69 protein-coding genes, 3 tRNA genes and 1 pseudogene are annotated in these 56,625 nt (G+C 38.4%); 5 read left to right on the top strand and 68 right to left on the bottom strand.

Annotation, left to right across the window (positions count from 1 at the left end; genetic code table 11):
- From DW640_RS01880 to DW640_RS01890, 3 genes are all read right to left on the bottom strand, one after another.
- A partial coding sequence (locus tag DW640_RS01880) for an MFS transporter (RefSeq protein WP_055230320.1) occupies nt 1-947 on the bottom strand: 947 nt, incomplete at its 3' end.
- Nucleotides 948-952: 5 nt separating this feature from the next.
- Nucleotides 953-2,053 carry a DUF4434 domain-containing protein gene (locus DW640_RS01885; protein ID WP_016267840.1) on the bottom strand — a complete coding sequence of 367 codons (1,101 nt, stop codon included), beginning with the start codon at nt 2,051-2,053 and terminating at the stop codon, nt 953-955.
- Between the two features lie 38 nt (nt 2,054-2,091).
- The gene (locus DW640_RS01890; RefSeq protein WP_048698476.1) at nt 2,092-3,972 is read right to left on the bottom strand and encodes an FAD-dependent oxidoreductase; all 1,881 of its coding nucleotides are present in this window, start codon (nt 3,970-3,972) and stop codon (nt 2,092-2,094) included.
- A gap of 342 nt (nt 3,973-4,314) precedes the next feature.
- Between DW640_RS01890 and DW640_RS01895 the strand changes: the two genes are divergently transcribed.
- The 3 genes from DW640_RS01895 to DW640_RS01905 all read left to right on the top strand — a co-directional run bounded on the left by DW640_RS01895 (nt 4,315) and on the right by DW640_RS01905 (nt 7,132).
- Entirely contained in the window at nt 4,315-5,523 is a 1,209-nt protein-coding gene (locus tag DW640_RS01895; RefSeq protein ID WP_008760710.1) for an ROK family transcriptional regulator, read from the top strand.
- A 129-nt stretch (nt 5,524-5,652) separates the two neighbouring features.
- A tRNA-Thr gene (locus tag DW640_RS01900) sits at nt 5,653-5,725 on the top strand.
- A gap of 156 nt (nt 5,726-5,881) precedes the next feature.
- A complete protein-coding gene (locus DW640_RS01905; protein ID WP_117577015.1) occupies nt 5,882-7,132 on the top strand; it encodes a site-specific integrase in 1,251 nt (416 codons plus the stop codon).
- Nucleotides 7,133-7,243: 111 nt separating this feature from the next.
- Here DW640_RS01905 and DW640_RS01910 read toward each other — a convergent pair whose 3' ends face one another.
- From DW640_RS01910 to DW640_RS02065, 36 genes are all read right to left on the bottom strand, one after another.
- The gene (locus DW640_RS01910) at nt 7,244-7,510 is read right to left on the bottom strand and encodes a hypothetical protein (RefSeq protein WP_117577017.1); all 267 of its coding nucleotides are present in this window, start codon (nt 7,508-7,510) and stop codon (nt 7,244-7,246) included.
- The gene (locus tag DW640_RS01915) at nt 7,497-7,868 is read right to left on the bottom strand and encodes a hypothetical protein (RefSeq protein WP_117577019.1); all 372 of its coding nucleotides are present in this window, start codon (nt 7,866-7,868) and stop codon (nt 7,497-7,499) included. Before DW640_RS01915 ends, DW640_RS01910 begins: the two co-directional genes overlap by 14 nt.
- Nucleotides 7,859-8,032: a hypothetical protein gene (locus DW640_RS23485; protein WP_158562578.1), complete on the bottom strand. Its 174-nt coding sequence runs from the start codon at nt 8,030-8,032 to the stop codon at nt 7,859-7,861. Before DW640_RS23485 ends, DW640_RS01915 begins: the two co-directional genes overlap by 10 nt.
- Before the next feature lie 10 nt (nt 8,033-8,042).
- Nucleotides 8,043-8,189, bottom strand: a complete 147-nt coding sequence (locus DW640_RS23640; protein WP_187771984.1) for a hypothetical protein — start codon at nt 8,187-8,189, stop codon at nt 8,043-8,045.
- Between the two features lie 115 nt (nt 8,190-8,304).
- On the bottom strand, nt 8,305-8,493 hold the full coding sequence (locus tag DW640_RS24345; RefSeq protein WP_117577021.1) for a helix-turn-helix transcriptional regulator: 189 nt from the start codon (nt 8,491-8,493) through the stop codon (nt 8,305-8,307).
- Nucleotides 8,490-8,663, bottom strand: a complete 174-nt coding sequence (locus DW640_RS23490; RefSeq protein WP_158562579.1) for a hypothetical protein — start codon at nt 8,661-8,663, stop codon at nt 8,490-8,492. The genes DW640_RS24345 and DW640_RS23490 overlap by 4 nt, the downstream gene beginning before the upstream one ends.
- A gap of 238 nt (nt 8,664-8,901) precedes the next feature.
- A complete protein-coding gene (locus DW640_RS01925; protein ID WP_117577023.1) occupies nt 8,902-9,348 on the bottom strand; it encodes a hypothetical protein in 447 nt (148 codons plus the stop codon).
- Nucleotides 9,349-9,350: 2 nt separating this feature from the next.
- Nucleotides 9,351-9,899: a toxin-antitoxin system HicB family antitoxin gene (locus DW640_RS01930; RefSeq protein ID WP_117577025.1), complete on the bottom strand. Its 549-nt coding sequence runs from the start codon at nt 9,897-9,899 to the stop codon at nt 9,351-9,353.
- 20 nt (nt 9,900-9,919) lie between these two features.
- Entirely contained in the window at nt 9,920-10,243 is a 324-nt protein-coding gene (locus DW640_RS01935; RefSeq protein ID WP_117577027.1) for a hypothetical protein, read from the bottom strand.
- Nucleotides 10,244-10,536: 293 nt separating this feature from the next.
- On the bottom strand, nt 10,537-10,701 hold the full coding sequence (locus tag DW640_RS23645; protein ID WP_199610194.1) for a hypothetical protein: 165 nt from the start codon (nt 10,699-10,701) through the stop codon (nt 10,537-10,539).
- 3 nt (nt 10,702-10,704) lie between these two features.
- Nucleotides 10,705-11,139, bottom strand: coding sequence for a hypothetical protein (locus DW640_RS01940; protein WP_117577029.1), 435 nt, complete (start codon nt 11,137-11,139; stop codon nt 10,705-10,707).
- A 3-nt stretch (nt 11,140-11,142) separates the two neighbouring features.
- Complete coding sequence (locus DW640_RS01945) at nt 11,143-11,565, bottom strand: hypothetical protein (protein WP_117577031.1); 423 nt, start codon at nt 11,563-11,565, stop codon at nt 11,143-11,145.
- Between the two features lie 50 nt (nt 11,566-11,615).
- Nucleotides 11,616-11,888 (bottom strand): hypothetical protein, encoded by a 273-nt coding sequence (locus DW640_RS01950; protein ID WP_117577033.1) that lies wholly within the window; start codon nt 11,886-11,888, stop codon nt 11,616-11,618.
- A 1-nt stretch (nt 11,889) separates the two neighbouring features.
- Nucleotides 11,890-12,423 carry a hypothetical protein gene (locus DW640_RS01955; protein WP_117577035.1) on the bottom strand — a complete coding sequence of 178 codons (534 nt, stop codon included), beginning with the start codon at nt 12,421-12,423 and terminating at the stop codon, nt 11,890-11,892.
- A 45-nt stretch (nt 12,424-12,468) separates the two neighbouring features.
- A complete protein-coding gene (locus DW640_RS01960) occupies nt 12,469-12,813 on the bottom strand; it encodes a hypothetical protein (protein ID WP_032558123.1) in 345 nt (114 codons plus the stop codon).
- Nucleotides 12,814-12,830: 17 nt separating this feature from the next.
- A complete protein-coding gene (locus tag DW640_RS01965; protein ID WP_117577037.1) occupies nt 12,831-13,814 on the bottom strand; it encodes a hypothetical protein in 984 nt (327 codons plus the stop codon).
- Between the two features lie 69 nt (nt 13,815-13,883).
- Nucleotides 13,884-14,180 (bottom strand): hypothetical protein, encoded by a 297-nt coding sequence (locus DW640_RS01970; RefSeq protein WP_117577039.1) that lies wholly within the window; start codon nt 14,178-14,180, stop codon nt 13,884-13,886.
- A 368-nt stretch (nt 14,181-14,548) separates the two neighbouring features.
- Nucleotides 14,549-15,013: a DUF6808 domain-containing protein gene (locus tag DW640_RS01975; protein ID WP_117577041.1), complete on the bottom strand. Its 465-nt coding sequence runs from the start codon at nt 15,011-15,013 to the stop codon at nt 14,549-14,551.
- A complete protein-coding gene (locus DW640_RS23495) occupies nt 15,010-15,177 on the bottom strand; it encodes a hypothetical protein (RefSeq protein ID WP_158562580.1) in 168 nt (55 codons plus the stop codon). The genes DW640_RS01975 and DW640_RS23495 overlap by 4 nt, the downstream gene beginning before the upstream one ends.
- Nucleotides 15,178-15,317: 140 nt before the next feature.
- Nucleotides 15,318-16,862: an SGNH/GDSL hydrolase family protein gene (locus tag DW640_RS01980; protein WP_117577043.1), complete on the bottom strand. Its 1,545-nt coding sequence runs from the start codon at nt 16,860-16,862 to the stop codon at nt 15,318-15,320.
- A 1-nt stretch (nt 16,863) separates the two neighbouring features.
- Nucleotides 16,864-18,885 (bottom strand): hypothetical protein, encoded by a 2,022-nt coding sequence (locus DW640_RS01985; RefSeq protein WP_147326367.1) that lies wholly within the window; start codon nt 18,883-18,885, stop codon nt 16,864-16,866.
- 47 nt (nt 18,886-18,932) lie between these two features.
- Complete coding sequence (locus tag DW640_RS01990) at nt 18,933-19,220, bottom strand: hypothetical protein (RefSeq protein ID WP_117577046.1); 288 nt, start codon at nt 19,218-19,220, stop codon at nt 18,933-18,935.
- A gap of 24 nt (nt 19,221-19,244) precedes the next feature.
- Complete coding sequence (locus DW640_RS01995; RefSeq protein ID WP_117577048.1) at nt 19,245-19,646, bottom strand: structural protein P5; 402 nt, start codon at nt 19,644-19,646, stop codon at nt 19,245-19,247.
- Nucleotides 19,647-19,658: 12 nt separating this feature from the next.
- Nucleotides 19,659-19,880 carry a hypothetical protein gene (locus DW640_RS02000; RefSeq protein WP_117577050.1) on the bottom strand — a complete coding sequence of 74 codons (222 nt, stop codon included), beginning with the start codon at nt 19,878-19,880 and terminating at the stop codon, nt 19,659-19,661.
- Complete coding sequence (locus DW640_RS02005; RefSeq protein ID WP_117577052.1) at nt 19,858-20,331, bottom strand: phage holin family protein; 474 nt, start codon at nt 20,329-20,331, stop codon at nt 19,858-19,860. Before DW640_RS02005 ends, DW640_RS02000 begins: the two co-directional genes overlap by 23 nt.
- Nucleotides 20,328-20,825 (bottom strand): glycosyl transferase, encoded by a 498-nt coding sequence (locus DW640_RS02010; protein WP_147326368.1) that lies wholly within the window; start codon nt 20,823-20,825, stop codon nt 20,328-20,330. Before DW640_RS02010 ends, DW640_RS02005 begins: the two co-directional genes overlap by 4 nt.
- Before the next feature lie 12 nt (nt 20,826-20,837).
- Nucleotides 20,838-21,371, bottom strand: a complete 534-nt coding sequence (locus DW640_RS02015) for a DUF4376 domain-containing protein (RefSeq protein WP_117577056.1) — start codon at nt 21,369-21,371, stop codon at nt 20,838-20,840.
- Nucleotides 21,372-21,379: 8 nt separating this feature from the next.
- Nucleotides 21,380-21,784 (bottom strand): hypothetical protein, encoded by a 405-nt coding sequence (locus DW640_RS02020; protein ID WP_117577058.1) that lies wholly within the window; start codon nt 21,782-21,784, stop codon nt 21,380-21,382.
- On the bottom strand, nt 21,781-22,053 hold the full coding sequence (locus DW640_RS02025) for a hypothetical protein (protein ID WP_117577060.1): 273 nt from the start codon (nt 22,051-22,053) through the stop codon (nt 21,781-21,783). Before DW640_RS02025 ends, DW640_RS02020 begins: the two co-directional genes overlap by 4 nt.
- On the bottom strand, nt 22,053-22,661 hold the full coding sequence (locus DW640_RS02030) for a BACON domain-containing protein (protein WP_117577062.1): 609 nt from the start codon (nt 22,659-22,661) through the stop codon (nt 22,053-22,055). Before DW640_RS02030 ends, DW640_RS02025 begins: the two co-directional genes overlap by 1 nt.
- A 40-nt stretch (nt 22,662-22,701) precedes the next feature.
- On the bottom strand, nt 22,702-22,950 hold the full coding sequence (locus tag DW640_RS02035; protein WP_117577064.1) for a hypothetical protein: 249 nt from the start codon (nt 22,948-22,950) through the stop codon (nt 22,702-22,704).
- 1 nt (nt 22,951) lies between these two features.
- Entirely contained in the window at nt 22,952-23,257 is a 306-nt protein-coding gene (locus tag DW640_RS02040; RefSeq protein ID WP_117577066.1) for a hypothetical protein, read from the bottom strand.
- Nucleotides 23,258-23,270: 13 nt separating this feature from the next.
- On the bottom strand, nt 23,271-27,776 hold the full coding sequence (locus tag DW640_RS23890; protein ID WP_233525418.1) for a hypothetical protein: 4,506 nt from the start codon (nt 27,774-27,776) through the stop codon (nt 23,271-23,273).
- Between the two features lies 1 nt (nt 27,777).
- A complete protein-coding gene (locus tag DW640_RS02055) occupies nt 27,778-30,420 on the bottom strand; it encodes a hypothetical protein (protein ID WP_233525419.1) in 2,643 nt (880 codons plus the stop codon).
- Between the two features lie 66 nt (nt 30,421-30,486).
- A complete protein-coding gene (locus tag DW640_RS02060; protein WP_117577068.1) occupies nt 30,487-30,912 on the bottom strand; it encodes a hypothetical protein in 426 nt (141 codons plus the stop codon).
- A gap of 25 nt (nt 30,913-30,937) precedes the next feature.
- Nucleotides 30,938-35,029: a tape measure protein gene (locus DW640_RS02065; RefSeq protein WP_117577070.1), complete on the bottom strand. Its 4,092-nt coding sequence runs from the start codon at nt 35,027-35,029 to the stop codon at nt 30,938-30,940.
- A gap of 185 nt (nt 35,030-35,214) precedes the next feature.
- Here DW640_RS02065 and DW640_RS02070 point away from each other — a divergent pair, with 185 nt between their 5' ends.
- The gene (locus DW640_RS02070) at nt 35,215-36,339 is read left to right on the top strand and encodes a type I restriction endonuclease (RefSeq protein ID WP_117577072.1); all 1,125 of its coding nucleotides are present in this window, start codon (nt 35,215-35,217) and stop codon (nt 36,337-36,339) included.
- 19 nt (nt 36,340-36,358) lie between these two features.
- Complete coding sequence (locus DW640_RS02075; protein WP_117577074.1) at nt 36,359-36,856, top strand: hypothetical protein; 498 nt, start codon at nt 36,359-36,361, stop codon at nt 36,854-36,856.
- Nucleotides 36,857-36,959: 103 nt separating this feature from the next.
- Here DW640_RS02075 and DW640_RS02080 read toward each other — a convergent pair whose 3' ends face one another.
- From DW640_RS02080 to DW640_RS02220, 29 genes and pseudogenes are all read right to left on the bottom strand, one after another.
- Nucleotides 36,960-37,676, bottom strand: a complete 717-nt coding sequence (locus DW640_RS02080; protein WP_117577076.1) for a hypothetical protein — start codon at nt 37,674-37,676, stop codon at nt 36,960-36,962.
- Between the two features lie 201 nt (nt 37,677-37,877).
- Nucleotides 37,878-38,429, bottom strand: a complete 552-nt coding sequence (locus DW640_RS02085) for a hypothetical protein (RefSeq protein WP_117577078.1) — start codon at nt 38,427-38,429, stop codon at nt 37,878-37,880.
- Nucleotides 38,430-38,458: 29 nt separating this feature from the next.
- Entirely contained in the window at nt 38,459-38,881 is a 423-nt protein-coding gene (locus tag DW640_RS02090; protein ID WP_117577080.1) for a hypothetical protein, read from the bottom strand.
- Complete coding sequence (locus tag DW640_RS02095; RefSeq protein WP_233525420.1) at nt 38,881-39,252, bottom strand: hypothetical protein; 372 nt, start codon at nt 39,250-39,252, stop codon at nt 38,881-38,883. The genes DW640_RS02090 and DW640_RS02095 overlap by 1 nt, the downstream gene beginning before the upstream one ends.
- A 94-nt stretch (nt 39,253-39,346) precedes the next feature.
- Nucleotides 39,347-39,673, bottom strand: coding sequence for a hypothetical protein (locus tag DW640_RS02100; RefSeq protein ID WP_117577083.1), 327 nt, complete (start codon nt 39,671-39,673; stop codon nt 39,347-39,349).
- Between the two features lie 2 nt (nt 39,674-39,675).
- Nucleotides 39,676-40,014 carry a hypothetical protein gene (locus DW640_RS02105; protein WP_117577085.1) on the bottom strand — a complete coding sequence of 113 codons (339 nt, stop codon included), beginning with the start codon at nt 40,012-40,014 and terminating at the stop codon, nt 39,676-39,678.
- A 3-nt stretch (nt 40,015-40,017) separates the two neighbouring features.
- A complete protein-coding gene (locus DW640_RS02110; RefSeq protein ID WP_117577087.1) occupies nt 40,018-41,355 on the bottom strand; it encodes a major capsid protein in 1,338 nt (445 codons plus the stop codon).
- A 13-nt stretch (nt 41,356-41,368) separates the two neighbouring features.
- Entirely contained in the window at nt 41,369-41,770 is a 402-nt protein-coding gene (locus tag DW640_RS02115; protein WP_117577088.1) for a hypothetical protein, read from the bottom strand.
- 17 nt (nt 41,771-41,787) lie between these two features.
- Nucleotides 41,788-42,504: a hypothetical protein gene (locus tag DW640_RS02120; protein WP_117577091.1), complete on the bottom strand. Its 717-nt coding sequence runs from the start codon at nt 42,502-42,504 to the stop codon at nt 41,788-41,790.
- Nucleotides 42,505-42,763: 259 nt separating this feature from the next.
- The gene (locus DW640_RS02125; RefSeq protein WP_117577093.1) at nt 42,764-43,195 is read right to left on the bottom strand and encodes a GTP pyrophosphokinase; all 432 of its coding nucleotides are present in this window, start codon (nt 43,193-43,195) and stop codon (nt 42,764-42,766) included.
- A complete protein-coding gene (locus DW640_RS02130; RefSeq protein WP_117577095.1) occupies nt 43,182-43,409 on the bottom strand; it encodes a hypothetical protein in 228 nt (75 codons plus the stop codon). The genes DW640_RS02125 and DW640_RS02130 overlap by 14 nt, the downstream gene beginning before the upstream one ends.
- A 24-nt stretch (nt 43,410-43,433) precedes the next feature.
- Nucleotides 43,434-46,079, bottom strand: coding sequence for a hypothetical protein (locus DW640_RS23650; RefSeq protein ID WP_199610196.1), 2,646 nt, complete (start codon nt 46,077-46,079; stop codon nt 43,434-43,436).
- A 127-nt stretch (nt 46,080-46,206) separates the two neighbouring features.
- Entirely contained in the window at nt 46,207-46,569 is a 363-nt protein-coding gene (locus tag DW640_RS02145) for a hypothetical protein (protein WP_117577097.1), read from the bottom strand.
- Between the two features lies 1 nt (nt 46,570).
- Nucleotides 46,571-46,918: a hypothetical protein gene (locus tag DW640_RS02150; RefSeq protein ID WP_117577099.1), complete on the bottom strand. Its 348-nt coding sequence runs from the start codon at nt 46,916-46,918 to the stop codon at nt 46,571-46,573.
- A gap of 74 nt (nt 46,919-46,992) precedes the next feature.
- The gene (locus DW640_RS02155; RefSeq protein ID WP_117577101.1) at nt 46,993-47,283 is read right to left on the bottom strand and encodes a hypothetical protein; all 291 of its coding nucleotides are present in this window, start codon (nt 47,281-47,283) and stop codon (nt 46,993-46,995) included.
- Between the two features lie 19 nt (nt 47,284-47,302).
- The gene (locus DW640_RS02160; protein ID WP_117577102.1) at nt 47,303-48,700 is read right to left on the bottom strand and encodes a phage portal protein; all 1,398 of its coding nucleotides are present in this window, start codon (nt 48,698-48,700) and stop codon (nt 47,303-47,305) included.
- A 182-nt stretch (nt 48,701-48,882) separates the two neighbouring features.
- Nucleotides 48,883-49,290 (bottom strand): hypothetical protein, encoded by a 408-nt coding sequence (locus DW640_RS02165; RefSeq protein WP_117577104.1) that lies wholly within the window; start codon nt 49,288-49,290, stop codon nt 48,883-48,885.
- A 1-nt stretch (nt 49,291) separates the two neighbouring features.
- Nucleotides 49,292-49,474, bottom strand: a complete 183-nt coding sequence (locus tag DW640_RS02170; protein ID WP_117577106.1) for a hypothetical protein — start codon at nt 49,472-49,474, stop codon at nt 49,292-49,294.
- A 45-nt stretch (nt 49,475-49,519) separates the two neighbouring features.
- Nucleotides 49,520-49,828 (bottom strand): hypothetical protein, encoded by a 309-nt coding sequence (locus DW640_RS02175; protein WP_117577108.1) that lies wholly within the window; start codon nt 49,826-49,828, stop codon nt 49,520-49,522.
- 119 nt (nt 49,829-49,947) lie between these two features.
- Nucleotides 49,948-50,147: pseudogene (locus tag DW640_RS24350) on the bottom strand (hypothetical protein).
- Between the two features lie 40 nt (nt 50,148-50,187).
- On the bottom strand, nt 50,188-50,472 hold the full coding sequence (locus DW640_RS02185) for a hypothetical protein (RefSeq protein ID WP_117577110.1): 285 nt from the start codon (nt 50,470-50,472) through the stop codon (nt 50,188-50,190).
- Between the two features lie 42 nt (nt 50,473-50,514).
- Entirely contained in the window at nt 50,515-50,799 is a 285-nt protein-coding gene (locus tag DW640_RS02190; RefSeq protein ID WP_117577112.1) for a hypothetical protein, read from the bottom strand.
- Between the two features lie 237 nt (nt 50,800-51,036).
- Complete coding sequence (locus tag DW640_RS02195) at nt 51,037-52,578, bottom strand: hypothetical protein (RefSeq protein ID WP_117577114.1); 1,542 nt, start codon at nt 52,576-52,578, stop codon at nt 51,037-51,039.
- Nucleotides 52,562-53,053 carry a transposase gene (locus tag DW640_RS02200; protein ID WP_117577116.1) on the bottom strand — a complete coding sequence of 164 codons (492 nt, stop codon included), beginning with the start codon at nt 53,051-53,053 and terminating at the stop codon, nt 52,562-52,564. The genes DW640_RS02195 and DW640_RS02200 overlap by 17 nt, the downstream gene beginning before the upstream one ends.
- 1 nt (nt 53,054) lies before the next feature.
- Nucleotides 53,055-53,819 (bottom strand): ParB N-terminal domain-containing protein, encoded by a 765-nt coding sequence (locus tag DW640_RS02205; protein ID WP_117577118.1) that lies wholly within the window; start codon nt 53,817-53,819, stop codon nt 53,055-53,057.
- On the bottom strand, nt 53,795-55,096 hold the full coding sequence (locus DW640_RS02210; RefSeq protein WP_117577120.1) for a hypothetical protein: 1,302 nt from the start codon (nt 55,094-55,096) through the stop codon (nt 53,795-53,797). Before DW640_RS02210 ends, DW640_RS02205 begins: the two co-directional genes overlap by 25 nt.
- 604 nt (nt 55,097-55,700) lie before the next feature.
- A tRNA-OTHER gene (locus DW640_RS23500) sits at nt 55,701-55,825 on the bottom strand.
- Between the two features lie 115 nt (nt 55,826-55,940).
- Nucleotides 55,941-56,010: transfer RNA gene (locus tag DW640_RS02215), tRNA-OTHER, on the bottom strand.
- 86 nt (nt 56,011-56,096) lie between these two features.
- Complete coding sequence (locus DW640_RS02220) at nt 56,097-56,501, bottom strand: DUF488 family protein (protein ID WP_117577121.1); 405 nt, start codon at nt 56,499-56,501, stop codon at nt 56,097-56,099.
- Between the last annotated feature and the right edge of the window lie 124 nt (nt 56,502-56,625).

The following is a 56,625-nucleotide window of genomic DNA, read 5'->3' on the forward strand; positions in this document are numbered from 1 at the left end:
GTGGTCAGAGTGTTGACTAGTCCTACGAGAACTTGGTAAAACAAAGAATCTCCTCCTGAAAGTCCTGCGTTTTCGAAAATGGAAGGGCCATAATAAAGTACAGCATTCACACCCATGAACTGTCCCAAAATAGCAATGCATACACCAATGATGACCGCTTTAAAAATTCCGGGTTTCATTAACATAGCCCATTCAGATTTTGTTTCAGACGTCAATACAGATTTCGTTTCTTTTAATTGACTTGCAGCCTCTGAAACTGAATTATATATCCTTTCTAATATATTGACAGCTTTTTCTTCTTTACCTCTTACGATCAGCCAACGAGGACTCTCCGGAATAAAGAAGATAATGATGAAGAATAACACAGCCGGCAATGTTTCCATTCCCAACATTCCTCGCCAGACTTCAGTAACAAATATCTTATTCAACCAGTCCATACTTAACTGATTACCACTTTCAGCATAAGCCAGCAATTGATAGTTAATCAAATAAGCTCCTAAAAATCCAACTGTCACAGCCAATTGATATAAAGATACCAAACGCCCTCTATATTGTGCCACAGCCACTTCAGATATATACAAAGGAGAAACAATCGACACAACACCAATACCAACTCCACCAATAATACGATAGACTACCAATTGGGTGAAGTCTGCGGAGATCGCACAACCTAAAGCCGATGTAGAAAACAGAGTCGCTGAAATAATCATCGTCATTTTTCGTCCCAGCTTATCACTCAGGATACCGGCAAAAAGAACACCGACGATAGAACCTATTAAAGCACATCCCACATACCACCCCTGTTGCAACGTATCCAGTTGAAAAAGTTGAGTAACCTGAGCGATTGTTCCGGATATAACAGCAGTATCATATCCGAACAAAAATCCTCCCAAAGCTGCTACAACAGAAAGGAAAATAAGATAGCCAAAGTTAATTGTAGACTTCATATCACTCATTTGATTTCAAAATATTCTCTGTATCTATCATATAAATGTCCGGCCTGCAAGTAGGCAGATTGAGGACTCATAAAATGAGAAAATTCGAAAGTAATAGCCTTATCATACCCTGCACGTTTGGCAGCTTCCAGCTTCATCCGGAGCTTATCAAATTTAATGGGTAGAAAACGGATAGGCATATCACGGTCAAAAGACTCGGCGTTGGTCCAGCATTGCATACCATACTTATCTGCTAATTTTTTATTTACAGTAAAGAACGCATCCAACTCATCATAATCGATATGTCCATCCTGAAAAGCACAAGCATCTACCACTTCATGAATTCCATCAAAAATTTCATTCCATTCTTTTTCGTGTTGTTGTACAGAAACCGCATCTTCTCTTGTCAGTTTCCCTGTTCCCATAATAGCCTTTTTGCCATCAATCCACGGAGAGATAAAAGTCGGGAGTCCGTTCGATACATCTTTACATTGCTTTCCCATAGCACGGAAAGCATCAATAGCCCCTTTCGTGGCACGGCTAATCTCGCCGCTGATGTACCAGCCTCCAAAACTTTTATACTTCTCTCCGTACATCTTCCAAACCTCATCAATCACATACTTGTTATCCTCAATCTCCCAACTTAAATCACCTGTATCCCAATACCGTCCTGAATCATACAAACCAAAATAAAATTTCATGTTATACTTCTCCGCCAGACGCAAATACATATCTACCAAATCAACCGACGGCATATAACATCCTTTTTTCAGCAAATAAGGTGAAGGGTAAGTCATAAACTTACGATAACCGGAACGAATCATAATCACTGTATCGATACCGATTCTTTTCATATGCTGAAAATCCAGATCCCATTCTTTCTCACCCCAGTTCTGATGAGGAATATCATGAGATATTTCATCCAAAAAAGTTCCTGTAATTTTTAAGCCATTATTTTTGGGAACAATCAATTTGCTTTCCAAATCGCCAGCCTTGATCTTCGGGGAGAGTTCCCCTCTCCCCTCTCCGTCAGCTGCAAATAATGAAGGGGCAACCAAAGCGGAAGCTCCGGCCAAAGCTGCCTTCTTTAAGAAATCTCTACGATTATTAGTTTCCATAGTTTTATTTTTTTGTTTTTACTTGGATATATGTTAACCTATTGAATATACTTACCAGTGATATCGATCTGTTTTTTATTGAAAGGATCCAATACCTGATCAATCATTACAGCCATCTCCCCTCTCAAAATATTCCGTTTCAAATCCGGTTCTTGCATTCCGTATGCTTTCCAAAGCGCTTGCGGATCAACAGTAGTATGTAGTTTTTCCGTTTCTGCTATCTTCTGAACAAGTTGAACTGCCTCCTCAATACTTAATTTATCCGCTCCTGTTTTTTTGAATTCATCTTTGGCAGCCGGATACACTTCAAACAGACCATCCAGTTCTGACGCCAGCAATACCGTATCCGCTCTCAACCAAGTCTGATTGGACCAGTCCACATTCTTACCGACTCCTTTGAGAATCCCCGTAGAACCAATCCGCTGATAAGAAGCAAACTTCACATCCGAGACAGGGACATCCAGATAAGGAAGCAAATATCCTTTAGCATCCAAAATAGCATTCTGAACATCACGAACAGAAACATCACTTATCTTCTGATTATTCTTCACAGCAAGTGCAGCCAAAGCTCCTGCCGCCTGACCGATCTGCAGTACAACCGGTTGCAAACGAGTCGTTCCATTCATAATATTCGATACGGAAATAGATTTCTCTGCAACAATCAGCCCGTCTACCTCCTGAGGAATCAATGTACCTAACGGCAACCCATACGAAGGGATCGGATGAAAATACAGATTAGGCAACTCTTCATAACCATGATAGCGGGTATGGTGATGATCTACCGGATAATCACCCACAGCAATACAAGTACGGTACAGCTTTTCATCCTGTGTATATGGATTGAGTGCATGATTCAAGTTAAAGCGGACTAATCCGTGAATTCTTCTGGACTCTCTATGATAAGGGATAAAAGGTAACTTATCCTCTGTCGGATATTCATCATCCGCCAATCCAAGTGTATTATACCCCAGTTCATGTTGCAGGAAGTAAACAAAACACATCGTATAATGTTTCGCATATTCCAATGCTTTCACGCGTTCTTCCGGAGTCATTTCAATCAGATTAATATAATAATCATTACCTTCTATCGGCCAATTAATCATATATTTATGATTCGGCAACCGCCCGTAGGTAATCATCATATCTTTAGACCAGACGCGATCCGGCTCTTTAGGAGTTATGCATACCGGACTGGCACAGGCACAGGCAAATTCTTTAGGATCGTATCCTTCAGGTTCCGGAATAGTCACATCCTTACCATAATCTTTTAATATGGCAACATAGGTAATATCCTGCACAATATTATTCTTCTTTTCCGGAGCAATATCCTCGTGCGTGTCATCTCTGCTTTCCATACCAATATCGTACTTCACTCCACACATTTTTGCCACATCACCCAGTTCGGTGGCATCAATCATGACCTTCGCCCGAACCGTTTTCACACCTTGTCCTTCCACCTTCACTTTAGCGACCCACTCATCTCCCGTCCTTTTTACTTCTTCAAGGCAAGCCTGTTTCCAGACTTTTAGATTATTTTCCGCCGCTACCATTTCGTGAAGAATCTTATTTCCAACTGACGGTTCAAACAATACGTTACTTACCCAACCCGTCTTCAAAGAATCCAGCCCGCCATAATAATCAGACAATCTATTCTTAAATTCTCCCCAAAGTCCGGCAGGCAATCTGTAATTTCCATCCACAGCACTCACACCGGCAGAAGTCAGCATCCCACCCAGCCAGGTGCTTTCTTCGAGAATCAGTGTATTGGCTCCCATACGAGCAGACTGGATGCCGGATGTTACACCACTGGCACCTCCACCTATAATAAGTACATCTACCTTATCTTCCTCTGAGTGCATACAAGAAGAGTATGATACTACCAGAAACAGCCCACAGAGTATTTGGAATAAGTTTTTCATCATAATACGATTTGGTTACGGTACATCTTAATTAATATCACGGTACAAATATAGCTATATTTATTAAATAAACAATAGATAATAAAATATTTTATTAATAAAGTTGATTTTTGCTTCTTTATTCATTAATAAGACTATAAATATGAAGCTATTCAGATACCAGTACCCTTATTACCTTATTATATAAGAAGATTTCAAATAACTATCAATGAGAGAATTCACTTTCTATAAGGAATCAGCACAGCATCATCTCAGATTCAATTCTAATTTTTTCGTCAAGAACCTTATTAGTTAATAAAAAAATTAATTATCTTTGTAGATATTACAAAATATAAGAGACGTATGAACCAACAATTCTTGAAAGAAATAGAAATGGGCTCTAAAAATGCCCTCGTTAAAAAGAGGATCATTACACATTATATATATAATGGTAGTTCCACTATTCCCGATCTTTCAAAAGAACTAGATCTAAGCGTGCCCACAGTCACCAAGTTTATCGGTGAAATGTGTGAGGACGGATATATCAATGATTACGGAAAACTGGAAACCAGCGGTGGACGCCACCCGAATCTCTATGGACTAAATCCGGAATCCGGTTATTTTATAGGTGTAGACATCAAAAGATTTGCAGTCAATATCGGACTGATCAATTTTAAAGGTGATATGGTAGAGCTAAAAATGAATATCCCCTATAAATTTGAGAATTCGATAGAAGGGATGAACGAGTTGTGCAAACTCATTCTCAACTTCATCAAAAAGCTCCCTATTAATAAGGAGAAGATCTTAAATATCAATGTAAATGTATCGGGACGAGTAAATCCGGAATCCGGATATAGTTTTAGCCAGTTCAATTTTGAGGAACGCCCGTTGGCGGATGTCCTATCGGAAAAGCTGGGTCATAAAGTAACCATCGACAACGACACCCGTGCCATGACTTACGGAGAATATATGCAAGGGTGTGTAAAAGGAGAAAAAGATATTATTTTCGTCAACGTCAGCTGGGGAGTCGGCATCGGAATCATTATCGACGGCAAAGTCTACACAGGAAAATCCGGTTTCTCGGGAGAGTTCGGTCACGTCAATGCATACGACAATGAAATCATCTGCCATTGCGGCAAAAAAGGGTGTCTAGAAACAGAAGCATCCGGCTCTGCCCTTCATCGCATTCTTTTGGAGCGTATTAAAAGCGGAGAAAGCTCTATTCTTTCCACCCGAATATCCGGTGAAGAAGACCCCATCACGCTTGACGAAATCATCACAGCCGTCAACAAGGAAGATCTGCTTTGTATTGAAATTGTTGAAGAAATAGGGCAAAAGCTGGGAAAACAAATTGCAGGATTAATCAATATCTTCAATCCGGAACTGGTCATTATAGGCGGAACTTTATCTTTAACGGGAGATTATATCACCCAACCCATCAAAACAGCGGTACGTAAGTATTCACTCAATCTGGTCAACAAAGACTCTGCCATCATTACATCCAAATTGAAGGATAAAGCAGGTATTGTAGGCGCGTGTATGCTGGCACGCAGCAGAATGTTCGAAAGTTAAACTACCGTTACTTTATGCAAAGAGTTATGGTAAAGGAAGATTTTAAATTAAAGCTCAAAAAATATTCAGAATCCTTTTGTTTTCTCAAATAAAGCTGTAATTTTGCACGCCGTAAACGAGAAACAAACCGCCGCTATAGCTCAGTTGGTAGAGCAACGCATTCGTAACGCGTAGGTCGCCAGTTCAAGTCTGGCTAGCGGCTCTTGAACGGGAACCTGTTAATCATCTTGTATTTAAGGACTTAGGTTCCCGTTTTCATTTACGATATCTTCAATTTATAGATTAAAAAAAAGGGAAAATTGTCCAGTGGTGGACAAAAAAACTTATCCAAAACTTATCCTTTAAATTTTAATCTATTATGGCAACTATTAAACTTACAATCTTCAAAGCAAAAGTTTTAAAGGACGGAAGGCATAAGATAAGAATAGCCGTATGTCATAAGAAGGAAACATGTTATATTGTAACACGTTTTATAATCGACAACCTTTCACAATTTAAGGATGGACAGGTTACAAAACGTCCGGATGCTTCAATTATAAATTCCAAACTAAGAAACATGATGAATGATATGCAGAATAAACTTGATGAAATAAAACATCAGTCTCTTTATTCTTGCAAACAAATCAAAGACATGCTTGTTTCTGACTTAGAAACAAAGGGCAAACAAAACATCACATATCAAAAAGCGTGTTCCATATTTATAAATGAGTTAAATTCTGAAGGTAGGGAAAGTTATGCAGTATTAATTGAAAGAAGCTGCAGGTACTTCACAGAATTTACAAGAGGAGAAATACCCATGTCAGATATAACACCCAATATTATTGACGGATTCTCAAGATATCTAAAAACGAAAAAAAATATAGGGAACACAACAATAGGAATGATGATGTCTCAAATAAAAGCGGTGATCAATAGAAATATAAACTCCGGTTCTGTGAGATACGAAATACATCCGTTTGCTTATAAAAAAATCCCTAAATCTCCAATTAAAGAAGTAGATATATCCTTAGAAAGTCTTAATATGATAAGAAATAGTAATCCCAAAGAAAAAAAGTATATTGTGGCAAGGGATGTTTTTATGCTTTCTTTTTATCTCGGTGGAATGAACTTAATAGATTTGATGAATACTCGTTTTACTAGCGATAAAGTAGATTATGTAAGAATTAAAACGAAACTTAAAACTGAAACAGAACAACATTGCCTGCTTCCTATTACTGATCCAGCAAAAGAAATAATAGACAAATGGATAAACAACAAAACAAAGAAATTGGACTTTGGATATAAGTTTTCTTATCATAATTTCTCAAGATACATATGCAGGTCTCTTTCAGAACTTGCAAAGGAGCTAGGAATAAAGGAAAAAGTTGTATTTTATTCTGCTAGAAAGTCGTTTGCACAATATGCATTTGACTTAGGAATACCAGATAACGTGATAGACTACTGCCTTGCTCATTCGGACAAAGGTAGAGGAATTGTCAGGTACTATGCTAAAACGAGATTTAAGCAAGCAGAAATAGCTATTAAAAGAGTCACTGACTATATCAATAATCCAAGCAAATATCAAGAGTATATCGAGATGAAAGCGGATATAATGTTGATGAAAACATAAAGGCAGCCTAATAAGCTGCCTTTTTTACACAAAAACTAGATAGATAAACAGGAAGTATCCCCTGCTTTTGGTAATCTCATTGTTGACACTGCAAATATACAAAAATGTGCATTATATTTCTTCCAATTTTGCTCTAAACTTCCGGAACATATCAATGGTCGGGTAAAACGTCGGATTCTCCCAGTTCTTCCCTATCATCTGGATCATTGCCTCTATATGACTTTTGCAGTCTATTACTTTGATGCATTTATCCAAAACTAGTTCGCCTTCCGGGTAGGTCTTGTTATTTAATGTATTCTGAGCCCACGAGAGCAGCTCTCTGATCGATTCTTGATCGTATTTATTCTCTTCCGCCATAGTGCTTTTAACTTTGTTCATTTGAATGAATTTCTAGACCGATAGACTCTCCGTCAATATCTAATACTACTACGTATTGATGAAGGCATTTTATTGAATGCTGTCCTATAAACTTAACAGTTCCTACTTTACCGACCCAATTCCTGTTTGAACATTGACAGACATCAACACTATCACCCGCCTGAATATCATCAACCGCATTAACCTTGGTTGAAAAAGTTAAATATTGAGGCCCGATATAACGATTGGTCATTGTTGCGTAATCAAATATTGTTTCGGAAAAAAAACTTATATTTGAAGCAGTATATCCAGCATTCTTGCCATTTTCAATTACTGGAGTTAAATCAATACTTCTAAATATTTCACCTCTTATTTCCATGTTACTAAGTTATCTTCCACTACAATAGATTCAATTCTTTCATGAACCGGATTACTTCCTTTCCGTAAATCACTTTTTATCCTTTCTGCAATCCGATCATTACTGACGGTATTCTTATCCTCGTAATCGTAGGATATGATTATGGTTATCTTCTTTTGCTTCATATCTATTCTGTTATGAATTAGTGTAAACACCTTCATTGCAATTCTCAATGCGTGACTGGCATTCACTTACTACCTCTTTTAAAATCTCCGCACACTCTTCATTTGAGTAGTTTTGCAGCAATTCATCAATATGCTGCATTATATCATTTACTTCCATACGCTTTCTTTGCCATTATGTTAATTAACTTTATTGTCTTATCGCTCAATTTGCCATTAGTCGTTGTAATATGCTGAATGGACTTGTGTAATTGGATTTTGCTCATATCTATCTTTTATTGAGTTATTACCAGCTTTATATTCAAAAAGTCCAGGATCTTTTCAATCTTCTCTTGTCCTAAATTCGTTTTTCCGTTAAGAAACAAGGACATGGTACTCTTTGTTACTTCTACATGCTCCGCAAGATCCTTTGATTTGACATTTCGGAGCTTCATTGCTTCTTTGACTGTTTCCCTTATCATCATTCCATTTTCCAATTAATTTGATCTTCAATAGCTTGGTCTAAAGTGTAATCACATTTAGGATATTCAGCCTCTCCCAAACCTGTACGAAGATCAACAAACCAACTTTCTTCATTTTCACTGATGATTGCATTCTCAAAACCTTCTACCGTTTTCTCAATGATTGTTTTCATGTCTTTATTTTTAGTTGTTATTACCTTTGTTTCTTATTTTGATGTTACAAAGATACAAATAGTTTTTGTAATATCAAACTTTTAAGGCTAGAAAGTTTCGGTCATATCAAACTTTAACATTTGGGCATAAAAAAGCCCGGCATGTTGTATACCGGGCGATTCCATTTTAAAAGAGGCAGTTATAATGGAAAGGAGCTCTTCACCAAATATATAATCCTCAAAGCACAAGAGATTCCTTTTATTGAGGATCATGCACGCCATATATTTTGGCGGGGAGAGTAAAAGAAGGGAGCCCTGTGCGGACAATCATATTTTGAATATACTCTCTAAAATAAGGCCAGATAAATACTGATAAACTTATCTCTTTAAAAACATCAAAGAAATCTTTTGTTATTGTAACCTCTTTTAATTTACTATATCTGACTTTAAATTCTCCAGATATAGTAAATAGTTTCTCCGCATTTTCTTGCTCGCCAATTATACCATCAAGCTTAAAGGAAGCTATAAAACAAGCATTACTTTCGGATTCAGAAAACGAGTATTTATCTTTAAAATTTAAATTGATAGAGCCTCCTTCTGATACACACTCAAACACCTTAACATTCCCATCCGAAAGAAATATATTATCTAATTTTATAGAAGTTAATATTGAAGAATATTCTTCTGGGGTAATCTTATTTTTCATATTTATACAACTGATTTAAATTCGGTATGTTCATAAAAACGAGATTGAGTAGCATTACAAAACAAGCTATTTGTTTTGTAATTAATTGAATTAAGGTTCCTTAAAATCATATCATTTTGGGCAGTAATCTTTTCATCAATCTCATCTATTTTTCTTTCACATTTCAATGAAACATCATGTTGCCCAATTCCGTATGCTAACAATTGATTAACATAAGAATTAAGGGAAACACCATTCATTTTAGCTTGTTGTATCAACGAAGAATGAACCCATGAGGATGTTCTAACTGAAAATGTACCACTTGAGTTTTGCTCATCATTTACAACTTCAGGGATAGGTTCTCCTTTTTCATACAACATTTCTATAAAAGCATCTTTTTCCTCAATAAAACTATTTAAAGCAGATACTTTATCTTCTCCTATCCCATGACAAGCATTTAGGCCAAGCTCATTGCAGTATGCAACATACCACTTTTCGCCATCAAGTTCTTCTTTTTTAATAATAACATTGTACTCCAATGATTTGTAGTACTGTAAATCTTTACGTGACATAATTGTATTGGGTTAGTGAGTTATTGCTTTTTCTTTATCCTTATTATTTCAATTAATATCGGATAAAGATACTGTTTAAAATTAGTCCTCTTTATTAGGACTTCATTGCCACCTTTATGAACAACGTGTACTCCAAAATATTTGCCAGGTGTTGGAGCTAAAGGATGGTAAAATCTTTCCATAGAACCACGTGGACTATCTTGTAATTTTGCTCCAAGAAATTCTGCAATCTTAACCACATGATTAAAAGGAAGATCCACTACAGGAGCACTATAAAGATTTTCTAGTTCTTTTTCCGCATCCTCAATAGTGGTATCATCCGTTATTTTAAACTTGAATTTCATATAAAACCGAATTTTGGTTGCAAATATAATACCAATATTTTAATTTATAACAGAAAAAAGATGAAAAAAGTTCATTATCTTACTCTTATTTACACTTAGGCTCCTTTATAAGTAGAATAAAAAATCCCCGGTTACATAACCAGGGACAAACACAGAGATACAACCCTTGCAATAATCACAAAGGGAATCAGCCAATACAACCACCTTTCTAGGCGTTCCATAGCATTACCAGAAGAAGACGGCAGAAATCTGAATGATACCGGTCGTCGGCTTGATCAAGCAATATGTCCAGCTTAACGTTTCTCATTTTCGAGCACTGTTTTTATTCGTTCTTCAGTAAATCCAAATTGGGCGGCAAACTTTTTGAAAGCCTGCATCTTGTTGTTAGGGATAAGAGAATACATACTATTAATGGGAGTATCACTCTTTAATGCTTTCTTAATTTCTTTATTCTTCATGGATTAGCGTATTAAATGTTTGACCTTGTTTTTACAGCAGTCACACTCACATAACAATGTCTTAGCATACTCCCATGTCTTTTCGATGATATCATCTCCGATATACTGAATTTCCTCCCCGTAAGGGTCTATACCGAACGCCTGGCAAATATGAGTAGCCATGTGCCCGCATTCATGCCGCCAGGACTTGGCAAATTCCTTTGGGGACGAAGTAAGGGCAATGACCATTACTGTTTCCCGGGTGTCGAAGTTGGAGTAAGTAACTCCGGTATTCAAATTGCCGGAGCTAATATTCTCATACGCAGTACGAAGCATATCACCGTCGCAGCCGATGGAATGCATATTATCGAGTATTTCCTCTGTATAATATGTATCTACCGCATAGTAAACCATGCAGCTCCAGTCATACTTGGGTAATGTAAACCGTTGCCTTATCATTTATCAAAGCATTTCGTCCCACTCAATAGGTTCTCCGGAAGCAATCATTGTTGCATACCATCTTCTCATTGTTGTTCCGTCGGGAGCATCAGGATCATCAATTGTATCCTTTATATAAAGAGCTAAATGCGCTTCATCGGGAATAGATGACTTCAGATAATCCGCCTTACCCATGTTGGCTACATACACATAATCATATAGCACATTATTTTCAAGCTTAATGCCATACCTGGTAAGTAGCTCATCTACTTTTTCTTTTGATATTGGCTCAATTCTCTCTTTTTTACCGGTAGAAGGATTAAGCTTTTTCATGAGCGACACTGCAAACTCACACATTTTCTTATTGAAATGCCAACCGAAGTTAGACAAGTACACTTCCATTTCTTCCGGTCTCTTATCTCTTATATCCAAAGGTTCTCTTCTCATGATTTAATAAAGTTATAGGGAGTAGAATCAATCCACTCCCTAATTAAACATTAACGGTAACGGGAATAGCGTCCTGTACCACGTACACCGCGTCTTTCGCCATAGCCGCCACGACCGGAACCGCCACCATAATCACCACGTTCGCCCATCTCGTCATAGCGGTCGTCGTCATCGTCATAATAACGTTCACGTCTTCCCATGCTTTCACCACCGCCGGATAACTCCTCGATGCATTGCATCAACTTACCACCGTATTTAAGCATCTTTTCAGCGTAGTCGGACATTTTCTCGACCTTGCTCTCGGAAATCTCAATCATCATCATACTATTGTTTTTTAGAATTGTTACTACCAGATGCCTTTTCAGAAGACTTGAAGAAATCAGCCATCATAGCCTTCAATTCGCTAAGTTCTTGCCGAAGCGCTTTATTTTCCGCTTCCTGACGCTGGCGTTCTGCAAATTCCGGATTAAGTACCTGAAGCATCTTGTCGCATGACTCCATGACGGAACGATGATGATCGACACTGCCCAATATCTCCGAGGAGCGGTTGCGCATGGCGGCAACTTCTGCATTCATCGATTCCCTTGAGCCGGATATTACCATATTCCCACCTCCGGGAAAGTTTGCATCAGCAATGTCAGACATTGCAGGTATTTTCTGAAATGTAACAGTTTGCTCACCAACCTTGATGGTCACATCAACCACCATTCTAGGAGGCTGTCCATAAGGGAGAGGCTGCTGCATAAACTCAGCAACCGGTGTAGAAACTCCGGAGACGGAGCCAACTTCTATGTATGGAGTGTTATCCTTGTGTAGGATAAAAAACTCGCTGTTTACTCTTAGATTCTGAAAAGGCATAATTTATTAACTCTTTAAAGAGCGGGATTACTCCCGCCCATTATTTTAAACTACTCCGGTAAGAATTTGCAATGTGTTGCTACCTGATTCGTAGTAGCACAGATAAATTCCGGTACCGGTAATATCCGAAGCAGTAACATCTGCGCCGGCGATCGTAGTCAGTGCTTGAGTAGCACCGTTGGTATCAAACACTACCGGCAATGTACCGGTAGTACCGGAAGGGATCGGCTGTGCCAAACGGAACAGAATCAATCCGCTAAATGGAGCAGAAAGGAACGGATGATTCCGGAAAGAGAAACGTACGTTGGTAGTACCTACGGTAACACCTGTACTTTCCAATCTGGGAATACCATTCTTATTTGCCATGATAAAAGGACTAATGAATGCCATATAATGCCTCCTTCCTTTTATCCCCAACCATTAAAATTGCCCCATGCCCCAATACCATTGTAAAGACCATACTGAGCTGCAACGCAAGAAGGAATCCCTACAACCGGACTATAAGGCACCTTCGCTACTTCCGGCTGGTTACATTCGATTTTTGCAAGACGAGTACTCAAATCATTTAAAGCTGCACCAAGAGGAGCCGTTGCCTGTCCGACAATCTGAGAGGTCATAGCAGAACTCTTAAATGTGCTATTCTCCTCACGAAGTTTATCAATCTTGTTCTGCATTTCACGCATTTCAGCCGCACGCTGGCCGGCAAGAATCTGCTGGGTGCTATCCTTGATGGAATTTTGCAGATCACAAGTCTGACGTTGAGTTTCATATGCAACAGAAGCAAAGCCTCTTTCCTGACCAGTCGCAACACCGTTAATGGCATTTTGCAATGTGTTTGTTTGCTGACAGATCGCCAGACGGTTTTCGCAGCAGCATGAAGCAATCTGTTGAGCGATCTGACAGTTACCCTGCTGGATAGCATTGATAATCTGCATTGAGCTTTGACCAACCTGATTTCCTACCTGTTGCACCTGTGACATCACCCCATTGATAGCATTCTGAACCTGACCGATTGAACAGTTCAAATTAGTAGCCAGATTGTTGATTGCCTGTCCGTTCCCCTGAATTGCACTCATAAGTAACTCCCTTCCTGCATCGTTGTTAATTAAGTTAGGGATACCGGCTCCGGCAAATCCGCCACCGTTTCCGCCATCTCCATTGTTTCCCCATCCATTGCGTCCGAAAAGGGGGAATAGGAAGAAGAGGAAGATTATCCACATGAACCATGATCCATCACCACCAAATCCGTTGTTGTTCTTTCCTTGCATAGCAACCAACAAGTTGGGATCAATACCTTTCTGTTGCAATAATGGAGCAAGCATAGCCATCATTCCATTACCGCCACCGCTCCCGCCTGATTCCGGGAAAACGTAAGTCTTTGTTTCACTCATATTAATATACAATTATAACACGGTCAATATCAACCGCATCACAAAAGTATATAATAGAAACTGCGTAAATCAGAGCTCATTTTCAAGCGATTTGCGAATATTTTGCAGATATATTGCAATCATTTTGTTTGCCAGTTTACGGCTTTCAAAAGTAGATATAAGGTAGCGGATACTAGCGGATGTCTTGTGAAGCAAAGTCGCTATTTGTTCAGGGTATAGCCCGTATTCAGCGAGGAAGAATACTACAATAGAACGGGCGTCAACAACTTCAGTAACTTTACTTGATGAAAGGATCAATTCAGTAGAAACTTCAGTTTCTTTTCCAACAACATTTAGAATCTCGGCAAAAATCTCTGACTTACACATAGTAATTTAATTTTTTATTGTACTTTTGCCTTTGCCAATCAAACTTACGGTTATTGAAAGAACAAAAGCATGTATAGAAATGTTAAGGACATTATACCCCTGGCACTATCTATGCATGCTTTTGTATGTTTAAAAGTTTGATTGGCGTCAACTTTAGTGTCGGGGGTTCTTTTTACTCTATCCCCCGAAAGAGCTACATTTGTTATGATAACCGGCCTTCTACTTTACCGGTAACTTAGTGCTTAATAATCAATTAATGTATCATTTTAGGCCTCCTTTCTTAATAAACCTTTTTCCAATGGAAATTGTTATATAAATGAAACTTAAACTTTTCATACCGGAAACGGTCTGCGAAGATAGTGCCGGTATTACCACATAAATAAGTTATAACTAACTCCACCACCGACATACAATCCACCTGGATAACCGTAGCCCACTTGCAGGCCAAGGCCCCAGCGCTTTTGCTTTGGTTTTAGAGTGATGATTTCCTTTTCCAAATAAACCTCCATCAAATCAAGGCTGGGCTTATAGCCACTAACCACCGCCCGGTAATTATCAGTCTTATATTCCTTGCTTGTGATCGGTATTAGTACCGGGACCGAGTCGCCTTCTACGGTCCTGTCGGTAGTGGTATCTACTATAATCGGCAAATACACCGTATCGGTACGCTTTAAGGTCTCCTTTACCGGCATAAGCACGATGTCAACTATAGTATCCCTCACTCTTATCGTATCGCCTTTTACATAGACAGTCGAAGGATCGTGCGGATTACAACGCATCCACACGACCAAACCTATAAGCAGGCAGACTAATATCCAAGGGAGAGATTTCATAGTGTCTCCTTACTTGCCCAAGCCGGACCCGACAACAAAACATTCAGATCTTCACCTTCGTAGGTAGGATAAGGATAGACCGGTTCCTGCGGAGTCTCTTCTTCGTCCAGTAACGGTAAGGTCATGGTACTTGGGAACAACATTTCATAGTGATCCAATTTCATAATCACCTGTGTACCGTCAACGCTCTTTCTCGGAACCAAGTGCAGTTCATCGAGTACCTCCTGCGTATCTCGTTCAGTTTCTCTGTGGGGAATACAATGTATTTCATGAACTTTACTTTTTAAACATTAATATTAATAAGTTAGTTATATTGAGTTATCTCAGGTATGTCGCATAATATTCTCATTGCCTCCGCTTTTGCTCCTAATGCTGTAGGGTGAACTCCGTCAGAAGATAGATAACCTTCATACCAATCATGTGTTAATTCATTGCCTGTTACAGCCTTATACATATCAACGTATCTCAATCCCAAAGATAAAGCTATAGAATTTTTGGTTTGCCAATCCTTACCTTCTGCCTGTTCTCCAAGCTTTGCGTGACGAACAAGAATTAAAGTTATTCCTCTCTTATCGCAAATATCTTTAATCTTATATATATATTCTTCATAAACGGCGTTGGTATCATTAGCTTGTATCTGATACCATAAGTATTTAGGTGTACCATATTGTAACGCGTTCAATAAATCATTATATGCCCCCACATGACCATTAAGATCATTGCTTGTTTGCCCTGCAAGGGCAATTAAAAACCAACTCTTTATCTTATATTCGTTTAGTAAGTAGTATGGCCATCTTTCATTATTATCAGTTGAGCAGTATGAGTCTCCTATAATCCATACAGGCTCTCGAAATCCACGATTTGTTCTTCTTAATTCAACATCATTCAAAGTCGTCTCAGAGTTGGCATAAACGAATGAGTACCCATATATATCATTGAGCTCTATGCTGTCTGTATCTCCATATACTTTCTTCCCCATTTCAGTATCAGTACCATAATAACTTCCACCAAATGTGTTGATTACATATTTAATTGTATCTTCCTTATAGTCAACTAATACGTTAATAAATGCCGATATTGTCAAGTTATGTGCGTGAGTAGCTAAGACTGTCTCTGTATTATTGATATACATAACAACCTTAATGTTGGTATTATCAATTATTACATACAACCCTCTTGTAGTAAGATGACCAACTCCAACAGCTATTTCCGAAAATGATTTAATTTTAGAATTAAGGCTTACTGTATATTCCCTTTTTACATATCTTGGATAATTTGTAATCAGTAACTCTTCATTAGAAATACTGTCTGCGGTATTAACTGCTCCGTCCATCCCGGCAAGAGAAATGACCGGAGCCATTTTTGCTACCTCAACATTTACAGGGATACGTGCAGTATAAGTAGCATCAACAGATATCCCATGTTCTTTAAAAAATGAGAATTGTAATTTTGTTGCATTTTGCGGAACTATAATTTCATATGTATACATCCCTCCTCCATGTTCCGAGGTGGAAACAAATGTAGTATTATTGTCATTATCTAGCCATTGGTAACCTACTATAGCGTTAGTGGATGTCCATGCGGTAACTCTTAGAATTCCATCAGTAAAAATCGAAACATCAATTTCAGCGTAATTTTGGATAGAAGCATCCCTAATTCCGTCAACTGTAACTTGTTTATTCTCTATTATTGTCGGCATTATAGACGAAGAAACAATCTTACTTATATGAGAGGCCGTATTTGATTCTTGTGCCTCGTTAGATAATTCCTCAAAATTTCTATCTATTCCCTGCGCAATGACTCCCCACGACTTTTCGGAGTCTTTTGCTATGTCAAATATCTTTTCCATATTATTCGTTTTTAATTAATGTTTCATTATTTATTAAAGTATCGTTACCTAACATTGTCAAGTAGCTGGAGATAATTATGTTAATCTTCTGAGGTGACTTGGTGACCTTTCCGGTTATCTCGTAGGTTCCATTGTCTCCCGAAATGGATATGTCGCTGATGGCATTGGATGACACACCGACCAGCTTATCTGTTTCATTTGACAAGGTTATAGTGATAGTTACTGTACTACCCTCAGTAACATATTCTCCCGGATTAACTGAGTAGGAGATCGAGGAGTAAGGGGTGTTACTCTTTACAATCGGTCTCCACTCAATCATATCCGGATATAGCGTTCCTGCCTTATACTTTCTCAATTGGCGTTCAAGGAGGAACTCGGAGAGGCTGTAGGGGAAGAGCATCAATGACCATAATGCGAGTTTAGAGAAACGAGAATCACCGTCTCTAATCGTTCCTAGCCACATAGAGTCAATATCAACGCCGGAACCGGATACTATAGTCTCCCCGTTATAACTATATTTAGTTTGATAAGTAAATGATTCTTCGTTCAACTTATCGTTACTCATCAACGAGTTAATTGTGCCAAAAGAAAAGGTGCTAGAGCGAGAAGGATTTCGATTAAACGTCTGCTCTAAAATAAAAGCACCGTCATTACCAACTTTAGATTTAGAAACAATAGAGCCAGTTTCAGTACTTGTTACAGAATCACCATATAACCATTTACGAAGAGCACAAATAGTATAGTCCTTCAAAACAGGCAATCCGGTAGCCTTGCCGAAGTCGGAGATACCGTCTAGATATAACGCACCATCAATTATTCCACTTTCTCCTTTCCAACCGATGTTGTTTAGCTGAATGTTGTGACCTCCTACAAAGTCAATCAACTGATCGTTAAACTCTGCGTGGTTGTCGTTAGTGATGCCCTGCTTCTTGACGTTGCAGTACAACTGAGGCTTGATGATCTGTCCCGGACGATCTAAGTTGAAATAGGCGATAATTTGGTTAATTTCGTCGGTGGTTAGGACTTTGTTGGCGATAAAGCCACCTGCGTAGGCGACTTGAGATGTATCTATAATTGCACCACTACTATCTATAAATCCTTGCACACTAAGCTTTGCGTTTGATATCTTCCCATACGTACCTAATCTATAATCTTCTTTATCTCCTAATATATTGTTTATTACTGAGGAATTGCTAGAAATAGGACTTTGAATATTAAAGCATGTATAACCGTATATTCCTGTTTTATTAAGAGAAACTCTAAGCTCATTTCTTACATATCCAATATTAGATTCTCTGATATAATTAGTTAATGGAATATCTGAGATGCCACGTAAGGATATCTGATGAATAATACTCACCACCGTAATCTCATTACTTCCCTCCAACATCTCAGAGACTGGCTTGACGGATTCGATTATGTCGTCTACTCCGTCTGTACATAGCCAGCCTTCGAAGTCGGGGAGTTGCTCGATAGTGAAAGATTCATGAGGGAATATTCCAAAACCTATATTAGTATTTTCTTCCCCATTATATAAATCGTTTCGTGAAATAGGTAGTATGTATGTTCCTTCTTTATTAATAGAAAAAGTACTTCTAATACTTGGATTTGCTTCGTCTATGTAATAATAAGTTATAGTTTTTGTTAATTTACTAACTTTTATTTTATAAGATGGAATCACATATCTATTCTTGTTTACATCCAACCATATTACTAATGCTGTTTCACTATCTTTATTGCTTACTGATATTTTATTTGGAGATACTTCTAAATCATTTATTTGTCTCTTAGTCCATTTAGTAAAATCAGTACCATATAGCCCATATCCACTGCCCTCCGCAAATCCGAAGTTCAGCAGGCGCATGTCGTTCCCGTTGCCGGACAAGTCCTTCAAAACTGTCCGGTCGGGGTCGTCGTTGGACTTGCCCCAGGTGGAGATGGCCATCTTGACGTGACTCAGTAATTCGGGGTCGATGTAGGGACGGGCGGATACCCCTACATCCCGGCCACCGATTCGATTCAAATCGATCCGATTAAGGCTTAGCTTGTTTAAGGATAACCTGTTTAACATTACTCTGCCTCCGTTAAGATACCTGTTGTGACTTCTGTATAGCTCTCGATGCGGATTGTCTTTGGATAGACTAAGGCACTGAAATCACAGTCAAAAGTCTTTCCGGTGTTATTCTGCACATTGGACGGCAGATATACCGGTTCAAAATCACCTTCTGTCGGAGTACGCTGAAAGATATTCAAGCGACTTGCTGCGGTTCGTTCAAGATGGATATTGAAATCAGCATTCACTACTGCTTCGGCAGCATACAAATCCTTCCCTTCTATTTTAGTAAATTGTAAGTCCATGATTATTTCTCCTCTATTTTTAGTTTATAATAAATTCCATCCGGCTTCGACATCGGGCATCACCGCAGGGACACCATTTTCTACCTGAGAGATAGCGGCTGCAAAAGCGCACATCGTTGCCTTGTCGTTGATGTCGGGAATATATGTGTTTGGAACCTGCATTTCCTTGCATACACGGTTGATGTAGCCGGCAGTATTGTTCTCGGACTCCGGCGCCCATCTTTTGATGAAATCCGCAATGGTTTGACAACCATGTCTTTTACGGTAGTTTTGCAAGGTACGGATCAACGCCCGGTATCCCCACTTTATTTCCGTAAACTGGAAGAAGGACTTATCTTCCTGTTTGTCTCTCAATCCTTGCCATTTGTCTTTTGTGACCCGGATATTGCCAGGATTATTATTTCTAAGGCCACGTGATAAACTCATATATTTCTCCTCCTATAAAATTAAAATCAATATTAATATTTGAATAGCCTGACCGATAATTCCTCCAATCAACGTTGCGGCAATATCAAGCCAGTCCCATTTGCCACCCCAAGCTCTGTCCTTGAATTCCATGCCGGCCGCCAGCCCTGCGACAAACAAGATGGTAAGCAATGCGCCTGCCGGGATAGCATAAAGCAGGTGCTTAGGACGGTTACTTTCTTTGATCCAATTCATGATTTTCTTCTTGAATTATGTCTCTCACATCTTCTTTGTCAACCTTGAATACCTTCTTTCCAAAGACTCCCAAAGCTCCAATTACATTTATATTGATCCCCTTTGGTTTCAATATATTTCCGACAATCGAACACCCTTCGATGAAGCATACCAATAAGCAGGAATACACATCAATAGGATATTCGCTATGACTTGCTACTGTGATCATGCAGACCATGCAGACAAAAGCAAAATAAGTAACCATCTTTCCCATAGTAGCACGAATCGCACGAGAGAAACGTACTTTCTCACCCATCAACATGCTTTTCCTTACTCCAAATGCAAGGTCACATAATATCACCGCACATGATACGATTAGCCAAGGAATCATGTTCTGAAGAGACTCAATGACGAAAGCGGTTGCAATTGCCGCAAATCCTCCTGTTGTTGCATGTACTATTGCTTCTTTCATACCAAACAAGTTAAATAAACGGTTAACAACGAGATTACCTCAATCCAAAACATAGACTTGCATGCCGTCAGGTCCCATATAAGATTACCAGACCAGTTCTTGATTACAAACGTTATCGCGTAGATTAGAAATGCAGCCCATAGCAGCAGCCAATACCACGAATTGCATCCTACCCATAATTGAGAGAATACAAGAGACATCACCGCGCCGGCTATATGAGCTTTCTTGTGTGCTCCTTTAAAATTCGGGGACACTCCCAACACGATCATTCCGACAACAGAAAGAAAGATTAAAAACTGACTGTTTTCTGTACTTGCATCCAGTGCGGCCGGAAGCAAAAGCAAAGACAGGAGAATCATGCATATACCGAACCAATACCTGTTACTCAGAATGTAATAGGTATCGGAAATAGAATAAGGGATACCCTTTGTCTTGTAAATCATCACACCAACATAAGATGCGAAAACCAATAATGATAGTAGTGTCAAAATCATAGTTTTATCTGTTTATAATGAAAACTCTAGTTTATTCGGATAACCGGTCTTGTAGTTGTAAGATTCGACCTCCTCTTTAGTCTGCAATCCTCTAACTGCCGCGATATGCTGCTGAGTTACATTGTAGCAATCAAGAGCATACAGCTCTAACGAGTTAAGCATGAGGAGAGCGCTTGATATAGGTATCGTATACTTTACCGCATCAAACCATAAAACGGTATCCAGTCTTCCGGCCTGCTTCTCAATATTGATTGAGTTAACAAGACCTACGCGGTCCTCTTTGTTTAACCACATATCTTTGCCGGCAAGGGTGAAAGAGTTTACTGCGTCTGACTTGTCATAAGCATTAATGTCCGCTATCTTCTTCTCTTTTAGTTCATCAAGAGTATACTCATGATCAACCAATACGGGATAGCCGCTTTCGCTCTCCTTTATTTCCTTTCCGGATGACTGACCGTTCAGCAGCTCCTGCCAATACTCCTCCGTTATCTCTACTGAGCCTTCTTGCAGCTCATCGTAGAATCCTTGTTTCCAATATTTTGCCATAATATTATTTATTTCCAACGCCCGACGGCTATCCAATAAAAATCATTAGTTCCTGCACCGGTACCGTTTGAATCTCCCACTGCATATCTACTCCTTATCGTGAAATAACTAGTCTGTTTATTTATAATAAGACCTGTGACAATATTCATACCGTTGCCCGGTTCATAATAAGTAATAACGGGAACATATGTAGCATTATAAAACGATATTGATGTATAAGTAGTATTAGTACCACTAGAACTTCCTGTCTTGTATCCCCATTGTATTAATAAACCATTGTTAAACTTAGCATACCCGTTCTGGCCCAATGATACAGTCATAGCGTTAGACAAGTCTGCCTTTGCCAAATTGGGAATCATGTTTAGCAATTCTACAACTCTATCCCCTGTAAATCCGCTATTATAATCACTCATGAAAACTCTTTTTTAATCACATTAAACGTACTTCCATCTGACAACAAGAAACGGCCTTCAGCAACAGCAAACGCCTGCCTCTTTCCTATTTGCGAGATGGTAGTGGAGACAGATGCCTGTGCTCCACTATTAGTTGTTCTAAACACAACAGTCTGCTCCCTGTCGAGTCCTTCATTGGCAACATCGCTTGATACGCTTGCGGTCCCATTGGAACCGGGAGTGATAACGATGTTACCTTCTCCTTCTTTCCAAGGAATCTGTATGCTCATTACGCAGCAGTCCAAGAAGTGTTAGACGTAACATTCACGGATACAGCAGATCCACTCTGAGAAATAGTGATCTCTGTCGGAGATACGGACAATGTAGCATCACCGGCAGCTTGTTTGATAGCAATCTGAGCAGCTTGTCCGCCATTGGCTGTTACCTTCAAAGTTCTCGTAATTTCCTCAATAGTTTCATTTGCCGGAAACTCCAATTCGATAGAGAAAGGAAATTCTGCAGTAGCTCCCGGATCACCGGTAATAGTAGCCGCATTGTTAATCTGAGTTCCATTCGCACTATACTTTGCAGGCAAAGTAACATCTGTTACGCTTCCCGCCCACGCAAACGTCAGTTTTGAAGAGTTTGTTTTACCCTCGACAGTCACAGTGCCCGCTGTTTTAGGAGCAGACATTTCTGAGCCATTATCAAAGGCAGCAAACTCTGACTTCGGCGACTGAGTTACCTTATAGGTCGAAGGAGTAGAAACACCAACACCGGTAACCGTTACTGTACCAGTACGAGCTGTACGCCCAGTATGAGCGTCTGCGCTATTCGCAATTGTTCCGTTACCTGATCCGGTAGACGGATTTAATTTTAACCAACTAGGTTTTGCCATAATACAACAATATTTAAATAAAACAATTCAATTAACTATATCATTCTTCCTGCACAGCCTGCCATACCACATTGGACAACACATCGACGTTATCCTCAAAGTTATTCGAAGGCATCAGCCATATATATTCAGGGTCTACCTTTAAATAAGCCTGCTTACCAACATCACAGACAACTCCTATCGACACCTTCATGCCCGTTGCCGAAGCGGAAACCTTCATCTCATCAGCCTTGACCGATACATTTCCAATACCCTTAATCGCCTCTATATGTACAGATATGCATCCCATGTCACACCGTCTTTATGCCAGTATTTATCTTGTCTATCTCTACTCTTGTACCGCTTTCGTAATCAGAGTCTGGGAGATAAGCCGTAGTCTCAAGCCATATTTCACCCGTACCGATTATCTTTGTGTCTATGTAGCAGGTGTAGCTATTCTCATTGACGCGGATCATCTCGGACTTCTTTATTATCTGTGACGCATTCGAACAGTAATAGACAAAGAAGCGGCATGAGAAGTCTATATCGTCCATCGTCAATCCAGAAGGAAGGTCGATGGAGATGACTGCTTTGATTATCGTTCCTTTTACTCGCATATATCTATTTTTTTTAAAGCCATTTCATTTCAAAATAAAATTCTCCATCATTTCCCGTATCATCATCTGATAATCCGATATACACATAACTAGAAGTTACAGAAAGTACAGTTGCTTTGATCAGAAATTCACTCATATTCGAAGCGGAACCATTTGCAGATTGTCCATATCCTGTTAACATGATTTGAACAGTACTTTCGCTAAATCCATCAGCAGTCCATGAAGAAGGAATATTCATTCTTAAATATCCCAATGTTGATGACATTCTAGTTATAGTTGGAATGTCACCGTTATAACTTTTACATCTTCTTATATAAGCATTTGAAGGCGTAGAATATGCCCTTCCATAACAAATTATAGAAGGTACCATTCCCCAGCGACCATTTCTCAACGATTGCAAACCATTGCTATCCAATCTCAGCCCCGATGTACCATCTGATAAAATTGCTTGTATCGAGTTGATACCATTCACTCTTCTGTTCATTACAGAAAAAAGATTTTTTGAAGAAGTTCCTAATGATATTCCATTTGCAAAAAGTGAAGATAAGTACTCATTTACCACAGGAGTAATGGACATATTATTTATTGAGAAACTATGAGAATATTGATAAGACATAGCTAGTCTTAAAGACAATACATTATATCCGCTTACCAAAAATCCTGTAAACTTTTCATCGTTGAAGGTGTGTTCAGTTTTGTATGAGACAACCTTTGAATATATATAATCTGCATATATGATATTTTGCAATGAGCTATCGCTATAAGCCTTAAGAATGATTTCAACAAATATTGTATTAGGGGATGAGCTAGTATAACCACCGAAAAATCGTCCATCAAGTGCTACATTCCCAGTCACATATATAGGGTCAGTAATATCCACCATGTATTCTCTTTCCTGACTTGGAACAGATGCCGGAATGTTTTTAACATTAATCGTAGGAATATTTTGGCTAAACAAATCATTTAAAGAGTCTTTGCTGGCCCCATCAATACGTAGAACATTTTTGTTACTATCATCAAATATTTTAATATCCTTGCTATCCGGACTAATAACCACTCTCTGCCCATTAGGAGAACCGATAATATTTGTACCCCGGAATACATACCTTTTATTCAAAGGGTCGAGTTCAAGCATAAGATCGTCCTGATCAAGAGCAAAAATCCCTGTCTTTTTTTCTCCATCAACAGTTACACAGTCTCTTCCTAACGCGACTCCGGTCAGTTTCCCATTGCTATCCTTGGTTCCAGAAAATATCTTAGGTGAAATAAGGTACTCTCCACCTATTTCTGTTTTATTATTGTTCCAATCTTCTACCCAGGGAAGGAGATTTGCATCCTCTCCCGGAGTACCAGGTTCACCCGGTTTACCATCCTTCCCGTAATGACCAAAGAGACGATAGTTCTTATACTCTCCCCACTTTCCATCCTGTAGAGTACGTTCACAAGTGTACTCATAAGGATAAGTTTCCGATGCTCCACGAGGATTATCCACCCACCAGAGCACATCTTCCCAGTATGCATCATTGGTCGGAGCAATCCCCGAATGCGCCTGAATAGCTACCTTGTATACATTATTGTATTTGACTATGTTACCTGCCGAATAGAATTTTGAGCTACTGTATTCAGGAGCATCGCCAATGTATTCATTAACGTATTCGTTGGATGTCGGGAGGTCAATAACATCCCGCTTAGACTTAGCAAGCAGGTAGACCTGCTCCTCGGTCTTGGAGTCTGTCGGGAATATGACAGGTTCGCTCCAGGAAGGAGTCGTTTCACCATCAATCACCGCGGTGGAATACCAACAGGTAATAGGATCGAGCATGCGGAACTTTACCCTGTCCTCGTTACTGCTTCCACTGCCGTCTTTCGTATATACGATTTCCACAAAGTGGCTGCCAGATGTAGGAACCGCAATATCTACCACGGCACTGGCTACTCCACTTCCCACCCAGGCATGTTCGTTGTCCATGTGATAGGACATATCAAGGGCTTCTACAATACCCTTGTCGTAGTTCTGCTCGGATGATACATCAATCTCTATATGTATCATCTGATTAGCCCTTCTTGTCGTAAACGACACTCTTTGCTTGTATGTCGAGGAATGAGATGTAGGAGATGGAGAGACATAGTAATCACCATCTTTTGTAAAGTCACCGGAATAAGAGAAGGTAATATCCTCCCGATCCGGAGAAAGGGACCATCCTGCCGGATTTGTACCGGTAGGCGTAGCAGGCTTTCCGAAAGCATACTTATACCGTAGCTCCGTATATTTACCCGGCAATCCCCTGAATGGCATAGGATCACCCCATGTGCCGGAAGAAGCGCTTGAAGCCACCTTCTGAGAAATCCAGACAACATCTTTTGTTGCGTTAGTATGCCATCCTCCGCTTGTCCCGCTTCCGGTCGGACGGGATGGTTCATCTTCGCTGTCATGGTATGTAATGAAAACACTCAGGCCATCTGTGCCGTCAGTACCATCTGTTCCGTCTTGGCCATCCGCAACCATCAACTCCCAAGCGCTTCCGTTATAGATGTAGACAATACCATTGCTGGTATTACGATATGCCCAGTTTTTCTCTGGATTAGACGGAGCACTTGATAAATCCCCTTTCCACGTAATACTAAGCCCGTCTTTACCATCTTCACCATTTATTCCGTCAAGCCCCTTCTTTCCGTCTGAGACAACAGCAATCGTTTCGCGGTCAATTAATACTACTCCCGATGTCTCATTGTAAAGCCGGAACTGTATCTTATTTGTTATTCCGGAAACGGAGATTTCGCTATCCGGAGTATAACTAGTTGCATTTCCGGAGTCTATGATATAATCCATTGAATAGCCAACCGGTAGAGAGGATACGACAGTAGAAGTTCCGTCGGTCTTCATTACCCGACAGGATATCTTAGACACGTCACTGTTCCCGTTTGCATCTCTCTTTATGATATTGGTCGATGGCTGAAGCGAGTAAATGACCGCGTTCTTGCCATCGGTTCCATCCTCTCCATTCTCCCCAGGCTTCACTTTGTTTATCGATAAATGAAGGGTGCGTTCATACTGAGCACCTTTGTATGTTACCCGTCCGGTTATGGGTATACGGATTACATCAGCCACCGCAGCAGTAATAGCTGTTACCTTAACTATCCCCGTGCTACGATCAGCCGTTGCTGTCACGCCTGTGATGCTGCCTACAGAAAGAGAATCAAGGGAAAGTTCAGTCGTTCCATAGAACATGGAGAATGTTGTTGTGACAGGCAAACCGGATACCACTGTCCCGTCCAGAGAGCAAGCTACAGACTGCATTTCATCGTCAAGATCAGCAGAGATGCTTCCTTCTCCATCAAGACCATTCTTACCATCCTCAGTCATTACATACCATGCGCCATCCTGGTATACGTAGCATTTCTTGTCGGTGGTATTACGGTACCAGTATCCGTTCTGAGGATCTGCCGGAGCAGAAGAGAATTCTCCCATAAAAATGAGGCTTGTACCGTCTTTGCCGTCAGTGCCATTCGTACCGTCCTGCCCGTCTTTACCCGGTTCACCCTTGAGATTCTCCTTTGTCTCCTCGTCCAGATTATCCCATGTAAGGACCACTCCTTTCATGGAGCATACATATTTGTTTTTCGACGCGTCCCAATGCCACGAAATGGCACCTCCGGCTATATATCCGGATTTATCCGTAGCAAACTTCGCTGATCCGTCTCCAAACTCTGCGGTTCCGTCAGGATAGATGCAGTAAACAACATGTCCAGTAGAATCCGTCCCTTTGATCATGCCGTTTTCGCAGTAGAAACCTTTAAGACCGTCCGTTCCAGGAAGCTCTCCGCCCATACGGATTTTCGTACAACCGGCAAAACTCTTGCTGTTGATACCAAACAGAATATCGATTGCAGGCTGTCCACCTTCATCGGCATGCAGATAGATCGCACTCTGACGATTTACATCCTTCGAGTTACCGAACTGGACAATCTCATCACCGATGGCCGGAGTCGTCATGCCAGACAAGGCCGGATCGACAGCCTCCATGCCGTCTGTGTAACCTATACCACCGGTAAAATCACTAACGGGTATGACGATTGTATCAACACCGTCAATCTTGCGTATTTCAGATATCTCGACCCAATAGCCTTTAAGGGTACCATTCGTCCAATCCTGACACCGGATGAAATCGTGTGCGACAAAAGACATCTCATCCTCGATAGTCACCAGCCAGTTCTGCCCCGACTCATCCAGCGTGGCAGTCTTTATACGACCGCATGCCTGAGTGATGCCCAGTGCACCCTTCACCGCGCGGATCTTCTGAATGAGGAGCTCAAAAACGACCATTGTCTCGCGAACAACAAGACTGTCTATCTCCAGCTTCCATTTGCCCTTGATATACTCCCACAGCTTCCATCCATGACCGGCAAATCCGGACACGAAGTCTTCGACGTATTCTTTAACGCCGTTTGACAACTTACGTCCTGTCGCTTTCACAGAACAAAGAAATCCGTAGAACTTACCGTTACTTAGTATTGCCATATTATTCTAATTCTTCAATCAATGAATCTTCAATTTCTTCTATCAACTCTCCGCCACGAACTACCAAACCGGCATTGGCTGCAGAAAATCCTTCCGACACAAATCCCTTACCGAGAGTTATCAATCCTTCTGCCTTATCATCTTCAATGCTGCTAAGGGAACGACGTTCAATCTCATCAATAATTCTTTTTGCCGAAAATGTATTGCGATCCGTAGGAACAGTCTTGTCATTCAAACCAATGAGATATATACTCGTTCCTCCACTTCCTGACACAGAACCGGTATATGCCTGTCCCTTGTATGTAAGAGAATCAAGTTTACTCTCTATCTCGCCTATACGCGAATATGAGGCAGTCTCTCCAACCGTATAAATTGGATGATCGTAAGGAATATCCAGCGGCCACTCAAAACCAATTATTCTGGATTGTCTGCTCTTAGGAAAGAAAGCCTTATTGATCAGGTTAACTTTGTCTCCCACCTCATAGGTGATAATATTCCCATTATTATAGATGAACTCAGGGTCCATATCACAGTCGTAGGTGGAAGGATCAATCATAGACTTCTTCACATAGTCTTTTGCCTTTGTCAATAACTCATCTTCGGCGTCAGGAATCAGTCCCTCTGAAACGTAAGCTGTATCAAAGCCATAAAGTACATATGTGTCAGAATTAGCAGGGAACAATACGTCGTCAGGGAGGTAACGCCCGTAATCCTCATTGCGTACAATTTCGAAAGTTGCACCGGAATCATCACTATCCTGCAGAAGCAATTCAAAATCCAGACCAGCGAGTTTACCTGTCTGAAAGATTAAGCGGAAACTTTCTCCGTCCAGTCGGAAGTCATTTGTAAAATTCTTAAGTCCTGCATCCTTGAACGTATAGATACGATATTTATCCCCTGTTGGATTATCGTCCTCATCAAGTTCATCTTCCTCGCGGTATGTTACATTTGATAATGTGCCGACATATTTGGGATATTCATCTTCAAAGATTACAATCTCCTCTATAGCTTCTTCTTGTGACATCTCCACATTATTCTTGTCGTCATAATGTGTTTCACCAATGTATATACGCTCCCCTGAAGGGCTATAACGGTAAGCATCTACATAAGAGACCTCCTCCGGGAGCATAAGACGTTTCTGGACCACACCATTTAAGGTGAGCTCCTTGTCGTCTTTGCTGAAGTAGCTGTCAGGTACCTTTCCCTTGATGATGTTGTCAATCGTATATCTGTCACCAAAAGAAGCCGTAACTCCACTCGGTAATTGTATAACATTAGCCGAATCTCCTGTTAAATGGTCCGGATTATATACACAAGAGAATGTATTACCCGAATTTAGTCCGGAAAGGAAGGTTACTGTAGCATCTGCAGATGATCCTTTGAACAGAGTTATATCGTATGAAACATAAGCCGAGAAGGAATCGTTCAGAATAGAGGACTCACGAGATGGAACACGTACATATATTCTAATCTTTAGATCTGTGGCATTTCCTTCAATCTGTAAAGAAGAGGATACAGCAAACGCTACAGATACTTCGTATTGCTGATCCTGATCTAAGGTTACCGTTTGGTTACCTATAGAAACTTCTTTAGTTGAGCCGGATACTTTATAGATATAAGAGGCCTTCAATACATAATCACCGGCGGGAAGAAAAGAACGCCCCGCTCCGATTGAAGGAATAACCGTAGATACATTAATTGATATGCCATCTCCTGAGGAAACCTTATAATCCCCTGAAGGCAACGAAGCTACAATATCAGTGTCATGCGTCCATTCTGTATATGACGCGGTAAAAGCACCACTACCTATGCCCTCATTTACTGGATATTCCTCCTTATGAACCACTCGGCCAGGAAAGTACTTTATATCAAGAGGCCTTGCTGTATCAGATATTTCCCTGCCATTGACCTGCTTGACATCAAAAATAAGATTCTTACGGTAAGTAGAAGGAATGTTACGAGTAGAACCAAAAGCATAAACACGAGTAGCATAGGTTGCCTGGCTGTCACTGCGTGTCATACTGTTGACGTTCACATTCTCAGTATCTGTCAAATCACCGGCCTTGAAATCTACGGGAGAGCTGTATTCACAGCGTCCGAAATGAATTGTCTTATCCGTTATCCACCACTCGCATTCCCATGTCTCCGCCATTTGGGTAAGGGCATCAATCAGGTTTACGCTATCATACGAAACGAGCTTGGAAGTGTTTTCAACCGTAGTGTCAATCTCATATTTAAAATCCTCTTCTCTATATTTGTATCCGAGTGATTTCAGGTTATCAAGGAAGACTTTAAGATGAACGTCAAGAGTGGCTGTCAGGTTCCAGCTCGCCTCGCGACCGGTACTCTCCGGAGTATAGAAGAACTTCTTATTTTTCCACTTCCAATAGTAAGCATCAAGTTTTAATTCGTAGTCATATCCCCCGGTAGTAGTATTGTAAGTAGGTTTATATAAGTCTACAAGCTCAAACAAACCAATATTCTCGTCATCAATGTAATCCCCAAGCTGAAAGTAGACAGGTTCAGCTAATGAGAACTTGAGAGTAATGTAATCAGAACTCATTAGCTGGAACTTTCTTTTACTACCTTCGTTGATAGGAGTAGAAAGACGGATGTTGCCGGATATGTCTTTGATGTCTATCATAAGTTTCGTATACCTTCATACGATGTTTGATACAAAAATACAAAAAATGACATTAAAAGTGTCATTCTAATCGTTAATATTTCTATCCATAGGATTAGGTTCTACTATCTTTAATGAAAAATGTGCAATTCCCCTCATAAACTGAGTAAATTGATTGCATGAAAGATATATTGTACGATATACTATATCAGGCTGATATTTAGATCTAATATTTAATACTCCAGTTGCCAATTCCTGACAAAAACTATCATATTTTTCAAAGAACTCATTTTCATCTTTAGCAGTAAGATTGATAGTCAACGTAAGATTACGCTCATCTACTTTGGGGCTGGCAGCTATTACGCGCTTGCCATGTTCTAATCTTGATTTATTCTCTATAAACTCTTTATTAGGAGCAGGAGTCATCAGTGCTGATAGAGAAGATGTATCCATACTAATTCCCCAATTGTCGTAGGAATCTTTATTGTTTATAAAAAGTTCACCTTTTGGCATATTGTATATATTTTATGGTTTATAATTAGCGAGTAGAGAGTCCCTTAGTATTAACTCTTACTTCGGATATATCAGCCTTTATGTCATTTAGCAATTTCGTATATTTGGTAATATCATCTAAATAACTATTGGTTATAACATGCTGTGTTAAAATGTTGTTAAGCACTTCATTCCCAATAGACGATATGCTTGTGAGAGAATTTATTCCCATAACAACAGCCATCATTTGATTCTTGATTTCTTCTCCGGCGATCTGAAGAGCAGTGAAGCGTCCGTTCAACTCGTCAGCAGAATCCTGAGACATTGTGGCAAATCCTTTCTTGGAAGACCCCTGGGAAGTAAATGTGCCACCACCGCCTACGATCTGCTCCCATGCCTTTCTGTCTTCAAGAGCACCATTTACGATAATATCCCATCCTTCTCTTAAGTCCTTAATATCAGAAGAGGTGATGCCTCCCTCTTTACCCATAGCTGCAGAAAAGGAGTCATACCATTTTCTTAATTCATCTTCATATCCCTTTGAGAACATTTGAGTGAATATAGCCTTTCGCATGTACTCTCCAAAATTATCTGCAAAGTCTTTTGACGAAGCATCCATATCCATAAGAGTATCTATGAAGCTGTCAAACAGGCTATCGAATGATGTTTGAGTCAATTGCTCTTGAACGGCCTTTTGAATGTCTTCTATTCTCTCTTCACCTTCAATAATCTTATTGAGGTAGTTTTGAACATCTCCATCCAACTTAGACCAAAAGCCGGGAGCTTCCTCTTTTAATTTTTCAAGCTGCTCAGCCGTCAGATCAAAGAGACCAGTAAGCCGGCCACCAATTGCGTCTGGATTCTGACCTATTGACTTGGCAAACTCATCCCACTGATCCCATAATTCCTGACTCATGCTATTTCTAATACGAACACCAATAGAGTGAGAACCAGTAGATGCACCAGAATTAAGCCTTTCTTTCCCTAATAGCTTATAAGACTCAATGCTCTTTTTTGCTATTTCAATAGCTTCCTCTCCGGCTTTAGCGGCTTCGGGACCATAGGACATATCTATGTATTCTTTCTTTTTATCTATCAACTCATCCCATATGTCATTTAACTTATTATATTCTTCCACCATCTCATTATAGTCGGAATAATCGGCCCCACCGATATTAAATTTACCCAGAGTCAATACATTTGCAAAACCGCCCCAAGCTTTCTCTGCTACATGACCTAATGATTTTACAATACCTCCAGCAAACCCTACAACTCCTTTTTCTCCAATTTGATCTATAATACTTAATATAGCCCCAATAATTCCCCCAATTTTACTTCCTGATTCTGCAAAAGCATCAACTAAATTACCAACAATATTCCCTACTTCTGATAAGCTTGCTGATCCATCACTTAATCTAGTCATTGCATCAGCAACTGCATTTATATTAGATATAGCCTTATCCCTAGACTTTTCTGCATTGACCTGAGCATTTAATTGATTCAATTCCGCTGCATTCTTCTTTTCTCTCGCTTTTTCAATTGCTACTTCATCGCCAGATTCCAAGGCTTTATTTAGTTCTGTTTGAGCCTCTGTTACTTTTACAACAGCTTGTTCATATTCTGTAAGAGAATCGCCTAGTCCGCCAAAGAAACCGCTTTTATCTATTAAAGCATTATTTATGTTATCTACCGCTTCTTCAATAACCTTAATTTGATCAGGAGTTGCATTTTTAAATTCAGAAGATTTTTTAAACTCATTCAGTTGTGCTTTCACTTTTGTCAACTGATCTTTAGTTATCTTACTCAGATCTCCAAAAATCACCTGCCAATTTATTGTATTTTTCAGTTTATCAAGATTTAGATTAGATAATGCTTCTTCAAATTCTTTTTGAAGAGAAGCAGCTTCTCCAGCTGTTGCTGATTCTTCTATGGCTTTGTTATATTTACGTGCAATAGCCTCTTTTTTCTGCTGAAATGTACCATATTTTATTATATACTCATTCCAATCCTGTTCTTGCTCACTTATTTGGTCTCTGAATTGACGTTTCTTTATATTTCCTATTATGGAATCAAAAGCAGATGTATCAACTTTCACAGAAGATGCATCAAACGTTTTCTTTTTATAGTTATTAGTCTGCTTTTCCCGCAAACTCTCCTGTTCATCAAAGGCCTTTCGCTGAAGCTCGATCTCTGTTCGGATATAATCTTCCCGCTGACGTTCTAAATCCTGTATTTCCTTCTTGTTGTCCAATTCACGTTGTGCACGAATCTTGGCTTCTCCCTCTGCCATAGCGTCAATACGAGACTGGGTAAGTTGATTCTCCAGATCTTGTTCCTTGCGCTTCCTTTCGGTTGCTTGCTTGTCTAATAGTTCGGAGATTTTCTTTTGTTGGTTTACGATGGAGTTATACTCTTTGGCTGTTTTAGAATCCGAATACTTATCTATTTGTTTTTGCGCTTCCTGTATTTGTTTTGTATATTTATTCCATTCCTTTGAATTTTCTTTAGAAGAGTCTAAAGCAGCGCGGGCATCTTCGGCTTCTTTCTTCTTCCCTTCCCAATATTTTTTATTGTAGACAGTAGGCTTATCAGCATCCTTTTTAGCTTGTTCGTCTGCTTTCTCAAAATCATCTAAAGCTTTAGTATAAATTTCAAGTTCTTTTCTTGCAGCAGATAAATCTTCTTTCAATGCTCCCGTATACCCCCCTCTATTATCAGTTTTAATTATACTGTTTTCCAGACCTTGTATTTTTTGTTGAGACATTACAACCTTAGTCTTTAAACCAATACGTTGCCGCCTTAAAAGTTCATCGGTCTCAAGTTTTATAAGCTCCGCATTTGTTTTTCGTTTTGCAGTTTCCCAATCCATATTTTGGAACACTTCAGGCATTAAACGCTGCAATTGGCGATATGCAATAAAACGTTCTTCTATAGATTTGGATTCATTACTTAAAATATTTGACAGTTCACTCGCTTTATTTTTTAACCCTTCATAATAACCTTCTTGCGCTTCAAGTGCTTCGTTTGTTTTGCGAACAGCTCTTTCTGTTTCAGTCTCTGCTGTGGCAAGTTTATAAATGCCATAAGCCAATCCAGCAATAGCAGCTGCAGCCAATACATACGGATTCTTTAGCATTGATAAATTCAAAGCGTCTTGAGCTTTTTTAGTTAAGACTAACCATCCATAGTGAACAGCTTCTTTGGTTGTCAAAGCTGTAATCCCTGATGCTTGTAAAGCTTGCAAAGAACTAGTAACCATTAGGGCGGTGCGATATGCTCCATAGGTTCCTACGATTTCTAACAGTACTCGTCCCACTTTCTCATAGTTTTCAACTAGATAGGAAACTCCAGATAAAGCATCGTTAATGATACCTTCATTGGCTTTTCCTATTTCATTAAACATGGTAGCAATAGCATCCTCAATATTAGAGATTTGCCCAGTAATTGTCTTTGACTGTTCTTGCATAAGATTGTAGAACATTCCGCCTTCATTAGTAAGTGACATGATAACCTTTTGAACTTCCGGGAAACCAACCTTTCCGGCTTCAACAAGTCCCTTAACTTCATTTTCCGCAACATTAAATTGCTTTGCTAGTTCGCGAATCATAGGTATACCACGGCCAGTGAACTGATTGAGGTCTTGGGTATATAAACGACCTTGGGTCATTGTAGTACCATAAAGATAAACGATATCTCCAAGAGGTTGGGATAAACCGGCAGCAATATTACCCAAACGTATCAAATCGTCATTAACATTTTCTACATTTTCCCCATAAGCAAGGAGTTGTTTAGCTCCATTAGCAACTCCCTGTAAATCAAATGGTGTAGTAGCCGCAGTCTTTACCAGTTGTTGCATAAGAGCATTTGCTTTTTCTTCACTGCCTAACATCGTCTTAAATGCGACTTCCAACTGTTGAAACTCACCGCGAACTTGAGCAATATTTGAAATCAACTCTTTCGCTGTAAATCCTGCTCCAAAAGCAGCAGCAGCTTTAGTCATACGGTTAAATAGATCTTCAATACTTAACCCACTTTGTTCTATTTGTTTAGAAGTGTTTCTTACTCCATTCTCACATTCATGTAATTTGCGTATGAAGTTGGAGTTATCGCCAGTGATATCAAAGTGTAATCCAGCCATAAGTCTTTTCGATAGAAATAGTTCCGTGCAACATTACACGGCAATACAAAGATAACAAAAATGGCGCAGTTAGTGCCACTATTATAAGAAAAACATATTTAATACATTATTTTTTTATCTTTAATTTTGTTTGTATTGTTATATAAAATATATTTGTACAAACGTTATTGTAAAACTGTAAAAATATGGATTTCAAGGATCAAATTTTACAACTGTCAGACCGCATAAAAAAACAAAAAGATAGCATATCTACAGAAGAAGCCACAAAAAATGCTTTCATAATGCCATTGATAGCTTCTTTAGGTTATGACGTCTTTAATCCTTTCGAAGTTGTTCCGGAAATGGACTGTGACTTAATCAAAAAGAAGGGAGAAAAGATTGACTATGCTATAATGAAGGACGAAAACCCGATACTTCTTATAGAGTGTAAGCATTGCAAACAAGACTTGAATCTGCATGACACCCAACTACAAAAATATTTCGTAGCCTCTAAGTCTCGCTTTGGAGTCCTCACCAATGGCATAGAATACCGTTTCTATACCGATTTGGAGAAGGTTAACATTATGGATGAAAGGCCATTCTTAGTTGTAAATATGCTAGATCTGTCTGATGCAGACATAGAACAGCTGAAAAAATTCCACAAATCTTATTACAATGAAAACAATGTACTTAGCACAGCAAATGAATTAAAATACACAACGGAGATAAAGGAAATTTTCAACAAAGAAATACAATCTCCTACATCTGATTTTGTTAGATTCTTTGCAAAACAAATATACACAACCGGGCAAATCACACAAAATGTAGTTGAAATGTTCACCCCGCTTGTAAAAAAGTCAATGTCTATGGTAATAAATGATATCATAGCTGAAAGGCTTAATACAGCAATGAAAAATGACGAACAGGTTGAAGACACAACTAATATTTCTAGTAATTTACCTAATTCTCCCAAAGAAAATACAGAAAACAAACTACCTGAAGGGATAGTTTATATGGATAAAGAAGCAGGGATTATCACCACACAAGAGGAAATGGATGCTTATAATATCGTGAGAAGCATACTTAGGCGTAGTGTAGACGCTTCACGGATTACATATAAAGACTATAAGACTTATTTCGTTATAAGTTTAGACAACAGTCAATGGTATTGGATATGTCGTATTTCTATTGGAGCAAGAAAGAAGCAAATAGGAATACCAGTAAACAAATACAAAAGCTGCGACTGGATTCAGATTGATAGCATAGATGATATATTCAAATATGCGGATAGACTTGAAGAATCAATTAAAATGGCAATAGAAAAGTTGTAAAAATAAAAACTCAATAATTATGAAGAAGAATATTTTATTATTACTGGCGGTGTTTATTTATTCAATAATGGGATTTGCTCAAGAAAAGAAAGAAGTTATCATTAAAGCTGGTACTGTTGTTCCTTTGGAAGCCATAAGTAATGTTAGAGCCTCTCAAGTACATGAAGGGCAGAATATCGATTTTAAAGTTTCTAGGGATGTTATTGTAGATAAAATAGTAGCTATTCCTGCTGGAACTATAGCTAAGGGAATAGTATATGAAGCAAAAAGATCGTCATGGTTTGGAACTAAAGGAAGATTAGGTATTAAACTACGTTATTTAACTCTTTCATCCGGAGATAATGTAAACTTCTCATCTTCTGAAGTTTATATTACTGGGAAAAATCGTACTCCTCTATCAGTAGTAATCTTTTGTTTCACATGTCTTCCTCTTCCTTGTGGATCTAAAGCTGAAATGAAAATTGGTTATGAGTTTGATGCATCAGTAGCTAACAATACTACAATAACTTTAGAGTAATTATTAAAAAATTGTTCAGTTTTACCTATAAATCACGAGGATTTTTGTATAACCCCCGTGATTTTTTTATCCCTAATTTTTAAAATTGTTCTATTCTTCGTATTTAATCCCATTTCATAGCTTTTATCTTTGCCATGTTTTTCGGATCGTCCGCATTTACAAATGTCCTGTCATTGGAAATACGGGCTTCTTTCTTTTCTTCATCGGTAAGATATACTGAAGTAATAGTATCTGCCATCAACATTTGAAGAAATGAAAAACTAATTTCCCACACAATCTGCTGTGGAGTCATGTTGAGCTTTTCACATGCTGGTAATATCAAAGAACCAAATACGCTTTTACCGCCAAAAGTGATAGAATTACCTTTTTTGTTTTTTATCATTGAGACTTTAGCTAGTTCTTTGCGTTCCCGGTCAATCCCAAAATATTTGATAAACTCATCGGTATTATCTTTAGTAAGCACTATAACAAGAAGCTGAGACATTTCTTCATTTGAAAGATTGTTTCTCAAAAACTGGCATCTACTATTTACAATTCTGCTATTAAATAGTTCTTCTTTCTTGTTGAGCGTATGATATGATAGTAGCTGGCAAACAATATCTTTTTTTTCTTGGCATAATCTTAAAGCCTCCATGTATGGGTTTGATTTTATAATATCAGCATTCATATCAAGGCTTTCAATAAGTCTTGAGAGTAGATACGTTTTGCCTAACGTTATTGGATATAGATAAAAATGTCGCTTATTAACCTGAAAGCCGTATGGCCTTTCCATTATGGTATCAGCAATATTCATTTCTATTATTTTTCGATCTTCAATCATATACTATTACCTTTTAGAAAACAAATTGGCTATCTTCACAGACCACCAATTTCAGATTTGAACAAAAAGACCTAGAGCGGACTGATGGACCTGCACCATCCCCTTCACTCTGGTAGAGCGACGCACGCCTGTGTGTGCTTAATCCGCAAGTGTGCATCTATAAAGCAGATGCACAAAGGTTTAAACTATATCTATTGTAAATTATCCGCCTATGCCGGAATTGGGGGCGACTTCAAACTTGTCTCCATCACCGTCTTCGTCGTCCGGGTCACACTCTATTTTTGTAATAGATGATCCTGTTGTAGGAGTAACAATAATTTTACCCCATTGAACTTGTTTCTTTTCAGCGGCATATTTTAAAGCGTCAAATGTATATGCCCACACACCACCATCTGCACTAGTAAACGTATCTTCAACTGACACTGTTGTCTTTTCCATACAAAATCCAGGAACTTCGGGATCTTCCGGTTGTAGTGCAACAGCATAATTGTGAGCAACTACGCCATCACTGTCGTTGATAGGTCTTTTGCGGCCTTTTGCTGCACGTATGTTGAGTACAAGGGCATAGGTGTTTTTACCATACTTGACATCTTCATTTTCTCCACCTTCAATTTTGGCTTCTTGTTTGTCGCCTTTTGTTGTTGTCAACTGTGTGGAATCTTCCACGGGTGTAGGAAGCTCTTCCCATTTGGGCGAAGAAGCATCCAAGTCTTTTACGAAAATTCGGGGTTTACCCCATCCGATTACTGCCATAGTTCTATATCACTTAATATAGTTAATACTTATTCGTTATTTATCTCAATGTACAATTTGTTATTAATGAAATGTTCTGTATGTCCGTCCTCAAAAGGTGTATTTGTAGGACTGGTTTTTTGGCTACATTTTGATGGGGTTGTGTGGTATTCATCTTTTCGTATGGAGATAAGGAATTTGCATAATTCACACAGCTTACCTACGCGTAGAGTATCTTTTTCCCACGCCTTTGTTTCCGAATTCCATAAATCACGGACATACACATTGACATTAACATAAGCTCTTTGGATTTGGCCACATCCTTCATTGGCAAGTACAGATATAACAATATCCTCTTTGTCTGACTTGTTTGGTCTTCCTCTATCACTTAATTTGCCGGTAACATTCCTTTCAAGGTCTGTGCCCTTAATTTTGTGATAGACAAACTTAGCTATTTCAATGTCTGATTTCATTATTTAGCAATCTGTCTTTTTAGTTTCTCAAGCATCTTGGGAACTTGGTCCATCGCCCACAATTCCGTTGATGCAAGTACGTCCTTATTATCCTTCCTTTCCACATATTCAGCATAGTTCATTCCTGCGACTATAACAAGCACATAGTCATTAGGATACCTCTTTACAAGTTCCTTGGCCAAGTTTTTACCTACACTTACGCCTTCCGAGCCTTGCTTTATCTGATTGAAGTCTGAGTATTGGATAATATTACCGTTATAAGCTATTACATAGCCAACTGAACTTCGCAGGTTACCGGACTGATCATACCAACTTTTATTACCTTCTCTGTCACGTACTCGTGAAACACATTGTTCCCCAAGGTAAGACAAAGCGCGTATTGTTAGCCTTTCAACCCGATTTGCTTCTTTCATAAGAACCTTATGAATTTCATCCAGCTTGGTAGTCATTCTTATGCCCATAATACTAAACCCAAATTTTGCACTGAAGTTGGTAACGATGGAAACCTTTTACTTCAAATTCCCTTTCAATTCCTCCGAGAAGACTTATCTTAACCCTGTCACCAATAGTAAAGGTTTGACAATTGCTTGGAAGACATACCGTATATGAATAGCTTCTTACAACACCATCCTCAAACTCTCTTTCTTCCGCCTTCCCAGAAGGCACGGCATCACAAGGAATTGAGCCTTTCCATTCAGATGAACCTAGATGATAATCACCATTTTCATCTTCATATCCAGAACTAGATACAAGGTACTGCAAACGGTGAGGTTTTCTATTCAATACAGCCATTTCTACGACAAGCAATCACCTACATATACCTTTGGCTTTGGTTCCAATTCTACCGAAGGTTCACCAATGGTATCGTAGATGGAGTTAACATGCAACAGTATTAGTTTCTTATCTTTATCAGACAAAGCCCCGAAGGACTTGTCTGCTTCAGAGAAATTGATAGCCTGAACCAAAGACCAAAGACAATCAGCTAGAGCTCCCTGATATTCGTTGGAATGAGATATGTCATAATTAAACTCATCATCGCCATTGAGATTACGTTTAATCATCACATTCTCTACAAAACCGATAGGGATCGGATAATGTATTTCGTCTATGAGGGCTTGCTGAATTGTCTTCATGACTTACGATGCTTTATGAGATTCAACCGCCTTTTTCAATGCTTCTTCGTCTGCGTCACTCAATCTGTTGACTGCTGCGATTAGCTTATCATCGGAAACGGTGGAAGTCAGGTTCTTGCCTGCAATCTTGTTATATTCCGTCACAAACTCCGGCTTTTTGTAAGTTGCTCCCCAAATTGTAATTTTGACATCAGTGGCATCCTTCTCTTCTTCTGTAGTGTTTACAGTTTGGGCTTCCAGTATATCCAAAGAATAGATTTGGTCTACGTTTTCGATAACCGGCAAACAAATAGCCTGTCCGTTTGTAAATTCCTGTAACGGATCTGTCTTAGAGTAACGGCTGATCAACTTGTATTCATCAACGGTAGTATATTCCACTCCATTAACAGGATTAGTCGCTTCAGCCAAAGTTCCCCATACAAAAGAGCCTACATTATCAGCAGAAGGGAGAAATATCAATTTATTCGCGTTCCACGGTTTATAAGATACCCTTTTACCGTTCTTTTCATAAGTTACTGAACGGTCAATCTTCAGGAATGAGATACCGTTATATTGGTCAGAGAACGCTTCATCAAATAATGTAGAAGTAGGTACAGGCAGCTTAGTCTCATTATCAAAGGTTTGTCCTCGATAATTTGCGGCTAATTCTTTAGCCCATTGAGATTGACGCATTTTGTTATATGTAGATAAAGCCAGCATAATGACCGAAATACTGTTACCGTCATCATTAGCTTTGCTTATAACTCTCTCGATATCATCTCCTGTAACTTCCCCAGTAGTAACAACGCCAAAACTATGACTAGGTAAATAGCCGTATTTAACGCGCAAACCAAGACCGGTGTTCTTATCATCATCATCTTCAACAACAATAACCCCATCAGAAAGCCCAGTAAGGAAATTAGCCTCATTTCTTTCGTCAATACCAACAGAACATGCGGTTCCGTCATCTGTTAAACGAGAGAAAATTCTATTTTTAAGAGATTTTTGCGCTTCTTCCGTAGTGGCATTAGATAAATGCGCTTTCATGATATTGATAGCGTTGATCTGAGTTTCTCTCAAAATTTTCTTAATACCAATTTTCGGCAATACTCCACTAGAACGAGCAATAGAGTCACGTTTCTTTGGAGACAAGGGAGAGTCCATAGCTACCATATCAGCAGCTACATATGTAGTGTTAGCAGATGTGCCTTCCCATTTTTGATCAGGAGAATATACCTTAGTAAGCATCGTTTTGTGAAGATAGGTCAAATTCTGGTTTGTTCCATTGATCTTTTCTTTCACATATAGACTCAATTTAGGCCATATTCTTCTTACAAATTCAATAAATAATGATTCATTCATCTTTCACCTCCTTTTAATCGTGTAAAAAAGTTAGTTGTGGCAATGCCGTTTTTAATGCAGCCTTGATGCTGTCAATAGGATAAGGACTTGCCACGTCATTCACTTCGCCAGCATACATGATACCAACGAATGGTTTGTCGGCAGGCTTGGAACAAACAACAACACCAACATATTCATGATTGCCTGGCAATGATTCGTAGGCTGTACCTGCAGAATTAACAGGCATTGGCTTATAAGTATCATTTTCTGTATCGCGGATAACGATATGTCCGGCTTTGATTACAGACTGCTTAAATCCAGTCATGTCCAACGTCCGACCATTCATAATTCCGCCCAAATAGTTACGAATAACAATCGAATCCATTCCGGTTAGGATTGTTTCTTGTTCGTTGACTAAATCAGCTTTTGCACCCATTTTTAATTTACTTTTGATTAAAGACCTTTAGCCATTGCTATGACCTCTTCATCGGTTAATACTTCATTTTCTTCTTGCTTCTTACTTCCTGCACCTGGAGGATTACCTAAACTAGAAAGCCCTGCATCGGCACGTTCTTGGTTGTAAGATTTCAAATCTTCCTCAACTTCGGAATAGAATTCTTCAAACTCTTCATCATTTTCAAACTTCATTTTATTGAAAGATTTCAATGTACGAGTACCGAATGTGCCAGCATCTTTCAATAAGGATTCAAGTTTTTCTTTACGTGTAGTGGTAACTTTTTCACCTTTCAATGCTGCGATTTCGTCATTCAGTGTTTGTACTGTCTGAACTAAACCTTTAGCCCATTCCGGAGCATCATCATTCTTTCCTCTGTTTTTGGGATTTTTGGTGTTTGAACCAGCTTGACGTCTTTGATTGTTCGAAGCTCCGTCGTCGTCATCGTCATCGTTGTCGTCGTCATCTGTTTCAGGGTGATTTTTCTTCCATTCATCAAGCAAGCGATTGGCTTGTGACTGGCCGAAAGGTAAGTAACGTAGTGCGGAGTCAATCTCTTTGTCAATTTCTGCATTTACGTCTTCATCTGAGGCATCATCTGCGGAAGTAAGGTTATCAGCAATCTTGGCAGCAATACCCTTTAATTCCCTTGAATTGAACCCTAACGCCTTCGCTTTAAGTTTCAATTTTACAAACACTTGTTGTTTTCTGTCCATTGTACAATGTTTTGGTTACTAAAATAGCCTGCATAGCACGTATGCCAGCAGACTATTCGCTAGAACTTTACTAAACATTAGAGCAATGAGTCTTTACGACAAGTTCTGTGGCGTACGTCTTCATACGCATCTGCCACAAAGGTAGCAAAAGTGACATTTAAAGAGCCACTTTTAACGTTAAACTTTCATAATAAACGCACGGCACGAAAGTAATCTTGTACTCCGTGCCGTGAAACTAAATGTAGTTGTACATCAGCGTTTATTCTTTGAGATACTTATAAGCCTTTAGGTATTTGTTTAATCTGTAAATATCTTTTTCTGTGAGTTCATTTAAGCGTGTTATATCCATGTTATCTTCTAAATCATGTAGTTTAACCTGCCTTCCTATAGGATTAAGCCTGGATCGTTTTATGAAATCTTCATAGCTTTCGTTTTCATTACGGGTAACTGAAAGTATAGCATCTACTATATTGCGAGGAAACCCTTCCATCAGTAAATATTCAGCTGTAACTTCGGTATCTTCTATCGTATCGTGCAACAAAGCAACAATTCTTTCTTCGTTAGTAGAACATCTATTTGCTACACGAATAGGATGAAAGATATAGGCCATTCCAGCTTTGTCAACTTGGTAAATATGTGCATCACTTGCTATTTGAAGAGCTTTTTCTAATAAAGTACTAGTATTCGTCATATTCTGATTTTGATATTTCTTTTCCTCCAAGAATTATATCACAAACAGTCTCATTGGATTGAAGAATTTCTATCTCATTATATCCATGATGTTTTATATATGATTTTGTTTGACCGTTATCGAGATATAAACGGATAACAGCTTCTTCAAAATCGTCAAGCAAATAAACTGTTGAGCCTGACTGTAATTTATTGTATAATTCCTTTTGGTTCATTTTTATATGTAAAGATAGTGATTTTTATTGGAAATGACTATAATATTTGATTGATTTTTCAGCTATTTCTTGCGCCTTTTTATCAGATTTATCTAATATTCGCCATTCTTCATAATATTTATGTCCTAATCCACCTTCCATGCCTGTTTGCTTTTGTATCTCTTCCCAGCGTTTTTCTCCAAGAATCCTTTTTGCATCTTCCGGCTTTTCTTTTGCATAAATCATTCGTTCTGTATTAACTTGAATTTCGGCAACTAATCCGTTAGATGTTTTGATATTGACTATATTTCCACTATATCCCATAAACGATTCCGGTTTTTGTCTTTTCAGTCGCACAAATGAATCGCTGTCAGACAGTTCGTTCAAGACTTCATCTATTTGTGATTTGGGAACTATAATTGTCGTCCTAACGGCGTCTTTTATATCGTATGGAGTTATACCCTCCGTTTTCACCTTTCTTGTTATTGATGAAATGCTTTTGTAATTGATTGGCGTTACAAATCCTTTGTTCTTTTTAGCTATGAATTCTGCTAAACTTTGTACCTCATTCCCGACTAAAGAAGCACGATTAACAAGCTCTTTAGCTGAATTCTCGGTATTTATATTTTGAACAATTGATTTGTTATCTCTCAAAAAATAAGGTAGGGTGTTTCTTTTCTGGGCTTTCTCGATTTTTTGATGGTTTTCGAGTACCCATTTTTTGAATTCGTCAGGAACATCCTTTACTTCATTTATACTTTCTGTGGAAACATCGCTCCGTCCATCCCATTCCCAGAATTCTTCTTCTGTTTTGAGAATAGGAACTTTATAACAACGACAATTACTACCCCAAAAACATTTTCCATTTCTGCGTATATACATGATATGGTTACGTTCAAGTGTCAGGTCATAAACATTTCCATCATACAAAACATATTCTTTATCAAATACTGTTGATGTAGTTGAGTAACATTCACGTATAATGTAGCAGTCATAATTTGATTTTATTTCAACTCCATTTCTTTTATGAGATTTTCCAGCCTTATTTACAGAGAATGATGGTCTTTTACCTGATTTCAATATAAGTTCAGACAAATCTCCTGACATTTGTTTAGAAGTAGTGAAAAACATTCGTTCTTCTTTGTTAGAAGTGAATACATTCCCTCTATTCCCAACAAATGACTTGAATGGTCTTGTATATCCATCGCACAGAACGAAAGCATTCAAGAATATTTCAATCTGCCTTTTGGATGACGATTTTATTTCATTCGGTATATATTTTTCATTGCATACACCAAAACGTTTCAAATATTGGCAAATGTCTGCTGAATAAAAACATACACCGTCATCATATTCAGTTACTTTATACCCAAGTTTTTCTATTAGTGATATGATTTTATTTCTTGCAGGTTCTCCTTTTTTTTGAGATATAATAACTTGACTTTTACGTATTGTGCTACCATCTGATAACCAATATCCCATGAACTCGCAAAACAAATCAAAATCAATGACTGTGCTTCCGATTGTCATACAATCAATATCATCAGACTTATATTCGCAGCCACGATAAAATGCACCCTTCCCTTTTGTATATTCATTCGCTTGGCAGTTCCTAATTCTGCCATCATTCTTATTCAAATAAACCATATTGTGATCAGGCGTGACAAGGCAATCTAATGACTTATTGAAAAAGCGAATCATTTTACCGCTATGTGAATAGCATTGTCTGTCTGTAAATCCAACCCATTCAGGAACTCTTTCGTTTGGATTTAGAGATAATATCAAGTCATCGTCAAGCACATCTTTGAATAACTTCCATCCTCTACTTGTGAGCACTTCACTATCATCTGAGTAGCAATTAGGGTGCCATCCTGTCCACTCAAAATCTTTTGGGTACTTTCCTGCAAGTTGGTCGCAAATGTCATAATACCGTCCCTTAGGAACTCCCTTGCAGTTATGGTTTCCACTCAACTTTATTTCATATCCGACTACGAAATCCATTTGTTTCCATCTTTCGTTTTCGGCTGCTCTATAAGACATGTTTATTTCTGAACGGGCTAGACGTATGGAACGATATTCACAATCTTGTATATGTTCAGCACTGCCATATCTGTCTTTGTAATCTTTTTGCAGTAATGGGAAATCAAGAAGATATTTACTTATTTGCTTACTCAACGTAACAGCACTGGTTCCTTTTTGAATAGCGCATGAGATCGCAGCCTCCAGTTCTTCTTTGTAGATCATAGATTGCTGCCAGAGTTTTGCAGATATATTGAATCCTTTATCTTTTCGATTCTGGAATGCTTTCAAAGCATCTGAATTTGTTTGATATAGTATTTTATATTTCTCTTTGTCAACTTGGGCGTTATATGCTTTTAGTACTTTGTTTACTATTAAATCCTGTGCTTCATTACTGTTCTTCCATTCTTCGGTAGTACCACGATAGATAGTTGCATTTATATCCTCTACAAAGTGCTTCTGTATATCGTCAATTTGCTTTTTAGTTTGAGGGTAGTCAGACCATTTAAACGGCTTATCACTATCTGAGAAATAATTAGTTAGTGAAACGGCTTTGGCTGCTTCCAAATTCAGGGTATCATATATCTGCTCAACTAGGGCTACATATTTGTTTAATCTCCTGTTGAGTTCTTGGTATTTTTTTTTCTGATTTGGAATCTTTGGCTTTGCCATTATTTTATATACTTTTTCTTATCCTTCTTGGTAGGGTAGAGATGATGTTTTACTATAATCTTACCACAAATAGGACAATCTTGTACGATGTATTCCACTGTAACTACTCTAGTATGCTTTTTCATATTTATTCCTCCGAAATTCTATCAGGTGCTGGCATTTCCAATAATCGGATAGCTTTAATTGTTTCCTTTCCCTCCAATATCGCTTTACATAAACGATGGTAGCCATCAGCAATTTGACCTACTTCGTCAAGAATAATAGGATATTCAAGAGAGCATTGATTCACCCGTTTGCATTGAAAAATGAAACTGTGAAGCTGATTGCATTCAAATGGTTCAGCTGTAAGGTCTATATTCCATAGTGGCATATCAAGAACCGGATATTCTTTTGCCTTAGCAAAATCGTAGAGTGTTTGAGCTTTCCATATCTTGTTTCCACGATGATATTCACTTTCAGCAAAAGTTATATTATCTATTGGAACTTTCATACTATTCTTTCTTGATATATACTTTGATTTCACCAGTAACATGTAGCTCATCACCAATTTTTTCAACGGAGTATTCTATTAGTTCCCTTTGGTTGATCGAACTGATAATTGATTGGCGGACTTCATCCTTAACTTCCTTGATTAACTTTTCATCTGATTTCCGATTAGACCAGCCTTCATCAAGTTTTTTCTTTTTCCGGTAATCCTTGATTTCTTTTTTAGTCCGAACAAGGCAGATACCAAGCTTCTTTGCTTCGTAGTTATCAACTTGTTCAATACTACTTAATCTTTCTTGTGGGGTGATCTTCGCTACTAATCTAATAAGCCAGTTTGATATTTTTCTCTTCATGATTTTAAGTTTTAAGTTGGCAACGCAAACATATGCCTACGCCGCCTTTACTTTTCTACAAGTTGGCGGACAGGTTATAAATCTTCATCCTCATAAGACATTTTCGCACTCATGACACCGACTGTGCTTAGTATCTTGATAGAAAGCCCCTTTTGTACATCAAGCTCAAAAATCACATTATCATTGAATTGAGCAGAAGGGTATTGATACAACAGTGCATAATCCATACCTTCCAACTTTGCGTATAAGCTAAGCGTCCCATGTTTCTCTCTGTCTATCTGTATTACACATTTGCCAACAGAAGTAAACTCACAAGAATAACCCTGTTTTTCCTTACTAAATTCTAATACATCTATTTTTACCATAATGATTATATTTTGATTATTATTCCGATTGTTCGAAAATATTGCTTATTCTACTTTGAGAAGCTGCAGCTTCCTCTTTCTGTATCTGCAATAGGGTAGCTTCTGGATCATTAGAACCTGCCTCCCTAATAGTTTGAAGCTGACTCTTAATAGCCTTACCTCCATTTTGTTTAATAAGTCTGTCAGTAGTGGCATCCTCATCCATTTGTATGAAAGGAGTTATAATATGTTCAACTTCTACATTGTCAACTTCACTCGCCCAAGAGACATTCATCATTTTAAGAAAAGCCTTAATAACACTACATTCACGTTCAAAGGCCTCTATCCACGAACCGCTTTCATCGCCAACCTTTAGGTGGGCATCAGTAAGAAGTGTTTGTCTAGCATCAAAGCCAATATTACCAAGTGATTTCATATTATCAAATGAGATGTCCGGCATTTGGGACTGACTCCAAAAGAATTTGATAAGAGTATCAACATGATATTTTAAAGCTTCAATAGCCTGTTCCCATGAAACATATGACACATCTCCTCCATTTTCGACACGAAATACCCTACGGCTTTCTCCCTTGTCTTCTTTTCCTTGAGTTGCACCTGCTACTTTGAGAATAGGAGCACTATTATAGGCTATAACGTCACTATTGCGTGATAAAGTATATTCTATCTCATTACGCAAATACGACAATCCATCGTATATAGGAACAGGACGATAAATATAGACTCCGGGAATTTTCATAATAACAATAGGTTCTACTTTAACTTGTTTCCATCCAGTACCCTGTTGCATCCATTTATAGTGAGTAGTAGCCGTATATGTTTCAAAAAAAATAACTTCTTTATCCTTTATTTTTTTTGAATATTCAAATGACATAGCAACCATATCATCCAACTCATCGAGCAAAGGATACAGTTTAGTTCCATCCATTGGGGAGTAGGTCTTACATTTCAGTTTATATTTGCTTTTAAAGCCATATAAGGTATTCGGGTTCTCAACGGCATACCAGATGGTAAATACTTCACATGAAGCAAAATAATTATTTCCTCTCTTGATATTTTCACTGTCGACGCGAGCATACTTGTAGATATTTTCAATGGCTTTAGCGATCTGCTGTTTGATTTCATTATCCTCAATATTATGATATACTCGTCTTACAGGAATAGAAAACATAAACTCAGTTATTCGCTTAGTGAGGAGCTTCTCCAAACCGATGTATATGCGAGAAGCCTTTTCTACTGTCCCATCAGATTTTATCTTATCCTTACGGGTAACAGTATCACTAACTATCGTATGCAATTTCGGTTCGTAATCATTGATAAGTTTGCTCCATGAAGGAACTGCGACTGTTTTTTCTTTCAGATCGTTAATTACTTCATCAGCAGAGCGGGAATTGTCTAAAATAGAAGTTATTTCGTCCATAGGCTGTTCCGTACTTCTTCATACGGTGATTAGTTGAACATATATAAATACTCCCAAAGAAACCGGATAGCACAATACGCACTATCCGGAAACGTGAAGGAGCACGTTAGCATCAAATGCTACGGTGCAAATATAATAAAAGTGACTATAATAATGCCACTTTTAAGTAACTTTATTTTTATCTAATGCTTAGATACCTTTTTCACAAACTCACCACATGCTTTTAAGGCATCAGATAATTGCTTTAAATCATAATCATCTTGTATCTCAATAGTATACTTTGGAAATTTATTACGAATAAGCAATAATCTATCATTTTTATCATCTTGCCGAAACTCAAATACTGGTGTAGGCAAAGCTATCGAATACCAATGGGAAAACATATAGTCGCCCATCTCTGCCATGATGTGCGCTATTTCGTTGGCACAATTCGAGTTGTTCGCATACTTGCTATCATCAAGAATGGTAATCCTTTGAGTTTCGTTGAACTCGTGTTCTTTAAACTTACATACTATCAAGTTCTCTATATCAGTCAAGACCCACCAGTTTGGCAGGTCTTGACTATGTTCTAATTTAAATCTGTTGGTCATATTATTTATCTTCTATTGAATAATCGCCACTTGCAGCAGGCGCAAACTTATCTACGATTGTTCCAATTCTTAAAGCATCTTCATCTGAGATTTCAATTTGCATATCTTCATTACAAATCATTTCAATACTGTTACTTTCAAATATCTCAAGTAATTCACTGTTATTGCAATATAATATTTTCATATTCTTTGCCCGTCATGCCGATAGCACAGCTTATAAAATTAATTATTATTCTACTTCTTCTGCTTCAATCACATAGCTTCTTCCATCCCAATCGAAAGATCGGGTACCATCACTGAATGTAGGTGTAGCACCATCCACATACTTGCGTGAACGGATAACGGCAATACCCCAGTTGGCGGCGTATCCTACTTCTTCGTTGTCGGCATACTTTTCATTGAACATATCAAGAAGCATCTTATAAGCCTCTTTTAGAGCCAATTCTCTTTCAACGATTATTTCTGTCCTACCATTAAATTGGATGTCTCTGTTGGCAATGTAGCCATTTGTTTTTGCGATGATTCTGTAAGTTGCCATAATAAAAACAGTTTCTACGTGTGTCTCACGCCCGTGCGATGGGTATTAATTAGTTCTTTTATATATGTAAATATAGTAATATTATTTGGATTGACAAAGTATATACGATTATTTTTTTATCATTTCTTGGATAAATTCAATCTTTCTTCACTCGTATAAGCTACTGCAAGACCTGTTTTATCATACCGTATCGTGACATACCTTTTGCTTTTGTCTACGGTATAGAAATCGTACATAGTACATAACTTACCCAACACTTTGCCAGTTACTTCATCAATGGGGCTTCGGGGTTAATCATTAAAACTAAATCTGCTTTCATAATCGTGTATATTATGATATCCAGAAATCTGTTGGATTAATTACATTAAAAAACTTGAATTGAGACCAAACCTAAAAACTAAAGCGTTGTTTATCTCTCGGTCTGTAGGATTGTGATCAAACTCTTTGACGAAATCATTATATCTACCTCTTATAATATACTTATCTGTTATTATCTCTTTTCCTTGTCTGTCCACCAATGTACCAGCCGGATAAAAAGAACAACTATCAAAATAATGATCGTCTTTATTATAGTCGCCTGTTAGCTTCATATAGATGCCGTTTACTCTTTGGCAAAAAACTGCTTGTGTTTCTTTCTTGTTCATAATCTTCTATATTGCGCAGGAATTTTGCCCTGCTGGTTAAACTTATCTTTTATCTATTACCAAATAATGGTCTGCTAAACACTTTACCCACTGTATTCTGTATTTCTTTGAAGCACATCTAAATTCAATGTCTCTTATAGCAGAAAGGATGTCAGACACGTTCTCATTATAATATTTCGCAAGTATAGTTAGTACGTGATAGCTTTCTTGTGGTGTAAAGTGCAAAGAACTTCTATATCTCTTTGCTGTCTCATATACTCTCTTTGAGAATGATTCAATAGTTTCAAAATCTTCTTTTCTATAATTGAAGAGGTCTGTTGCTTTCATTACTCTTGTCTTTTAATTGTTAGTAATATTGGTTTCTTTTAGTATTGTAAAGATACTCATTATCAACGAATTAGCCAAATGTTTACGCAATTATTTTAAGCATAAAACACTCATAATCAAAGATTTAACTTTTGCTATAAACAAAAATGGCGCCGACTTTCACAAGCCAGCGCACATAAGAGCAATGAAAACACAAAAGAAGTGTTTTCGGCTACAAAGGTACTAAAAGAAACACAACTACAAAAAATCTTTGAGCAGCTCTTCATCGCTAATAAAGCTGTAATCCCTAGGATAGAATGTATTTGCTAACGCGTCCATATAGTCAGGGGAACGTTTAATGCGCTTCTTGACATCTTCTTTAGGTTCAATGATAATCTTTCCATTACTAAGAAACTTCCATTTAGTTTCAGTAGCTTCTTCCATCAACTGGTCACATGGTGGCAGAGCAGCTCCAAAACCATTCTTGGGATTAAGCCAATCACGCAAAGCCCAATATAGATATGCTCTCATATTCGCGAACTCATACTCTCCGGTTATGTCATGCAAGCCATCTGCACCTTCAGAGTATTTACATGAAAAAGCGTTTGTAAATTCTTCCTCTAATAATCGTGAATACACACCAGCGCCCTCTCCTATCGTATCAATAAAAGCTTTTGCTCCTTTCTTTTTCAAATAAGGGACTGTCATACCTACTACATGCATGTGATCCGCACGTCCAGAAGATTGATGCACTTCAAATTGAGGAACATAGTTTCCATATCTCGGACAAAGCACACTATTGTCGCGTCCCATACCGGCAACGTCAACTCCTAACTTGCAAGATTTAGCTGGAATGAAACCGTCTGCTTGTAATTCTTGCCAATTCCTGTTTGCTATTTCTATCCATTCATAAGGAATAAGAACATCTTCAGAAACCTTCGGGAACATACCAAGTACCTTGACTCGAAATAAATCGTTAGGTCGGTATAGACTTCCTTCCCAATTGAAATCGCCTTCTCCCTCATTAAAGTCTGTTTGCTGAATGGGAGAGCACCAATTTATTACCTTGTCTTTTACCCATTCATAATCTACTTGACCTGGAATTATAACTTGTTTTTTTACCACATTCTCCGCATTAAGAGAACTAAGCCTAAATTTAGCAAAACGTTCTGATTTCATGGCTCTAGCTGCATATCCAGTAGTAATATTAGGATTAAACACTATGAGCATCCGAGAATTTCCCTGTAAGTTACCTTCTATCGCATTATAAACAATTTCGGATATACCTGATGCCTCTGTGACAACAAACATGGTATTTGCTGCATGAAATCCCGACCATGATTCAGTCGCGTTGTCATCCGCTTTAAATCCTGTCAAAAACCATTCTTCATAATCCGTTCTTATGTCATCAGCAACCAATCTGCCTGGACAACAAAAAGGAAACTTTGCCCTTGCCGCACGAATCAACCTTCTGATTTCAGGAGTCATAATATTTTTCACTTGCCTCCCTGTTGGTGCTGTCATGGCCACCTTGGTATTCCCAACAAGCACACCTTTTTCATTAAATCTAGGAGTAAGATACATAAAACACAACGAAGCACAGGCCGCAACAAAATCTTTTCCACGAGCAGTTCCACTTGCAACAGCAGTCATGGGGTTATGTTGGACAGACTCAATAATAGCTTGCTGCTCACGATCTAATCTTGCGCATAATGCATCACGGACAAATTTATTCCAATCCTTCGACCAGTACGCTATAATTTCACTTATGAGTTTCTTTTTTTCATCCTTTGTCACCATTCTTATATGAACCGGTTAATGATTTTAAAGCATCTACCCAATCATCATTAGTAACATTTACATCTTGTTTATCTTTCCATTCATTTGGTCTACGATTTTTTAACCAAAATATTTGTGCTGTTGTATCTCCCGCGACATGCTTTTTCGTTTTCTTCACCACAGTCGTTTGACCAGATCCATCCTCTCCTATTTTCACCTCAGTTGTAGTTTCCTCAATATCATAGCCAATAGCTCGTTTATATAAAGCACTCTCTACCTTCATGTCGGCTTCGTCTTTACCTTCCTTCAACAAATCTATAACTTCAGGATGTTTCTTTAGTATACTTTTGAACGTAGTAAGTCCTATTCCAAGACGCACACATAAACCTTTATTGTCAGCCCCATTCCTACAGTCTGCTATAATAAGATCTTCCTTCCCTTTTATATATTTATCATAAAGAGAAATCTCCATTTTGGGCCTACCTCTCCCTGCCATATTATACCTCCTCTTCTTTCAGTTCAAGCAAAAAGGCCTTGCAAATATCAATCATACGTGCAAAAGCCACCGTATTACTTTTTATATTAAATTTTTTCTTAACCTCTGTAGCTACCTTAATAAATTCTTCATAGGAGCCGACAACTATCGAACTATTTGCAGATATTTTCTGTTTTTCTAGTTCCGCTAGAACAGCTTTGACATCATTGCTCCTACTTTCAGTAAACAAGAACTTCATTTCGGTAAGCTCTATATCCCCATCATTAATAGAGACCGTGGGAATCTTATTCGTATCAATAAATTGAATGCCGTTAAGACCAGAAAACTCTCTTGCTTCAATAGTGCGCATCTCGCTATAAATTTCCTTAAGCATCTGAGCATCATCTTTGCCTACTAAAGCATTATGACTAAGCACATAGGCAATCTGCTTGTCTTTATCAACCTCTTCAATATACAAGATTAAAATATATTCCAACTTAGCTTTAATGGCAGCTTTTAAGCGATGATTTCCCGACAAAATGAGATATTTACCGTCATTTCGTTTCATCGCAAACGGGAGCTGAGATAAAAAACCGTCTTCAGCCACATTTGCTGTTAGTCTATCTAGTGTGCTTTTTTCCATATAGTGAGCATTCTTCTCCAACGGAACACAATCGTTTATAGGGCTTACATATGCTAACTTATATGGAGCAATCAACTTGTTTACATCATCCAGTTTCCCCTGAATAAGATGAACATCTTTCACTTCTTGTATTTTTTCAACCATAATCTATATAAATCCTTTAATGAATCATCTAAAAAATTAGCAGAATACATTAGCTTGCCTTCATCTCGGCGTTCTAAATCAAATACTCCTCTATATTTCATTGAAATTGGGCTTGTTGTGTACACCGTGGTCTTCACTCCATCGTAGTAGTTAGCCATTTTTCGGGCAATCAGCATTCTTACATTATGAGACTTAACAAGCATGATCAATAATTTACTCAATCTCTGAGTATTTGAGTTTACAACAAAATCGCTTTGCATAAAAATCTGCTCAAGAGTAGAAAGTTTTTTGCTAAAAGAAGAAAAACCGAACGCTTTTCCATCAGCCATGAATACCAATCCCAAATCCCCACCAGTTGTATAGTTAACCTTATTTGCCATGTAAAATGCTTTATAGTAGTTCACATCACTAACTGGACATATCTTTGCTGATATTTCTGTACTATCTGTAAATTCATAATCCATAGGCAAAATATGAATACATGATGGCTTTATATTTTTATCGCGTTCAATGTAATAATGCTTATCCCGCTTTACACTAGAATAAGTGTATATCGGATTCTTACCAGGCCCCAAGTTTATCTTACCAACAAGGAAGTCGTTTATTTCCTGGAAATATCTATCAGAATAGATGATGTTTTCATCATTCTCAAGAAGACATTTAAACATCACCCCACCTTCTTTGGGGTCAAATACATTATAGGGAGCATGAGCATATCTAAAACTATCTTCTACATAGCTAAACATCTTCTCATATCCTCCTTTATAAGTGGGAGGAAAAGCAATACCTATCCCCTTACCTTTTTTACTTTTTAGGAAGTCAAAAAAATCGCCATAAAAGAAACTGCTTATATTAAAATTCAAAGCACCCTTTTCTAATTTCGATATGGTATTGTGATAATAAATGTCAGCCTGCTCTATAAACGAATTGAACATTTCCTCCTGATAATCATTCTTTCTTTGATGAAAGCCTGATACTCTCATGGCAAACATTACCTGAACAAGATTTTTATATCTTGTATCTTTCCAAGTATCAAAAACCAGACGTAATTCAGGATTTACAACTTCAATATCTGTATTTGTGTCAAGCAGCAGATCAGAAATTAGCTTAGAATATAGGCTTACATCATTGGAATGTACAGTATATCCCATGTTGGACATAATTTTGTCGGTCGTGAAATTACCGGAACATCCGATAAAAACATCTTTCTTTTCTACGCCTTTCATTATATCTTGAAGGAGCAGTTTTACTTCAGGTGGTGTCGTTCCTTGGAACATATCAGTATATTTTACAAGTTATGTATGACTTCATACACTAATTTAGATTTAATGCCCTCCTGGCGTATTCCAGGAAGGCTTAAATACAAAATCAACCATTTCTTCAGCTACTTGCAAGAACACTTATACAGTATATTCGGCTTCTTTTCAGTCGTGTCAGATGGCTATTTCCATCACCCCATAAACTGCACAAGTTTTTATGTTCTTGTTTTTGCTTATCGCTACTATAAGGGTTGAGGACGGACGGGATTTGAACCCGAACTATAAAGGTTAACCGGTATTTATAGCAGACCACACCGCCCATGTGCTGTTTTATTTGTGGTATTAAAAACAGCAAAAACTAACCACGCTCATTTCAATGTTTTTATTGAAGGAATCCGAAAATAGAGCGAAAAACAACGTTCCCCATTGAGAGATAAGCAGGAGTCGAACCTGCACAAGTATCGTCTTCTTTCTCGCTTTCGTCCGTAGATTGGCTATCCTACGATCTTTAAACTACTCAACCTGTTACTAACAGCACCGGTCTTGATGACATCCATTCTTATGTACACTTAGAATTTCCGTTCATTTAGTCTTAGCTCCCTATGACCATTTTATCCCTACGTGGTGGTAGCAGGACTCGAACCTGCACCTTCCGTCCAAGAAGTCTTATCGGAATGAAGTTATCTCAATTAAGGATAATCCTATTTAACCGATTTATGAAGCGTCTTCCAATTTCGCCATACCACCAAATTTGCGTGTCTTTCCACGCTGTCAGATTGCACAGACCCAGCTAAAGAAAGGAATCGAACCTTTCTGCCATTTACCATAATCTCAATCACCGAGCCGACTTGAACGGCATTTGAGCGGAAACAGGGAATCGAACCCCACTCTTTGGCTGGAATGCCAACGCTCTGCCGATGAGCTATTTCCGCAAATGCTTGTCTCTTCCAAGCTGCCAATGGTTTCCGTTTTCAATTGACGTGTGTATCCATAACCATAAAAAGCCTCACACATATCTTTAGAACAAACTTGCTTGTTCATACTTAGGTTCTTTCTTTTCAACAACTCCAAACTCTTTGATTTCAATGCCAGTCTTTTCGGTAAGCCATTTTGCAAGTATGTGGCGATGGCAGAAATCACCTGGTTTCTCATAGCAGCATAGAGCAACATCTTGGCCATCACTTAATGTCTTTATTTGCTCCACCACCTTCTTCGCATCTTGACTTTCAAGAATATTGTTGTATAATCTAAGATACTCATCATGGGAACATGCGGCACTTATCATATACCTTGTTGGAGCCACATTAACCATTTGTGGTACTCCACTAATAAATCTTGGCCGTCCAATAGCTACGCAAATAATTTTAATTCCTGCTTCTTTTAATTTTCGGCTATTACCGAAATAACTTGTGTAAATTTTCATTGCTCTTTTTTTATTTTATGATGTAAAAATACAAAAAATGACGCATTTAATGCCATTTTTAGTACTAAAAATATCTAATTCGATGATTTTATTGTCTCAACCTTGTTACATTCATCATATGGTC

The organism is Bacteroides sp. AM23-12, assembly GCF_003434395.1.
Taxonomy (GTDB): Bacteria; Bacteroidota; Bacteroidia; order Bacteroidales; family Bacteroidaceae; genus Bacteroides; species Bacteroides thetaiotaomicron.

What these genes read in the sequence shown, in the direction of transcription:
- DW640_RS01885 (WP_016267840.1), bottom strand. Translation starts at nt 2,053, where the DNA reads ATGGAAACTAATAATCGTAGAGATTTCTTAAAGAAGGCAGCTTTGGCC.
- DW640_RS01995 (WP_117577048.1), bottom strand. Translation starts at nt 19,646, where the DNA reads ATGAGTTTATCACGTGGCCTTAGAAATAATAATCCTGGCAATATCCGG.
- DW640_RS01935 (WP_117577027.1), bottom strand. Translation starts at nt 10,243, where the DNA reads ATGAAATTCAAGTTTAAAATAACGGATGATACCACTATTGAGGATGCG.
- DW640_RS01970 (WP_117577039.1), bottom strand. Translation starts at nt 14,180, where the DNA reads ATGTGTAAGTCAGAGATTTTTGCCGAGATTCTAAATGTTGTTGGAAAA.
- DW640_RS02200 (WP_117577116.1), bottom strand. Translation starts at nt 53,053, where the DNA reads ATGGCAGGGAGAGGTAGGCCCAAAATGGAGATTTCTCTTTATGATAAA.
- DW640_RS02220 (WP_117577121.1), bottom strand. Translation starts at nt 56,501, where the DNA reads ATGAAAATTTACACAAGTTATTTCGGTAATAGCCGAAAATTAAAAGAA.
- DW640_RS02030 (WP_117577062.1), bottom strand. Translation starts at nt 22,661, where the DNA reads ATGGCAAAACCTAGTTGGTTAAAATTAAATCCGTCTACCGGATCAGGT.
- DW640_RS02190 (WP_117577112.1), bottom strand. Translation starts at nt 50,799, where the DNA reads ATGAAAGCAACAGACCTCTTCAATTATAGAAAAGAAGATTTTGAAACT.
- DW640_RS02210 (WP_117577120.1), bottom strand. Translation starts at nt 55,096, where the DNA reads ATGTTCCAAGGAACGACACCACCTGAAGTAAAACTGCTCCTTCAAGAT.
- DW640_RS02025 (WP_117577060.1), bottom strand. Translation starts at nt 22,053, where the DNA reads ATGAGCATACAGATTCCTTGGAAAGAAGGAGAAGGTAACATCGTTATC.
- DW640_RS01950 (WP_117577033.1), bottom strand. Translation starts at nt 11,888, where the DNA reads ATGATGATGATTGAGATTTCCGAGAGCAAGGTCGAGAAAATGTCCGAC.
- DW640_RS01965 (WP_117577037.1), bottom strand. Translation starts at nt 13,814, where the DNA reads ATGAGTGAAACAAAGACTTACGTTTTCCCGGAATCAGGCGGGAGCGGT.
- DW640_RS23495 (WP_158562580.1), bottom strand. Translation starts at nt 15,177, where the DNA reads ATGAAATTGGATCACTATGAAATGTTGTTCCCAAGTACCATGACCTTA.
- DW640_RS23650 (WP_199610196.1), bottom strand. Translation starts at nt 46,079, where the DNA reads ATGGCAAAGCCAAAGATTCCAAATCAGAAAAAAAAATACCAAGAACTC.
- DW640_RS02075 (WP_117577074.1), top strand. Translation starts at nt 36,359, where the DNA reads ATGAAGAAGAATATTTTATTATTACTGGCGGTGTTTATTTATTCAATA.
- DW640_RS01955 (WP_117577035.1), bottom strand. Translation starts at nt 12,423, where the DNA reads ATGCCTTTTCAGAATCTAAGAGTAAACAGCGAGTTTTTTATCCTACAC.
- DW640_RS02110 (WP_117577087.1), bottom strand. Translation starts at nt 41,355, where the DNA reads ATGAATGAATCATTATTTATTGAATTTGTAAGAAGAATATGGCCTAAA.
- DW640_RS02015 (WP_117577056.1), bottom strand. Translation starts at nt 21,371, where the DNA reads ATGGCAAAATATTGGAAACAAGGATTCTACGATGAGCTGCAAGAAGGC.
- DW640_RS01890 (WP_048698476.1), bottom strand. Translation starts at nt 3,972, where the DNA reads ATGAAAAACTTATTCCAAATACTCTGTGGGCTGTTTCTGGTAGTATCA.
- DW640_RS02070 (WP_117577072.1), top strand. Translation starts at nt 35,215, where the DNA reads ATGGATTTCAAGGATCAAATTTTACAACTGTCAGACCGCATAAAAAAA.
- DW640_RS01915 (WP_117577019.1), bottom strand. Translation starts at nt 7,868, where the DNA reads ATGGAAATAAGAGGTGAAATATTTAGAAGTATTGATTTAACTCCAGTA.
- DW640_RS01930 (WP_117577025.1), bottom strand. Translation starts at nt 9,899, where the DNA reads ATGTCACGTAAAGATTTACAGTACTACAAATCATTGGAGTACAATGTT.
- DW640_RS02065 (WP_117577070.1), bottom strand. Translation starts at nt 35,029, where the DNA reads ATGGCTGGATTACACTTTGATATCACTGGCGATAACTCCAACTTCATA.
- DW640_RS23490 (WP_158562579.1), bottom strand. Translation starts at nt 8,663, where the DNA reads ATGAAAACAATCATTGAGAAAACGGTAGAAGGTTTTGAGAATGCAATC.
- DW640_RS02090 (WP_117577080.1), bottom strand. Translation starts at nt 38,881, where the DNA reads ATGAAATCAGACATTGAAATAGCTAAGTTTGTCTATCACAAAATTAAG.
- DW640_RS02115 (WP_117577088.1), bottom strand. Translation starts at nt 41,770, where the DNA reads ATGGGTGCAAAAGCTGATTTAGTCAACGAACAAGAAACAATCCTAACC.
- DW640_RS02055 (WP_233525419.1), bottom strand. Translation starts at nt 30,420, where the DNA reads ATGATAGACATCAAAGACATATCCGGCAACATCCGTCTTTCTACTCCT.
- DW640_RS02205 (WP_117577118.1), bottom strand. Translation starts at nt 53,819, where the DNA reads ATGGTTGAAAAAATACAAGAAGTGAAAGATGTTCATCTTATTCAGGGG.
- DW640_RS02185 (WP_117577110.1), bottom strand. Translation starts at nt 50,472, where the DNA reads ATGAACAAGAAAGAAACACAAGCAGTTTTTTGCCAAAGAGTAAACGGC.
- DW640_RS02165 (WP_117577104.1), bottom strand. Translation starts at nt 49,290, where the DNA reads ATGACCAACAGATTTAAATTAGAACATAGTCAAGACCTGCCAAACTGG.
- DW640_RS01945 (WP_117577031.1), bottom strand. Translation starts at nt 11,565, where the DNA reads ATGAGAAGAGAACCTTTGGATATAAGAGATAAGAGACCGGAAGAAATG.
- DW640_RS02170 (WP_117577106.1), bottom strand. Translation starts at nt 49,474, where the DNA reads ATGAAAATATTATATTGCAATAACAGTGAATTACTTGAGATATTTGAA.
- DW640_RS23640 (WP_187771984.1), bottom strand. Translation starts at nt 8,189, where the DNA reads ATGGAAGTAAATGATATAATGCAGCATATTGATGAATTGCTGCAAAAC.
- DW640_RS02035 (WP_117577064.1), bottom strand. Translation starts at nt 22,950, where the DNA reads ATGGGATGCATATCTGTACATATAGAGGCGATTAAGGGTATTGGAAAT.
- DW640_RS02150 (WP_117577099.1), bottom strand. Translation starts at nt 46,918, where the DNA reads ATGAAGAGAAAAATATCAAACTGGCTTATTAGATTAGTAGCGAAGATC.
- DW640_RS23485 (WP_158562578.1), bottom strand. Translation starts at nt 8,032, where the DNA reads ATGAAGCAAAAGAAGATAACCATAATCATATCCTACGATTACGAGGAT.
- DW640_RS01895 (WP_008760710.1), top strand. Translation starts at nt 4,315, where the DNA reads ATGAACCAACAATTCTTGAAAGAAATAGAAATGGGCTCTAAAAATGCC.
- DW640_RS01910 (WP_117577017.1), bottom strand. Translation starts at nt 7,510, where the DNA reads ATGAACAAAGTTAAAAGCACTATGGCGGAAGAGAATAAATACGATCAA.
- DW640_RS23890 (WP_233525418.1), bottom strand. Translation starts at nt 27,776, where the DNA reads ATGGCAATACTAAGTAACGGTAAGTTCTACGGATTTCTTTGTTCTGTG.
- DW640_RS02080 (WP_117577076.1), bottom strand. Translation starts at nt 37,676, where the DNA reads ATGATTGAAGATCGAAAAATAATAGAAATGAATATTGCTGATACCATA.
- DW640_RS02005 (WP_117577052.1), bottom strand. Translation starts at nt 20,331, where the DNA reads ATGAAAGAAGCAATAGTACATGCAACAACAGGAGGATTTGCGGCAATT.
- DW640_RS02100 (WP_117577083.1), bottom strand. Translation starts at nt 39,673, where the DNA reads ATGGCTGTATTGAATAGAAAACCTCACCGTTTGCAGTACCTTGTATCT.
- DW640_RS02130 (WP_117577095.1), bottom strand. Translation starts at nt 43,409, where the DNA reads ATGAACCAAAAGGAATTATACAATAAATTACAGTCAGGCTCAACAGTT.
- DW640_RS02040 (WP_117577066.1), bottom strand. Translation starts at nt 23,257, where the DNA reads ATGCGAGTAAAAGGAACGATAATCAAAGCAGTCATCTCCATCGACCTT.
- DW640_RS23645 (WP_199610194.1), bottom strand. Translation starts at nt 10,701, where the DNA reads ATGAAGAATAAAGAAATTAAGAAAGCATTAAAGAGTGATACTCCCATT.
- DW640_RS02010 (WP_147326368.1), bottom strand. Translation starts at nt 20,825, where the DNA reads ATGATTTTGACACTACTATCATTATTGGTTTTCGCATCTTATGTTGGT.
- DW640_RS02155 (WP_117577101.1), bottom strand. Translation starts at nt 47,283, where the DNA reads ATGGTAAAAATAGATGTATTAGAATTTAGTAAGGAAAAACAGGGTTAT.
- DW640_RS01975 (WP_117577041.1), bottom strand. Translation starts at nt 15,013, where the DNA reads ATGAAATCTCTCCCTTGGATATTAGTCTGCCTGCTTATAGGTTTGGTC.
- DW640_RS02195 (WP_117577114.1), bottom strand. Translation starts at nt 52,578, where the DNA reads ATGGTGACAAAGGATGAAAAAAAGAAACTCATAAGTGAAATTATAGCG.
- DW640_RS01990 (WP_117577046.1), bottom strand. Translation starts at nt 19,220, where the DNA reads ATGGACTTACAATTTACTAAAATAGAAGGGAAGGATTTGTATGCTGCC.
- DW640_RS02175 (WP_117577108.1), bottom strand. Translation starts at nt 49,828, where the DNA reads ATGGCAACTTACAGAATCATCGCAAAAACAAATGGCTACATTGCCAAC.
- DW640_RS01980 (WP_117577043.1), bottom strand. Translation starts at nt 16,862, where the DNA reads ATGGAAAAGATATTTGACATAGCAAAAGACTCCGAAAAGTCGTGGGGA.
- DW640_RS02160 (WP_117577102.1), bottom strand. Translation starts at nt 48,700, where the DNA reads ATGGACGAAATAACTTCTATTTTAGACAATTCCCGCTCTGCTGATGAA.
- DW640_RS02145 (WP_117577097.1), bottom strand. Translation starts at nt 46,569, where the DNA reads ATGAAAGTTCCAATAGATAATATAACTTTTGCTGAAAGTGAATATCAT.
- DW640_RS02120 (WP_117577091.1), bottom strand. Translation starts at nt 42,504, where the DNA reads ATGGACAGAAAACAACAAGTGTTTGTAAAATTGAAACTTAAAGCGAAG.
- DW640_RS02125 (WP_117577093.1), bottom strand. Translation starts at nt 43,195, where the DNA reads ATGACGAATACTAGTACTTTATTAGAAAAAGCTCTTCAAATAGCAAGT.
- DW640_RS02060 (WP_117577068.1), bottom strand. Translation starts at nt 30,912, where the DNA reads ATGCCAAAAGGTGAACTTTTTATAAACAATAAAGATTCCTACGACAAT.
- DW640_RS01905 (WP_117577015.1), top strand. Translation starts at nt 5,882, where the DNA reads ATGGCAACTATTAAACTTACAATCTTCAAAGCAAAAGTTTTAAAGGAC.
- DW640_RS24345 (WP_117577021.1), bottom strand. Translation starts at nt 8,493, where the DNA reads ATGATGATAAGGGAAACAGTCAAAGAAGCAATGAAGCTCCGAAATGTC.
- DW640_RS02105 (WP_117577085.1), bottom strand. Translation starts at nt 40,014, where the DNA reads ATGAAGACAATTCAGCAAGCCCTCATAGACGAAATACATTATCCGATC.
- DW640_RS01940 (WP_117577029.1), bottom strand. Translation starts at nt 11,139, where the DNA reads ATGATAAGGCAACGGTTTACATTACCCAAGTATGACTGGAGCTGCATG.
- DW640_RS02085 (WP_117577078.1), bottom strand. Translation starts at nt 38,429, where the DNA reads ATGGCAGTAATCGGATGGGGTAAACCCCGAATTTTCGTAAAAGACTTG.
- DW640_RS02000 (WP_117577050.1), bottom strand. Translation starts at nt 19,880, where the DNA reads ATGAATTGGATCAAAGAAAGTAACCGTCCTAAGCACCTGCTTTATGCT.
- DW640_RS01960 (WP_032558123.1), bottom strand. Translation starts at nt 12,813, where the DNA reads ATGGCATTCATTAGTCCTTTTATCATGGCAAATAAGAATGGTATTCCC.
- DW640_RS01925 (WP_117577023.1), bottom strand. Translation starts at nt 9,348, where the DNA reads ATGAAAAATAAGATTACCCCAGAAGAATATTCTTCAATATTAACTTCT.
- DW640_RS02020 (WP_117577058.1), bottom strand. Translation starts at nt 21,784, where the DNA reads ATGAGTGATTATAATAGCGGATTTACAGGGGATAGAGTTGTAGAATTG.